At 66.4% G+C, this 57,671-nt stretch carries 51 protein-coding genes (2 of these 51 cut by a window edge); 28 read left to right on the forward strand and 23 right to left on the reverse strand.

The window, feature by feature from the left end; all coding sequences use genetic code 11:
- The 7 genes from FR943_RS10545 to FR943_RS10575 all read left to right on the forward strand — a co-directional run.
- Window positions 1-901 carry the 3' portion of a dihydrodipicolinate synthase family protein gene (locus FR943_RS10545; RefSeq protein WP_217156708.1) on the forward strand. The gene continues 107 nt to the left of window position 1, outside the view, so 901 of the gene's 1,008 nt are visible here — the last part of the coding sequence; the start codon falls outside the window, past its left edge; it ends in the stop codon at window positions 899-901.
- 135 nt (window positions 902-1,036) lie between these two features.
- A complete protein-coding gene (locus tag FR943_RS10550; RefSeq protein WP_217156710.1) occupies window positions 1,037-1,858 on the forward strand; it encodes an enoyl-CoA hydratase in 822 nt (273 codons plus the stop codon).
- Between the two features lie 4 nt (window positions 1,859-1,862).
- Complete coding sequence (locus tag FR943_RS10555; RefSeq protein WP_217156711.1) at window positions 1,863-3,113, forward strand: amidohydrolase family protein; 1,251 nt, start codon at window positions 1,863-1,865, stop codon at window positions 3,111-3,113.
- A gap of 5 nt (window positions 3,114-3,118) precedes the next feature.
- Window positions 3,119-4,744 carry an acyl-CoA synthetase gene (locus tag FR943_RS10560; protein ID WP_217156713.1) on the forward strand — a complete coding sequence of 542 codons (1,626 nt, stop codon included), beginning with the start codon at window positions 3,119-3,121 and terminating at the stop codon, window positions 4,742-4,744.
- Window positions 4,741-5,592, forward strand: coding sequence for an amidohydrolase family protein (locus tag FR943_RS10565; RefSeq protein ID WP_217156715.1), 852 nt, complete (start codon window positions 4,741-4,743; stop codon window positions 5,590-5,592). The genes FR943_RS10560 and FR943_RS10565 overlap by 4 nt, the downstream gene beginning before the upstream one ends.
- Window position 5,593: 1 nt before the next feature.
- Window positions 5,594-6,649, forward strand: coding sequence for an acyl-CoA dehydrogenase family protein (locus FR943_RS10570; RefSeq protein ID WP_217156717.1), 1,056 nt, complete (start codon window positions 5,594-5,596; stop codon window positions 6,647-6,649).
- Window positions 6,650-6,659: 10 nt separating this feature from the next.
- Window positions 6,660-7,841, forward strand: a complete 1,182-nt coding sequence (locus tag FR943_RS10575) for an acyl-CoA dehydrogenase family protein (RefSeq protein ID WP_217156719.1) — start codon at window positions 6,660-6,662, stop codon at window positions 7,839-7,841.
- Window positions 7,842-7,938: 97 nt separating this feature from the next.
- Here FR943_RS10575 and FR943_RS10580 read toward each other — a convergent pair whose 3' ends face one another.
- On the reverse strand, window positions 7,939-10,236 hold the full coding sequence (locus tag FR943_RS10580; RefSeq protein ID WP_217156721.1) for an MMPL family transporter: 2,298 nt from the start codon (window positions 10,234-10,236) through the stop codon (window positions 7,939-7,941).
- 103 nt (window positions 10,237-10,339) lie between these two features.
- Between FR943_RS10580 and FR943_RS10585 the strand changes: the two genes are divergently transcribed.
- Window positions 10,340-10,933, forward strand: coding sequence for a TetR family transcriptional regulator (locus FR943_RS10585; RefSeq protein WP_217156723.1), 594 nt, complete (start codon window positions 10,340-10,342; stop codon window positions 10,931-10,933).
- On the opposite strand, the gene FR943_RS10590 is transcribed toward FR943_RS10585, so the two are convergent.
- The 5 genes from FR943_RS10590 to FR943_RS10610 form a co-directional block, all read right to left on the reverse strand.
- Entirely contained in the window at window positions 10,930-11,319 is a 390-nt protein-coding gene (locus FR943_RS10590) for a hypothetical protein (protein WP_217156725.1), read from the reverse strand. The genes FR943_RS10585 and FR943_RS10590 overlap by 4 nt on opposite strands.
- A 173-nt stretch (window positions 11,320-11,492) precedes the next feature.
- Window positions 11,493-12,515, reverse strand: a complete 1,023-nt coding sequence (locus FR943_RS10595; protein WP_246584964.1) for an amidohydrolase family protein — start codon at window positions 12,513-12,515, stop codon at window positions 11,493-11,495.
- 44 nt (window positions 12,516-12,559) lie between these two features.
- On the reverse strand, window positions 12,560-13,804 hold the full coding sequence (locus FR943_RS10600) for an amidohydrolase family protein (protein WP_217156733.1): 1,245 nt from the start codon (window positions 13,802-13,804) through the stop codon (window positions 12,560-12,562).
- Between the two features lie 90 nt (window positions 13,805-13,894).
- Window positions 13,895-15,040, reverse strand: coding sequence for a thiolase family protein (locus FR943_RS10605; RefSeq protein WP_217156735.1), 1,146 nt, complete (start codon window positions 15,038-15,040; stop codon window positions 13,895-13,897).
- 8 nt (window positions 15,041-15,048) lie between these two features.
- Window positions 15,049-15,489 (reverse strand): Zn-ribbon domain-containing OB-fold protein, encoded by a 441-nt coding sequence (locus FR943_RS10610; protein ID WP_217156737.1) that lies wholly within the window; start codon window positions 15,487-15,489, stop codon window positions 15,049-15,051.
- A 66-nt stretch (window positions 15,490-15,555) separates the two neighbouring features.
- Between FR943_RS10610 and FR943_RS10615 the strand changes: the two genes are divergently transcribed.
- The gene (locus FR943_RS10615; RefSeq protein WP_217156739.1) at window positions 15,556-17,739 is read left to right on the forward strand and encodes a molybdopterin-containing oxidoreductase family protein; all 2,184 of its coding nucleotides are present in this window, start codon (window positions 15,556-15,558) and stop codon (window positions 17,737-17,739) included.
- Between the two features lie 115 nt (window positions 17,740-17,854).
- Window positions 17,855-19,390: an aldehyde dehydrogenase family protein gene (locus FR943_RS10620; protein WP_217156741.1), complete on the forward strand. Its 1,536-nt coding sequence runs from the start codon at window positions 17,855-17,857 to the stop codon at window positions 19,388-19,390.
- 26 nt (window positions 19,391-19,416) lie between these two features.
- On the opposite strand, the gene FR943_RS10625 is transcribed toward FR943_RS10620, so the two are convergent.
- The 3 genes from FR943_RS10625 to FR943_RS10635 form a co-directional block, all read right to left on the reverse strand.
- A complete protein-coding gene (locus tag FR943_RS10625; protein WP_217156743.1) occupies window positions 19,417-20,112 on the reverse strand; it encodes a TetR/AcrR family transcriptional regulator in 696 nt (231 codons plus the stop codon).
- Between the two features lie 10 nt (window positions 20,113-20,122).
- Window positions 20,123-21,301 (reverse strand): cytochrome P450, encoded by a 1,179-nt coding sequence (locus FR943_RS10630; RefSeq protein ID WP_217158128.1) that lies wholly within the window; start codon window positions 21,299-21,301, stop codon window positions 20,123-20,125.
- Window positions 21,302-21,449: 148 nt separating this feature from the next.
- On the reverse strand, window positions 21,450-22,235 hold the full coding sequence (locus FR943_RS10635; RefSeq protein ID WP_217156744.1) for an SDR family oxidoreductase: 786 nt from the start codon (window positions 22,233-22,235) through the stop codon (window positions 21,450-21,452).
- Window positions 22,236-22,395: 160 nt separating this feature from the next.
- Here FR943_RS10635 and FR943_RS10640 point away from each other — a divergent pair, with 160 nt between their 5' ends.
- Entirely contained in the window at window positions 22,396-23,883 is a 1,488-nt protein-coding gene (locus tag FR943_RS10640; RefSeq protein ID WP_217156746.1) for an aldehyde dehydrogenase family protein, read from the forward strand.
- Here FR943_RS10640 and FR943_RS10645 read toward each other — a convergent pair.
- Genes FR943_RS10645 through FR943_RS10655 form a run of 3 tightly spaced genes read right to left on the reverse strand, consistent with a single transcriptional unit; the run spans window position 23,867 to window position 27,205 of the window.
- Window positions 23,867-25,513: a medium-chain acyl-CoA ligase Mig gene (locus FR943_RS10645; RefSeq protein WP_217156748.1), complete on the reverse strand. Its 1,647-nt coding sequence runs from the start codon at window positions 25,511-25,513 to the stop codon at window positions 23,867-23,869. The genes FR943_RS10640 and FR943_RS10645 overlap by 17 nt on opposite strands.
- Window positions 25,514-25,550: 37 nt before the next feature.
- Window positions 25,551-26,168, reverse strand: a complete 618-nt coding sequence (locus tag FR943_RS10650; protein ID WP_217156750.1) for a cysteine hydrolase family protein — start codon at window positions 26,166-26,168, stop codon at window positions 25,551-25,553.
- Window positions 26,165-27,205 (reverse strand): Rieske 2Fe-2S domain-containing protein, encoded by a 1,041-nt coding sequence (locus FR943_RS10655; protein ID WP_217156752.1) that lies wholly within the window; start codon window positions 27,203-27,205, stop codon window positions 26,165-26,167. The genes FR943_RS10650 and FR943_RS10655 overlap by 4 nt, the downstream gene beginning before the upstream one ends.
- A gap of 157 nt (window positions 27,206-27,362) precedes the next feature.
- Here FR943_RS10655 and FR943_RS10660 point away from each other — a divergent pair, with 157 nt between their 5' ends.
- A complete protein-coding gene (locus FR943_RS10660) occupies window positions 27,363-27,797 on the forward strand; it encodes a nuclear transport factor 2 family protein (RefSeq protein ID WP_217156754.1) in 435 nt (144 codons plus the stop codon).
- 20 nt (window positions 27,798-27,817) lie between these two features.
- Here the strand turns inward: FR943_RS10660 and FR943_RS10665 are convergent, their stop codons facing one another.
- Window positions 27,818-28,744, reverse strand: coding sequence for a TIGR03619 family F420-dependent LLM class oxidoreductase (locus FR943_RS10665; protein ID WP_217156756.1), 927 nt, complete (start codon window positions 28,742-28,744; stop codon window positions 27,818-27,820).
- 78 nt (window positions 28,745-28,822) lie between these two features.
- Between FR943_RS10665 and FR943_RS10670 the strand changes: the two genes are divergently transcribed.
- Genes FR943_RS10670 through FR943_RS10680 form a run of 3 tightly spaced genes read left to right on the forward strand, consistent with a single transcriptional unit; the run spans window position 28,823 to window position 32,545 of the window.
- Window positions 28,823-29,842, forward strand: a complete 1,020-nt coding sequence (locus FR943_RS10670; RefSeq protein WP_217156758.1) for an NAD-dependent epimerase/dehydratase family protein — start codon at window positions 28,823-28,825, stop codon at window positions 29,840-29,842.
- Entirely contained in the window at window positions 29,839-31,467 is a 1,629-nt protein-coding gene (locus FR943_RS10675) for a flavin-containing monooxygenase (protein WP_217156760.1), read from the forward strand. The genes FR943_RS10670 and FR943_RS10675 overlap by 4 nt, the downstream gene beginning before the upstream one ends.
- A complete protein-coding gene (locus FR943_RS10680; protein ID WP_246584965.1) occupies window positions 31,460-32,545 on the forward strand; it encodes an alpha/beta hydrolase family protein in 1,086 nt (361 codons plus the stop codon). Before FR943_RS10675 ends, FR943_RS10680 begins: the two co-directional genes overlap by 8 nt.
- Here FR943_RS10680 and FR943_RS10685 read toward each other — a convergent pair.
- A complete protein-coding gene (locus tag FR943_RS10685) occupies window positions 32,528-33,136 on the reverse strand; it encodes a TetR/AcrR family transcriptional regulator (protein WP_217156764.1) in 609 nt (202 codons plus the stop codon). The two genes, FR943_RS10680 and FR943_RS10685, sit on opposite strands and share 18 nt — an antisense overlap.
- 68 nt (window positions 33,137-33,204) lie before the next feature.
- Here FR943_RS10685 and FR943_RS10690 point away from each other — a divergent pair, with 68 nt between their 5' ends.
- The 3 genes from FR943_RS10690 to FR943_RS10700 all read left to right on the forward strand — a co-directional run bounded on the left by FR943_RS10690 (window position 33,205) and on the right by FR943_RS10700 (window position 35,792).
- Window positions 33,205-34,251 carry a phosphotransferase gene (locus tag FR943_RS10690; RefSeq protein WP_217156766.1) on the forward strand — a complete coding sequence of 349 codons (1,047 nt, stop codon included), beginning with the start codon at window positions 33,205-33,207 and terminating at the stop codon, window positions 34,249-34,251.
- Entirely contained in the window at window positions 34,242-34,619 is a 378-nt protein-coding gene (locus FR943_RS10695) for a nuclear transport factor 2 family protein (RefSeq protein ID WP_308170549.1), read from the forward strand. The genes FR943_RS10690 and FR943_RS10695 overlap by 10 nt, the downstream gene beginning before the upstream one ends.
- Window positions 34,620-34,733: 114 nt before the next feature.
- Window positions 34,734-35,792, forward strand: coding sequence for a TIGR03857 family LLM class F420-dependent oxidoreductase (locus FR943_RS10700; RefSeq protein ID WP_217156770.1), 1,059 nt, complete (start codon window positions 34,734-34,736; stop codon window positions 35,790-35,792).
- 97 nt (window positions 35,793-35,889) lie between these two features.
- On the opposite strand, the gene FR943_RS10705 is transcribed toward FR943_RS10700, so the two are convergent.
- The gene (locus tag FR943_RS10705) at window positions 35,890-37,386 is read right to left on the reverse strand and encodes an acyl-CoA carboxylase subunit beta (RefSeq protein ID WP_217156772.1); all 1,497 of its coding nucleotides are present in this window, start codon (window positions 37,384-37,386) and stop codon (window positions 35,890-35,892) included.
- A 135-nt stretch (window positions 37,387-37,521) separates the two neighbouring features.
- Here FR943_RS10705 and FR943_RS10710 point away from each other — a divergent pair, with 135 nt between their 5' ends.
- Both FR943_RS10710 and FR943_RS10715 read left to right on the forward strand, forming a co-directional pair.
- On the forward strand, window positions 37,522-38,577 hold the full coding sequence (locus tag FR943_RS10710; RefSeq protein WP_217156774.1) for an LLM class F420-dependent oxidoreductase: 1,056 nt from the start codon (window positions 37,522-37,524) through the stop codon (window positions 38,575-38,577).
- A complete protein-coding gene (locus tag FR943_RS10715) occupies window positions 38,574-39,809 on the forward strand; it encodes a cytochrome P450 (RefSeq protein ID WP_217156776.1) in 1,236 nt (411 codons plus the stop codon). Before FR943_RS10710 ends, FR943_RS10715 begins: the two co-directional genes overlap by 4 nt.
- A 75-nt stretch (window positions 39,810-39,884) precedes the next feature.
- Here the strand turns inward: FR943_RS10715 and FR943_RS10720 are convergent, their stop codons facing one another.
- The 5 genes from FR943_RS10720 to FR943_RS10740 form a co-directional block, all read right to left on the reverse strand.
- Window positions 39,885-41,171 (reverse strand): amidohydrolase family protein, encoded by a 1,287-nt coding sequence (locus tag FR943_RS10720; RefSeq protein WP_217156778.1) that lies wholly within the window; start codon window positions 41,169-41,171, stop codon window positions 39,885-39,887.
- Between the two features lie 36 nt (window positions 41,172-41,207).
- Window positions 41,208-42,092, reverse strand: a complete 885-nt coding sequence (locus FR943_RS10725) for an SDR family oxidoreductase (RefSeq protein WP_217156779.1) — start codon at window positions 42,090-42,092, stop codon at window positions 41,208-41,210.
- A gap of 40 nt (window positions 42,093-42,132) precedes the next feature.
- Window positions 42,133-42,270 (reverse strand): YbdD/YjiX family protein, encoded by a 138-nt coding sequence (locus FR943_RS10730; protein WP_218045544.1) that lies wholly within the window; start codon window positions 42,268-42,270, stop codon window positions 42,133-42,135.
- The gene (locus tag FR943_RS10735; protein ID WP_217156783.1) at window positions 42,270-44,576 is read right to left on the reverse strand and encodes a carbon starvation CstA family protein; all 2,307 of its coding nucleotides are present in this window, start codon (window positions 44,574-44,576) and stop codon (window positions 42,270-42,272) included. The genes FR943_RS10730 and FR943_RS10735 overlap by 1 nt, the downstream gene beginning before the upstream one ends.
- 112 nt (window positions 44,577-44,688) lie before the next feature.
- A complete protein-coding gene (locus tag FR943_RS10740; protein ID WP_217156784.1) occupies window positions 44,689-46,212 on the reverse strand; it encodes an ATP-dependent DNA ligase in 1,524 nt (507 codons plus the stop codon).
- Window positions 46,213-46,437: 225 nt separating this feature from the next.
- Here FR943_RS10740 and FR943_RS10745 point away from each other — a divergent pair, with 225 nt between their 5' ends.
- Window positions 46,438-47,205 (forward strand): SDR family NAD(P)-dependent oxidoreductase, encoded by a 768-nt coding sequence (locus tag FR943_RS10745; protein WP_217156786.1) that lies wholly within the window; start codon window positions 46,438-46,440, stop codon window positions 47,203-47,205.
- An 84-nt stretch (window positions 47,206-47,289) separates the two neighbouring features.
- Window positions 47,290-49,026, forward strand: coding sequence for a ubiquinone-dependent pyruvate dehydrogenase (poxB, locus tag FR943_RS10750; RefSeq protein ID WP_217156788.1), 1,737 nt, complete (start codon window positions 47,290-47,292; stop codon window positions 49,024-49,026).
- A gap of 8 nt (window positions 49,027-49,034) precedes the next feature.
- On the opposite strand, the gene FR943_RS10755 is transcribed toward poxB, so the two are convergent.
- The gene (locus FR943_RS10755; protein ID WP_217156795.1) at window positions 49,035-49,709 is read right to left on the reverse strand and encodes a winged helix-turn-helix transcriptional regulator; all 675 of its coding nucleotides are present in this window, start codon (window positions 49,707-49,709) and stop codon (window positions 49,035-49,037) included.
- Between the two features lie 136 nt (window positions 49,710-49,845).
- On the opposite strand from FR943_RS10755, the gene FR943_RS10760 reads away from it, so the two are divergent.
- Both FR943_RS10760 and FR943_RS10765 read left to right on the forward strand, forming a co-directional pair.
- On the forward strand, window positions 49,846-50,661 hold the full coding sequence (locus FR943_RS10760; RefSeq protein WP_217156797.1) for a class I SAM-dependent methyltransferase: 816 nt from the start codon (window positions 49,846-49,848) through the stop codon (window positions 50,659-50,661).
- A 29-nt stretch (window positions 50,662-50,690) separates the two neighbouring features.
- Window positions 50,691-51,755, forward strand: coding sequence for a phosphotransferase family protein (locus FR943_RS10765; protein WP_217156799.1), 1,065 nt, complete (start codon window positions 50,691-50,693; stop codon window positions 51,753-51,755).
- A gap of 71 nt (window positions 51,756-51,826) precedes the next feature.
- On the opposite strand, the gene FR943_RS10770 is transcribed toward FR943_RS10765, so the two are convergent.
- On the reverse strand, window positions 51,827-52,588 hold the full coding sequence (locus FR943_RS10770) for a sulfite exporter TauE/SafE family protein (protein ID WP_217156801.1): 762 nt from the start codon (window positions 52,586-52,588) through the stop codon (window positions 51,827-51,829).
- Between the two features lie 190 nt (window positions 52,589-52,778).
- Here FR943_RS10770 and FR943_RS10775 point away from each other — a divergent pair, with 190 nt between their 5' ends.
- Together FR943_RS10775 and FR943_RS10780 are read left to right on the forward strand one after the other, a co-directional pair.
- A complete protein-coding gene (locus tag FR943_RS10775) occupies window positions 52,779-53,276 on the forward strand; it encodes a 2-isopropylmalate synthase (protein WP_217156802.1) in 498 nt (165 codons plus the stop codon).
- Between the two features lie 84 nt (window positions 53,277-53,360).
- Window positions 53,361-55,007, forward strand: a complete 1,647-nt coding sequence (locus FR943_RS10780; protein WP_217156803.1) for a PE-PPE domain-containing protein — start codon at window positions 53,361-53,363, stop codon at window positions 55,005-55,007.
- A 7-nt stretch (window positions 55,008-55,014) separates the two neighbouring features.
- Here the strand turns inward: FR943_RS10780 and FR943_RS10785 are convergent, their stop codons facing one another.
- A complete protein-coding gene (locus FR943_RS10785) occupies window positions 55,015-56,496 on the reverse strand; it encodes a cytochrome P450 (protein ID WP_217156805.1) in 1,482 nt (493 codons plus the stop codon).
- Window positions 56,497-56,625: 129 nt separating this feature from the next.
- Between FR943_RS10785 and FR943_RS10790 the strand changes: the two genes are divergently transcribed.
- Window positions 56,626-57,279 carry a TetR/AcrR family transcriptional regulator gene (locus tag FR943_RS10790; RefSeq protein WP_217156806.1) on the forward strand — a complete coding sequence of 218 codons (654 nt, stop codon included), beginning with the start codon at window positions 56,626-56,628 and terminating at the stop codon, window positions 57,277-57,279.
- Between the two features lie 22 nt (window positions 57,280-57,301).
- Window positions 57,302-57,671, forward strand: the beginning of a protein-coding gene (locus FR943_RS10795; RefSeq protein ID WP_217156807.1) for an SDR family oxidoreductase. The gene runs 512 nt beyond the window's last position; only the first 370 of its 882 coding nucleotides appear in the window; its start codon is at window positions 57,302-57,304; the stop codon falls past the right edge of the window.

Raw genomic sequence — 57,671 nt, forward strand, 5'->3', positions numbered from 1 at the left:
GGACGCCTACCGGCACCTGGTGCGGTACTGCGTGGCCGATCTGGGTCACCAGATGCTGTGGTGTACCAGCGGTTTGGCCGAGTTCTGGGCGCTGACGCTGGCCGAGCGCAAACAGTTGCTCGAGGTGGCCATCGACGAGGGGCGCCGGGCGAACCCGGCGCTCGTCGTGCAGGCCTGCACCGCGGCGACGTCGGCCAAGGACTGTCTGGAACTGACCCGGCACGCCCAGCAGGCCGGCGCGGACATCGTCTACATCCAGACGCCGATGATGGAGGCCCACGGGGGCGAGGGCGTGCTGCGCTTCTTCCGGTACATCGCCGACCGCACCGACATCGCCCTGGGAATGTTCAACTCACCGTCCTCGGGTTACGTGCTGACGCCCGACGAGAGCGCGCGGATCGCCGAGGCGATCCCGGCGGTGTGCGCGACCAAGGAGGGCGCCTTCCGGCCCGCGGCCAGCCGTCGGCTGCATGAGCTGGCGCCCTATCTGTCGGTCTGGGAGTGCGACACCACGGTGTACCGGGCCGGCTGGCTGCGCGAGGGCATCGTCTGTCCGGCTCAGCTGGGCACGGCCGGATACCTCTACGAGACCCCGCAACGGCGCATCTTCACCGAGTACTGGGAGCTGGTCTACGCCGACCGGCTCATCGAGGCGATGGACTACGCCAGAGAGTCGGGCCTGGACCAGTTCGGCCTGGACATGGGGTCCTGGTTCACCTGTTATCCCGGCCGGGCCGACTATTTCACCCACTGGGCCGGGGCGTTCAAGTACGCGGCCTCGGTGCTGGGGCTGCCCATCGGCGACCATCCGCATTCTCGTCCCCCGCAGGTGGTTCTCCCGGAGGTGGCGAAGACCCAGATCGAGACCGCATATCGAAAGCTCGGTTTGATCGACGGCTGAGCCGTTCCCGCGCGGGTCATTGTCCGGCCTTTGTGCAGGTCGCAGCTTCAACACGGCGCTTGCGGAATGCACTACCGATAGGTATACAGTATGTATGTCTGAACGGCTGGTGCGGCTTCGGGAGGTGTGCGGCGGATGACCCTTGCCGACGACGTGGGAACTGAGGCGGTGCGGTATGAGGTCACCGACGCCGGGGTTGCGGTCATCACCCTCAATCGGCCGGACCGGCTGAACTCCTGGGGTCCGGACATCTCGGCCGGCGTGTACGCGAGTTTCGATCGCGCCGAAGCCGATCCGTCGGTCCGGGCGATCGTGCTGACCGGGAGCGGACGCGGATTCTGTGCCGGCGCCTACATGGGTGCCGTGCGGGAACTCAGCGCCGGCATTGATGAAGACACCGATGTCAGCAAGATCGTCGGTGAGCGTCACCCGCATTTCCTCACCGAACTGCGCAAGCCGGTCATCGCCGCCATCAACGGGGCCTGCGTCGGCATCGGCCTGACCCACGCCCTGATGTGCGACGTCCGATTCGCCGCTGCCGGCGCCAAATTCGCCACCGCCTTCCCGCGCCGGGGGCTGATCGGCGAATACGGCATCACCTGGATCCTGCCGAGATTGGCCGGCTGGGGCATCTCGGCGGATCTGCTGCTCAGCGGCCGGACCTTCTTCGCCGAGGAGGCCCGTGAGCTCGGTTTGGTGAAAGAAGTTGTGGCGCCCGAAGATCTGCTGTCCCGGGCGCTGGAGTACGCCGAGGACCTGGCCCGCAACTGCTCTCCGGCGTCGATGGCGGTGATCAAGCGCCAGCTCTACGGCGATGCCAACGACAACGTCGTCGACGTCAGCGACCGGGCCGAGAAACTCATGCACGAGTCCATGGTCCGCCCTGACCTCGTCGAGGGCATCACCGCATTCTTCGAAAAACGGCCCCCGAATTTCCCGTCCCTGAAAGAAGGTTGATGACATGACCGAAGCTCCCGAACGGCTTCCGTACCTCGCCGTCGACGTCGACAACCACTACTACGAGCCGACCGATGCCTTCACCCGGCACCTGCCCAAGGAGTTCAGGAGCCGCGGTGTGCAGATGGTGCAGGACGGCAAACGTACGTTGGCGGTGATGGGCGGAACGGTCAACCACTTCATCCCCAACCCGACCTTCGACCCCATCATCGAGCCGGGCTGCCTGGATCTGCTGTTCCGCGGCGAGATCCCCGAAGGGGTGGACCCGGCTTCCCTGATGAAGGTCGACCGGCTCTCCGAGCATCCCGAGTATCAGAATCGCGATGCCCGGCTGAAGGTGCTCGACCGTCAGCGCCTCGAAACCGTGTTCATGCTGCCGACTTTCGCGTGTGGCGTGGAGGAGGGGCTCAAACACGACATCGAGGCCACCATGGCCTCGGTGCACGCCTTCAACCTGTGGCTGGACGAGGACTGGGGTTACGACCGGCCCGACGGACGGTTCGTGTCGGCGCCGATCATCTCGCTGGCCGACCCCGACAAGGCAGTCGAGGAAGTCGAGTTCGTGCTGAGCCGCGGCGCGAAACTCGTCTGCGTGCGGCCGGCCCCGGTGCCGGGTGCGGTCAGGCCGCGATCCCTCGGTGACCCGCTGCACGATCCGGTGTGGGCCCGGCTGGCCGAAGCCGGTGTCGCCGTGGTCTTCCACCTGTCCGACTCCGGGTACATGGCGGTCCCGGCGCTGTGGGGCGGCAGCGGGGTTTTCAAGGGATTCGGCAAGCGCGATCCGCTGGACATGGTGATCATGGATGATCGTGCCATCCACGACACGATGGCCTCGATGATCGTGCACCAGGTGTTCACCCGGCATCCCAAGCTGAAGGTGGCCAGCATCGAGAACGGGTCCTATTTCGTCTATCGGCTGATCAAGCGGCTCAAGAAGGCAGCCAACAATGCGCCGTACCACTTCAAGGAAGATCCGGTCGAGCAGTTGCGCAACAACGTCTGGATCGCCCCGTACTACGAGGACGACGTGAAGCTGTTGGCCGACACCATCGGGGTCGACAAGATCCTGTTCGGCTCGGATTGGCCGCACGGCGAGGGCCTGGCCGATCCGACCACCTTCACCGCAGACATCCCACAGTTCCCCGAGTTCAGCCGCGAAGACACCCGAAAGGTCATGCGCGACAACGCACTTGAGCTCCTCGGTGACATGAACCGGGTTGCTCCCGGCGTCGCGCACCTGACCGTACCGGCGTAACCGGGATGGCCGAATGGACGATCGGTGCCGTCGTCGACGCGATCGCCGATGCGGTGCCCGACCGGGAGATGACGGTGTGCGGCGACCGCCGCACCACCTTTGCCGAGGGGGCGCAGCGCACCCGGAGGTTGGCGAACTTCCTGGCAGCGGCCGGGCTGGGTGTGCGCCGGGAACGTCGGGACCTCAACCGCTGGGAGTGCGGTCAGGACGTGGTCGCCCTCCTCATGCACAACGACCTGTACCCCGAAATGGTGATCGGTTGCCTCAAGGCGCGCACTGTCCCGGTGAACGTCAACTACTACTACGCGCCCGGCGAAGTGGCCGATCTGCTGGCCTACCTGAAGCCCCGCGCGGTGATCTACCACCGCTCGCTGGGGGCGAAGTTCGCTTCCGTATTGGGGGATGAGGCGCTGTCGGCCGAGGTGCTGATCTCCATCGACGACGGCGACGGCGACCGGCTCGACAGCTCGATCGACCTGGAAGAGGCTCTGGCACAGGGAGATACCGACCACGGCGGGCTGCCGTCGCCCGATGACCTGCTGATGGTCTGCACCGGTGGTACCACCGGCCGGCCCAAAGGCGTGATGTGGCGCCAGGGCGACATCTACGTGTCGTCGATGAACGGCGCCGACCACGATCAGGTGGGCGAGATCCACGACAAGGTGGCCAACGCGGGCCCGCCGTGGTTCGCGGTGTCGCCGTTGATGCATGCCGCCGGCCTCTGGACGGCGTTCTCGGGATTGCTGTCCGGACAGACCGTGGTGCTGCACGACACCAAGCCGCGGTTCGACCCGCGCACCGTGCTGGAGACCGCGCAGCGGGAGAAGATCGGCCTGATGACGATGGTGGGCGATGCGTACGCCGGGCCGATCGTGGAGGAGCTGGGCCGTCGCTCCTACGACCTGTCGTCGATGTTCGCGATCGGCACCGGTGGGGCGGCGACCAACCCGAAACATCAACGGGCCCTTCTGGAACACATCCCGCAGATCACCATCATCAACGGCTTCGGCTCGTCGGAGACCGGCAACATGGGCTTTGGCCACACCCAGCGCCAGACACCGACCGCCGAGACGTTCCAGCTGCGGGCCGGCGGGCTGGTGCTGGCCGACGATTACTCGCGTTTCCTCGACCCCGGTGACCCCGAGGTGGGCTGGGTCGCGCGCAACGGTCGTATCCCATTGGGTTACTTCAACGATGCCGAGGCCACGGCCAGGACATTCCCCGAGGTGGCCGGCGAACGGGTGGTGGTCTCGGGTGACCGCGCCGCCCTGGAAGCCGACGGCACCCTGCGCCTGTTGGGGCGGGACTCGTTGGTGGTCAACACCGGCGGGGAGAAGGTCTTCGTCGAGGAGATCGAGGAAGTTCTGCGGGCCCATCCGCACGTGGTGGACGCACTGGCGGTGGGACGGCCCAGCGAACGGTGGGGCGAGGAGATTGTCGCCGTCGTGTCGATCCGCGGCGGCGACGTCGACGCCCCTGCGCTCCGGGAGTTCTGCGCGACCCGATTGGCCCGGTTCAAACTTCCCAAGGACGTGCTGTTCGTCGATGAAGTACGCAGGCTCGGCAACGGCAAAGCCGACTACCGCTGGGCCAAGGGCCTGGCGTCTCAACAAGCGGAGGCGAGGGCATGACACCCAGCGAGAACCGAGTGATCGACTGTCTGGCCAACGTGCACTTCGGTGAGACGGAGAACCAGCCGACGTTCATGAAGAAGGTCCGCGACGATTACTTCAAGGGCCCCAAGTCGATGTACGAGCCGATCGACCTGGCCGAGATGCTCGACGAGATGGACAGTCACGGGGTGCGCAAAGCCATCCTGATGGACAACCTCACGAAACCGTCGGTGACCGCCCGCAAGTTCGTGGAAGCCCACCCGGACCGGTTCGCCCTGGCAATGGGTGGGGTGAACCTGCTGCGTCCCATCCCGTCGCTGCGTGAGCTCGCCGCCGTCAGCGCTGACCTCCCGGTCGCGTATGCCGTTGTCGGGCCCAGCTTCTGGGGCGACGGGCAGTACCCGCCGAGCGATGCCGTGTACTACCCGCTCTACACGAAATGCGCCGAGCTGGACCTGCCGCTGTGTGTCAACACCGGGTTGCCCGGGCCGCCGATTCCGGGTGAGGTGCAGAACCCGATTCACCTCGACCGGGTGTGTGTGCGCTTCCCCGAACTGAAGCTGTGCATGATCCATGGCGCAGATCCATGGTGGGACATCGCCATTCGGATGCTCATCAAGTACCAGAACCTGCGACTCATGACTTCGGCCTGGTCGCCCAAGCGACTCCCGGAGTCCCTGTTGCATTTCATGCGTACCCGCGGCAAGAACAAGATCATCTTCGCCTCCGACTTCCCGGTGCTGCGCATGCAACGTGTGGTCCCCGAGGCGCTGGCACTCGATCTGCCCGCCGAGGTGCTCGACAACTACCTCTACAACAACGCCGCCGAGTTCTTCTTCGGCGAGAGCCAGGAACAGGAGAACTGACATGGACCGCTACGAGCTACGCCGGCTGGATTACAGCCTGTCGGAAGACCATCTGGATCTGCAGAACGCCTACAAGCAGTTCTTCAAGACCTACTGCGACATCGAGGCGGTCCGTGCCGCCGAGCCGTCGGGTTTCGACAAGAGCCTGTGGGAACGGTTGTGCACCATGGGCGCCACCACGATGGCGCTGCCGGAGTCCGTCGGTGGCGACGGTGCCACCCTGGTGGACCTCACCCTGGTCGCCGAGGAGATCGGTCGGTCGCTGGCCCCGGTGCCCTGGATCGACCACGTGGTGGCGGCGCGCTTGCTGGCCCGGTTGGGCGCGCTGGACTCCGCAGAGATCGTCCAGGGCGCGCAACTGGTCGGGTTCGACCCGCAGCAGGTCGCTCCGACCGGCGCCCTGCTCGTGCCGACCGGGTCGATCGCAGATCACATCATCGTCCGAGACGGGTCCGACGTGGTGCAACTGGGCTTCTCCAGCCGGCCCACCCGCGTCGACAACATCGGCAAACTGCCGATGGCCTGGGTGGATCCGGCTACGGCCGACACCCGCGTGGTGCTGGCCGGCGGCGCCGATGCCTTGGCCGAATACCAACGGGCACTGGATGAATGGCGTCTGTTGACCGCATCGGCACTGGTCGGTCTGGTCGAGGAGACGATGACCATCGCCGCCGAGTTCGCCAAGACGCGCTACACCCTGGGCGTGCCGATCTCTACGCTGCAAGGCATCTCGCACCCGCTGGCCAACATTGCCATCACGGTGCAGAGCGGGCGGGGCCTGGCCCGTCGGGCCGCATGGTTCCTCGACAACGAACCCGACGAGCGTCCGGAACTGGCGCCCTCGGCCTTCGTGTTCATGGCAGAGGAGGCCGCCAAGGCCGCCACCATGGCCGTGCACGTCCAGGGTGGGCTGGGGGTGTCCGCGGAGGCTGCGGCCACCGCGTACCTGGTGCGGGCCCGCGGCTGGGCGCTGGCCGGTGGCGATCCGGGTGCCACCGCAGTGCGTATCGGTCAGATCGTCGCGGCTCGTGAGAGCCGGGAAGTCACAAAGGTTTAGGGGAACAAGCGTGGATTTCTCAGTAGTTGAGCTGTCGGCCGAGGACGAGGCGTTCCGCACCGAGGTCCGGGAATTCCTGTCCAGCGTGGTGACCGAGGACGTCATCCGCCGTGATCGCGAAACCGGTGACAACTTCGACGAGGGCGTGCACCTGGCCTTGGCGGCCCGCGGGTATCTGGAGAAAGAATGGAAGACCGAGGCCGACGGTGGCTTCTCCCGGGTACGCCGGCGGATCTGGGAGCTGGAGAAGCGGCGCGCCGAGGTGCCCTGGGTGACGTGGGGGACCACCTCGATGGTGGCCCGATCGGTGGCGAAGTTCGCCGCGCCGGAGATCCGTGACGACGTACTGCGTGGGGTGTTCGACGGCACTGTGCGGCTGTGCCTGGGCTACACCGAACCCGAGGGCGGCTCCGACGTGGCCACCTGTAAGACGCGTGCTGTTCGGGAAGCGGATGGGGCGAGCTGGATCATTAATGGCTCCAAGATGTTCACCACCGGTGCGCACAACTGCAAGTACGTCTTCCTGATCACCAACACCGATCCGGACGCACCGAAGCACAAGAGTCTCACCATGTTCCTGGTGCCGCTGGACCTCCCGGGCATCGAGATCCAGGGCATCCGCACCGTCGACGGTGACCGCACCAACATCGTCTACTACTCCGACGTGCGGGTGGACGACAAGTACCGCCTCGGCGACGTCAACGGTGGGTGGACCGTGGTGCGCGAACCACTGGATGCCGAGCACGGGGCCGTCGCGGCCGCCGACGACGGACTCGCCGATGTCGCGATCATGATGCATCAGGCCGGATTCATGGCCGAGGCCACCGACAACGTCGCGGCGTTGGTGGGCCGGGCGGGCGCCATCGACGACGGGTCCGTGGCATATCGGTTGGGACGCAGCGTGGCCCGGCTTGAGGCGTCACTGTCGTCACCGAGCATCTTCGGTCGGGTGGCCCTGGCGCAGACCATGCGTGACGTCGCACCGGATCTGATGGACATCGCGGGATCGATTGCTGCACTGCCGGTCGGGGCCGACGGGGGAGCCGACGACCGCAGTGAGTACGTGTACCGGTTTGCCCCGCTGGTCGGCATCTACGGCGGCACGCTCGAGGTGTTCCGCAACATGATCGCCCAGCACGTGCTCGGGCTGGGCAAGCCGAATTATTCGGCGCCCAAGGCGAAGGCGTCCTGAGTCGGGAACCACCCCTTGACCAACCGCCGAAACGGCATTCCGGCAGCAAAAGTGCGAGTAGCGGGCTGCTGGAATGCCGTTTCGGCGGAATGGGTGGTCAGACTTCGGTCAGTTGCTTGTTGAGCTGATCACCCTCGATGTCGAGGTTGGGCAGGACACGCTCCAGTCGCCTGGGCAGCCACCAGGCCTTCTCGCCCAGCATCGACATCACGGCCGGCACGATGGCCATCCGCACCACGAAGGCATCGATCAGCACACCGAAGGCCAGGGCGAAGCCGATCTGCTTGATCATCGGATCGCCGTTGAAGACGAACCCGGCGAACACCGACATCATGATCACCGCGGCGGCCACCACCACCCGACTGGCCTGGGTGAAGCCATGGGTCACGGCGTCATCGCCGCGATGACCGTGCACATGTGCCTCCTTCATCGAGGACACCAGGAACACCTGATAGTCCATCGCGAGGCCGTACAGCACACCGATCACGATGATCGGCAGCAGGCTCAGGATCGGTCCCGTCGCGCTCAAGCCGAACAGTTGCTGGAACCAACCCCATTGGAACAGTGCGGTGGTGGCACCGAAGGTAGCCAGCACGCTGAGCAGGAACCCGACGGTGGCCTTGACCGGCACCGCGATCGACCGGAACACCACCAACAGCACCAGCAGGGACAGTCCGACGACCACGCCGATGTAGAGCGGCACCGCCTGTGCGAGCCGGTCGGTGGTGTCGACACCCATCGCGGTGATACCGGTGACCCCGAGGTCGACGTTGTGCAGTTCGGTCAGCGGGCCGGCATGGGCCCGGATGTCGCGGACCAGCTGAGCCGTCGCGTCATCGGTGGGACCGGTGCTGGGCACCACCGAGAACAGGGCGAATTCCTCGTTGTCGCTGACCTTTTGCAGGCTCACCGATTCCACACCGGACAGCCGTCGCAGATCGTTGTTGGTGTCCACCAGGTCAGCCGTGGTGAGCTTGCCGTGACCGGCCGCGGGTTCGGCGACCACCACCAGCGGCCCGTTGTAGCCGTCGCCGTAATGGGTGGCGACCAGGTCGTAGCTCTCCCGCTGCGGTGTGCCCTGGTTGTAGCTGGCGCCGGCGGGCAGCCCCATCGACATGTTCAGCGCCGGCAACGCCAGCAGCGCGGCGATCAGCACACCGCCGATCGCGACCGGGACCCGGTGGCGCAACACCGCGCCCACCCATGCGGTCGCAAAACGGTGGTTTGTTCCGTTTTCGGTGGCTTGTGCACTGCGGGCCTTGTCCGAGCAGATGCGCTCACCGACCAGGCCGAGCAGTGCGGGTAGCAGCGTGAGCGCGGCGGCCACGGCCATCACCACGGTGGCAGCGGCAGCCAGTGCCATCGGTGTGAGCAGCGAGATGCCGACCACTGTCAGCGCCACCAGTGCGATCACCACGGTGGTGCCGGCGAAAATCACTGCGCTACCGGCTGTTCCGAGGGCGCGTCCGGTGGCCTCGGCGGCGCTGAGGCCATTGTCGATGATCAGCCGGCGTTGGCGGTTGACGATGAACATCGCGTAGTCGATGCCGACCGCCAGGCCCAGCATCAACGCCAGCACGGCAGTCATCGACTGCATGTTGACCAGGTGCGAGAACAGGAAGGTGCCGCCCACTCCCACCGCCACCGAGCTCAGTGCGGTGGCCAGCGGCAAACCGGCGGCCACCAGCGAGCCGAGCGTGACCACCAGCACCATGGCGGCGACGGCAAGACCGACAACCTCACCGACACCGACGATCTCGGGCATCTCGACCATGCTGGCCGAGGGCAGCACGCTGACGCCGGTGGTGGACACCGCCTCGCGCGCCGCGTCGACGGCGGCTTCGACGGTGCCCGTCGGCAGTTCGGCAGTCTGCTTGTCGAACTGGAATTGGTAGAGCGCGGCCGCGCCGTCACCGGAAATCAACACTCCGGGAACGGGTTGGCCGTTGACGATCAGAGGTTTCGGGGTGTCGGGCCGGCTGGTCGCGGCCTCGGCCCGGGCGACCGCGGCCGCGGCGGTCAGCGTCGGGCTGGCCGGGCCTTTGGCCAGCTCGGCCTGGGCGAGGGCGCGCGGGTCCAGCACGTGATCGGAACGTGAGATCGAATCCACGGCGCGCAGCAGTCCGTCGCGGTTGGCGCCGTCGTCCATGCGTTGACCGGCGGGCGCGGCGAAGGCGATCAGTCCCTGGCCGCCCGAGGATTCCGGCAGCCGCTGCGCGAGGTCGTCGATGACTTCTTGCGCCGGCGTGCCGTTGATGCGCATCTCGTTCGAGATCTTCGGCGGGTTGGTCACGAGCAGACCCGCCACGATGGCGATCAGCGCGAGCCAACCGCCGATCACGAGCCAGGGCCGGCCGAACGCAAACCGCCCCAGCCGATACAGATAGGTGGACATGTAAATGAGAGTAGGCTCTCAATATGGGAGTAGGCTATCGTTTGTAGCGAACCCCATCCGCGGTGCACCGACATGACCTGCGCCACGTCCCCCCGGAATGGATATGCCTGCGAAACCCAGCCGCCGCCGCACCGACGCCTATGCCAACGAGAGCCGTATCGTCGCGGCGGCCCGCGAAGTCTTCGCCGCGCTGGGCGCGGCCGCCACATTGGCCCAGGTGGCTGCCCGTGCCGGGGTAGGCAACGCGACGTTGTACCGGCATTTTCCCAACCGTCAGGCCCTGGCGGCCGCGGTCTACGAGGACGCGTTCGCTACCGAGGTGGAGCCGGTGATCCTGGCGCTGATCGACAGCGATGCCCCCCGAGAGGCGTTCATCGACGTGATCGAACGGTTGGCCGAGCTGATGTACCGACAGCGCCCGCTGGTGCCGTCACTGGACCACCTCACCGAGTTGACGGCCCGGCTGTTCAGCCGCAAGCACGACCTGCTCGAAACACTGGTGACACAGGGACAAGCAGCCGGGGATCTGCGGTCCGATCTCACCGTCGACGACGTGCCCACGTTCGTCGCCATGGTCACCGCGGCATCGGTGGCCCTCGACCAACCGCCGCAGCTGCGGCGGCGGTACCTCAGTCTGATGCTCGACGCGCTCAATCCCGCTGACGCCCAGCCGCTTCCGCCGCTGCCGGAGGTCTAGCCGGACGGCGCCAGGGTGGGCTGCACCGGAACCAATACCGGCGGTGGCGGATTCGACGGCGCCACCTGCAGATCGCCGCGGGGCACCAGGCCTTCGGGGACGCGACCGGCCCCGGCGGCCTCACCCGGTGGCGCCTCACACTTCTGCTGGCCTTCGTTCCACACCCCGCCGCTGTGCCGGCAGCAACCCTTGGTGTCGTCGATCTTTTCCTGCATCGACTCATCGAGCCCGTCGTTGAGCATTTCGGTGCAGGTATCGAAGTCCTCGATATCCCAGACGCCGGGCTCGGCCTGCGCGCCCGGCGGTGTCACGATGACGAACATCGCCGCGGCGGCCATCGTCGCCGCCAACCGCACTGTCCGCCGTACCAGAGTGGTGATTGCCATCTTGCCCCCAATGGGCCAGACGCCCATGGCCGAACCCCGTGTCGGGCACAGGCGCAGTTACCGGTATTGAATGCAAATAGTCTGCGCTCGATACGTCACGGGTACAACCTCGGGCACCGCACGTGTTTGCCGTGGCAAGGTTTCGGCGGATGGGGTTTGACGGCGGCCGAAATCTACAGACGGAGCAGAGCTTCCACGTTGCCGTGTGCGATGGCGTGCATCTGTTTCTCGGAAAGTGTTGAACCGGTGAGGAACTCGGTGACGTTGTCGCGCTTGACGTAAGGGTAGTCCTCGGAGTGGATGATTCGGTCGGCACCGAGCTCGGCCACCACATGTGCGAGCTGATGCTGACTGAACATTCCGGATGGCGTCACCCAGATCTGTTCCCGGTAGTAGTCGCTGACGGCGCGGTCCCGGCCGGGGTTGACGAGCGCAAATGTCTCGTCGAGCCGGTCGAGCCAGAACGCCATCACCTCGCCCCAATGTCCGCTGAGCAACTTCAACCCCGGGTGGCGGTCCAACGCGCCGGCCAGGATCAGCCGGACGACGTGGATGCCCGCTTCGGCGTGCCAGCCGAACGCCGGGCCGGAGAACATCACCGAGACAGCCGCCGGCCAGTCGCCGAAGTAATAGGGCTGTGATACCTGGGGATGAGGCAGGCCGGGGTGCACGTAGATCGGCAGATCGACGGCTTCGGCCGCGGCCAGGATCGGCTCGAAACGGGCGTCGTCGAGGAAGAGGCCGTCGAAGGTACCGGCGATCAACGCCCCGACGAAGCCCAGCTCGCCGACACAGCGACGCAGTTCCTCGGCCGCGGCCCCCGGATCGTAGAGCGGCAGCGTGGCGAAACCCCGAAACCGGTCGGGATGTTCGGAGATCTGTTGTGCCAGATCATCGTTCACCTGACGGCACAGCTCCACGGACTCGGGTGCGGCCAAGGTGCTGGGGCTGCCGTTGCCATGCGAAACCACCTGGACATCGATGCCGACGGCGTCCATGTGGGCCAGCCGGTGACCGCCCAGTCGGGTGGCCGCGTCGCGGTCGTCGTTGAATATCGAACCGAACTCGGCCAGGGCGTCGAGCGGCAAGCCGCTCGGCGCGCCGCCCAACTGGAGAACCCGCCGGCTCACCTCGGGGTGCTCATAGTGCTCTTCGACGGTGATGATGCGCATCCGGCCGGCTTTTTCCGCGGGCATGGTCGAACGGTACCGCCGATGTCGAAGCGCCGGCGACGAACAGATCAGACCTCGGCGAGCGCAGGCGGGTTGACCGCGTCCGGATCAGGATTGGCGAGCGGCAGGCCCATGAACCGTCGGGCGTTGTCGCCCATGAAGTCATAGGTGCGCCGGACGCTCATGCCCTCGGCGTACTTCCAGAACCCCTTGGGTTCGGCCAGCCCTTCGGGATGCGGATAGTCCGAGCCGAACAGCACCTTGTCCCAGCCGACCGTCTCGACCACGTCGGACACACAGCCTTCCCAGAACGGGCTGACCCAGACGTTGCGTCGGAACACGTCGTGCGGGTGCTCGGGGAAGTTCTGCGGCATCTTCTTGTACAGGTCTGCGAAATCGTGGAACAGCGGGAAGATCCAGCTGCTGCCGTTCTCCACGCTGGCGATACGCAGCTTCGGGAACCGGGTCAGGGTGCCGTGACAGATCAGCGCGGTCAGCATGTCGGCGATCTCGCGGTGCCCGAGCACCATCCAGCGGAATGCGCTCTGCGCCATGAAGTTCTGGGTGTAGGGCGGTTCCCACTTGTTGACGTACTCATCGAGCGGGGGATAGCTGGCGTGCAGGACGATCGGCAGGCCGGCGGCCTCGACATCACGCCAGAACGGGTCGAACTCCGGCAGGGCAGGGGAGCGCCAGCCGTGCAGCCCGTTGACCGGGCCCGGCTTGATCAGGGCGACCTTCGCGCCGTGATCGAGGATCCATTCCAGTTCCCGTTGGGCCGCATCGACTTCGGAGAGGTTGATGATCGGTGTGGAGAACACCCGGTTCTGGTAGTCGAACGTCCAGTGCTCCAGGATCCACTCGTTGAGCGCATGCACGATCGCCAGGGTCAGCTGCGGGTCGTCGGCACTGGAGTGCTCGACCAGGCTGCCCAGGGTGGGATAGTTCAACGCCTCGACCACACCCTGGCGGTCCAGTTCCTTGACCCGGGCCTCCGGGTTGCGGGTGGCCTCGGGCGCGTCGATGGCCCTGCCCTGCATCTCGCGCAGGGTCAGGCCCTCGGTGTTCTCCCCGGCGAAGAACTTCTCGTGCGCGCCGGGTGCGGCCACCCGTTCGAACGTCGGGTTGGGGATGAAGTCGGTGACCCGGTTGTTGATCACCACCCGGGTCTGACGGCCGATCTGGGCGTACTGCACCGCGCGTGCGTACTTCTCCGGCAGGAATTTGGTCAGCGCGTCGCCAGTTTCGTACATGTGCTGGTCGGCATCGAAAATCGGTGCGTCACGGAACTGTTCGGTGGCTTGGTCAGACATGGTGGTGGTTCCTTTTCTCCCGCGAGCAGACAGTTAGGCACCCCAAATGGGGCTCGGGAGGGTACCTAAGTGTCTGCTCGGCCATGAAAGTCAGAGGGTCAGAACGGTGGCTCCGGCAGTGCCGGGAGCGCCGTAGAGCTGGGCGAAGCCGACGCGCGGGTTGCCGGGCACCTGCCGGTCGCCGGCCTCGCCGCGCAATTGCCGTACCAGTTCGTGGATCTGGCGCAGACCGGAGGCGCCGATCGGTTCGCCGTTGGCGATCAGGCCGCCGTCGGTGTTGACCGGCAGCGAGCCGCCGATCTCGGTGGCGCCGTCGGCCAGCAGCTTCTCCTGGTCGCCGTCGGCGCAGAATCCGCATTCGGCCATGTGGATGATCTCGGCCCCCGCGTCGGTGTCCTGCAACTGCACGACATCGACGTCTTCCGGTGCCACCCCGGCCTTTTCGAACGCGGCGCGCGCGGCATACACCGTCGGAGCGACGTCTTCCTCCACCGGGGCGCAGGTGGTATTGACCTCGTACGCGCCGTAACGGCGAGTCCTGACTTCGACCGCCTTCAGGTACACCGGCTTGTCGGTGTAGCGGTGGGCGATGTCGGCCCGGCACATCACCACCGCGGCCGCACCCTCGTCGGGAGCGCAGAACATGTACTGCGTCAGCGGGTAGTTCAGCATGGTCGAGTTGAGGATGTCGTCCTCGGAGATCGGCTTGCGCCGGAACGCATTCGGGTTCAGCGCGCCGTTGCGGAAGTTCTTGTTGGCCACCTTGGCCAGCGTGCGCGCCGAGATGTTGTGCTCGTGCAGGTAGCGGTTCGCCTTCATCCCGAAGAACTGCGTGGTGAGGTACTGGCCGTTCTCCGCGTACCAGCTGGGCATCCCCACCAGGGCCGGATCCTCGGTGAATGCGCCACGGGGGTGCTTGTCCAGGCCGACGGCGATGCCGATGTCGTAGTCGCCCAGCCGGATCCCGTCGGCGCAGGCCTTGGTGGCACTTGCCGCGGTGGCACACGCGTTGAACACGTTGGTGAACGGGATACCGGTCAGCCCGACCATGCCGACGATGGCGTCCGGGTTGGCCACCGTCCAGCTGCCACCGGCCGCCGCGCCGATGTCCTTCCATTCCACGCCGGCGTCGGCCACCGCGGAAAAGATGGCGTCGACACCCATCTGCATCGCGGTCTTGCCCTCGAAGCGGCCGAACGGGTGGATGCCGACACCGATGATGGCTACGTCGTTCATATGGCTCCTCAGGCGGGTTGGAAGGCGAAGGTGACGAGTTCGACGGTGTCGCCGTTGTCATCTTCTGCCGTGGCGAACGGGACCATGGTGAGTTCGACATTCATGCCGAATCGCAGTTTGGCGGGGTCGTTTTCGGTGAGCCGGCCTTCGACGCGGAGCACGCCGTTGCCGTCGTCGTCGACGAGCTCGACCAGGCCCACGCCGAAGGGGACGAAATCCTTGCCGGTCGGCCCTTTGTAGGGGGCTCCCGGCGGGAAGCCCTGGGTGGTCCAGGCGATCACCGTGCCGCGCCTCGGCAGGCGCACTTCTTCGGTGTCGGCCCCGGAACATCTCGGGCAACGGGGTTGGGCCGGGAACGTGGTGGCCGCGCAGTCGCCGCAGCGGCTGCCGATCAGCTGCGGATCTGCATCGGGCCAGGTCGAAATCTCAGGCGCCAGCGCCTTCTGCATACGTCTGATCCTCCGTCTCGGTCAAAAAACCCTACCAACTGTAACTCTTACAGTAACGTAGACCAAGTGACCGGGTGCAAGGCTGAGAACAAGGTGACGTTCTGCCGGATCTGCGAACCGCTGTGCGGCATGATCGCCACGGTCGAGGATGGCAGGTTGACCGCGCTGCGGCCCGACAAAGAGCACCCACTGTCGGCGGGATTCGCCTGTCAGAAAGGTATCGCGTTCGCCGAGGTGGTCAACGACCCGGACCGGGTGACCACGCCCCTGCGCCGCACCGGAGCCGGTTTCGAACCGGTCACCTGGGACGAAGCGCTCGACGATATCGCCGCCCGGCTCACCGCCATCTACCGGCGCCACGGCGCCGGCGCGCTGGGCTGGTACATGGGTAACCCCGCCGCGTTCAGCTACTCGCATCTGTTCGCCGCGATGACCTTCGCCAAGGGCATCGGCGGCGCGAGCCACTTCTTCTCCTCGTCCACCCAGGACACCAGCAGCCGACTGCTGGCCAACCAATTCCTTTACGGCGCACCGTTTCCGGTGCCCATCCCGGATCTGCTCCGTACCGATCTGCTGGTCATGCTCGGGGCAAACCCCGTGGTTTCGCACGGCAGCTTTCTGACCGCGCCGCGGATCAAGGACCGGATGCACGACATCGTCAAACGGGGCGGGCGGGTCGTTGTCGTCGATCCCCGGCGCAGCGAGACCGCCGCGCAGTTCGAATGGCTCGGCATCAGCCCCGACACGGACGCCTACTTCCTGCTTGCGCTGTTGCAGGTGATGTTCGACGAGGATCTGGTCAGCGCCCGCGCCAGGACCCAGGCCGACGGGTTGGCCTGGCTCCAGGCGCAATGCGCACCGTTCACGCCGGAGCACACGCAACGACACACCGGGGTCGAGCCGGACACGGTGCGCGAGTTGGCCCGCGCTCTGGTCGCCACCCCGCGCGCCGCGGTCTACGGCCGCCTGGGCACGTGCGTCGGGCGCAACGGCACGTTGACCACCTACTTGCTCGATGCGGTCAACCTCGTCGCCGGAAATCTGGACACCTCGGGCGGCAGTGTGTTCAGCACCCTCGGCATCCCCGGACAGAAGTGGGGTTCGATGGCGATGGGCGCCTCGCTGCGTCGTAGCTATCGCACCAAACGGACCCGCGTCGGCGGATTCCCGTTGGTGATCGGGGCCGAGCCCGCCGCCTTCATGGCGAAGGAGATGACCACGCCAGGCCGGGGTCAGGTCAAGGCGATGTTCATCGGCGCGGGCAACCCGGTGTTGTCGGTGCCGAACGGCCTGGAGTTGGAGGACGCCCTGGAAGCCACCGACCTGTCGGTCGGCCTCGACCTCTACGTCAACGAAACCACCGCGCACTGCGACTACGTGCTGCCGGTCACCACGATGTACGAGCGAGATGACTTCGCCGTCACGTTCCAGATGTTCCAGGCCACACCGTTCCGGCAGGCCACCGATGCGGTGGTGGCACCCCGGGGTCAGGCCCGCGCCGAGTGGGACATCGTCGTCGACCTGATCGGCCGGATGGCAGTGCGCACACCGGTGTTCGCCGCGATCCGGATGGCGGCCCGGCGTGCGGCGCGGCGCGGGAAGAAACTCAGTCCTCGTCCGATGATCGACATGATGATCCGGATGGCAGACGGCGGTGACCGGTTCGGGCTGCGCCGTGACGGGTTGACGTTCGACCGGCTGGCGCAACATCATCCGCACGGTGTGGTGGTGGCACCGAACATCCGCACCGGAGTGCTCGGCGAGGTGGTGGTGTACCGCAACGGCCGGGTCCGGTTGGCGCACGACGAGATCGCGGCTGAGATTTCCGCCATGTCGCAGCGCGCCCAGCCTGAAGGGTTCCCGCTACGGATGATCGGTATGCGTGAGCCGCGCTCGGAGAACTCCTGGCTGCACAATTCGCCATTGTTGATGCGGGGCAAGCGCATCAACAAGGCGCTCATGCACACTGAGGATGCTGCGATGCGTCGCCTCGCCGACGGTGACGAAGTGCGGGTCCGCTCGCCATATGGCGCGATCGACATCGCGGTGACGCTGACCGACGACATCGTCCCGGGCACCATCGCGATCCCGCACGGCTGGGGTCACAAGGGGACGGGCGGCTGGAAGCTCGCGAACCAGGCCGGCGGATCCAACGTCAACCAACTGATGTCGAGCGATCCCGCCGACATCGAGGCACTGGCCGGGATGTCCTGGCTGACCGGGGTGCCGGTGCAGGTGGAACCCTGCTGACCTTCCCCGCCTTCCGCGCCGAAACGGCATTCCGGCAGGCTGGTACTCGCACTTTCTCTGCTGGAATGCGATTTCGGCGGTGGTGGGGATTACTGTAAGTGTTACAGTTGCGCGCATGAGCGAAGTCGTGGACCAGGCCGTCACGAGTGTGGAGATCGGCCGACGCGCGGCCGGCCGGGCCGAGAAGCGCATGCTGATCGACGGCGAGCTGGTGGCGGCGGTGTCCGGCGCCGAGTTCGACAACCTCAGCCCGGCCACCGGCCTGCTACTGGGGACGACCGCGGCGGCGGGATCCGAAGACATGGACCGCGCGATCGGCGCGGCCCGGCGTGCCTTCGACGAATCCGACTGGTCGACCAACCGTGAATTGCGCAAGCGCGTGCTGGCCCAACTGCAGGACGCCATCGAGGCGGAAAAAGACGACCTGCGTGAGGAATTGATCGCCGAGGTCGGCTGCCCGGCGATGACGACGGAGAACGCCCAACTGGACTGGCCGCTGGCCGACGGGCTGCGCTACCCGGCCCGCCTCATCGACGAGTTCGAATGGGAACGCACCCTCGACGGTGGTGGGCTGTTCGGTGAGCGCAACGCCCGCACCGTGGTCAAGGAGGCCGTCGGAGTGGTCGCGGCGATCACCCCGTCGAACTTCCCGATCGAGGTGATCGTCAACAAGCTGGGGCCGGCGCTGGCGGCGGGCAATACCGTTGTCCTCAAACCCGATCCGAATACACCCTGGAACGCCACCCGGTTGGGACGGCTGGTCGCCGAGCGCACCGACATGCCACCGGGGGTGCTCAACGTGGTCCCGACCCCGTCCAACGAGGTGGCCGGACGGCTGGGCACCGATCCGCGGGTGGACATGGTGTCGTTCACCGGGTCGACGGCCGTCGGCAGACATCTGATGCGCGTCGGGGCCGACACCATGAAGCGAACCTTCCTGGAACTCGGCGGCAAGTCGGCGATGATCGTGCTCGACGATGCCAAGCCCGGCCACATCATCCCCGGGGCGATCGGCGCGTGCGTGCACGCCGGTCAGGCCTGTGCGGCCAACACCCGAATGTTGGTGCACCGCAGCCTGTTCGACGAAGCCGTTGCCAATGTGACGATGGCATTCGGTGCGGTCCCGGTGGGTGATCCGGCGTTGCCGACCACCCTGGTCGGTCCCTTGATCAGCGCGGCGGCCAAGCAGCGCGTTCTCGATGCCATCGACGGTGCCCGCCGCGACGGCGCCGATGTCGCGGTGGGCGGGGACGTGCCCGAGGGCTTGCCCGCTCATCTGGCCGACGGACATTTCGTCGCGCCCACCGTCATCGTCGGAGCCGATCCGGGATCGGCGATCGCCCAGGACGAGGTGTTCGGACCGGTTGTGGTGATGCTGCCGTTCGACGATGACGACGAGGCGGTGCGCATCGCCAACCACAGCGCCTTCGGTTTGGCCGGTGCGGTGATGTCGGCCTCCCCGGAACGGGCGATGGGGATCGCGCGGCGGATCAGGACCGGCGCAATCGGTGTCAATGGCGGGATGTACTACGGAGCGGACGCTCCGTTCGGTGGCTACAAGAACAGTGGTGTCGGAAGGCAGTGCGGCATCGAAGGGTTCGCGCAGTACACCGAGACCAAGACGATCGGGTGGCGGCTACCGCGCCAGTGACTTTTCCTCGCCGACAGTTTCCTTGGTCAGGAATTGTGGCAGAACGCCTCCGCGCGATCGAGGATGCTGTCCAGGATGTGGTCGAAGTTGCCGTCGTCGGCCATGCCGATCCGGTAGCCACGCCCGGGGATCGAGGCGATCAGTGGCATCGCCTCGGCGTCGATCACCTGTTCCCAGTATTCGCGCGGGAAATGCACCTCGGCTGAGCGGCTCTGCAGCCGCTGCAGCACTGCGGAACTCCGCACCAGCACCGCGACGGACGTATAGGTGTCGAAGGCCTGCTTGGCGGTGAGGCCGGCCGCCACCAGCGCGGCCACCGGCTGTTCGATCTTCTCCAGCGCGGTGCGCGCGGCCGGGATGTTCTTGGTGCCGCGGATCAGGATGAGATCGCACACGATCGGATTGCTCTTGAACATCTCGCGCATGCGGTGGGCATGGGCGCGGAGGGATTCGCGCCAGGTGCCGGCGTCGATGGCCAGGACGCTCATGTCGTACTCGAGCAGGACGCGTTCGGTCATCGCGTCGAGCAGCTCGTCCTTGCGCCGGAAATACCAGTAGATGCTGGTGACTCCGACGTCGAGATGACGGGCCAGCTGCGGCATGCTCAGGTTCTCGATCGACACCTCGTCGGCGACTTCGAAAGCACCACGCAGGATTTCGTCGACGCTGATCGACCCGCGTTCACGGCGCTGACGACCACGGGCGCTCGCGGGCCTGACCATGACTGTATCCCTATCGGATCGGCTCGAAGGTGACCGGGATGGCAGTGGGGGAGCGGAACGGCTGACCGAAGATGTGTGGATCGTCGTCGGTGACCAGCTTCAGATTGCGCACCCGCGACAGCAGGCTCTCCATGGCGACCCGGGTTTCCATCCGGGCCAGGTGCAGGCCCATGCAGGTGTGTTCGCCGGCGGCAAAGGTGATGTGCGGTACCCGTTTCCGGAAGATGTCGAACTCCTCGGGGCGCTCCCAACGGTTCTCGTCGCGATTGGCCGAACCTATGCAGACGTCGATCACCGCACCGGCGGGCAGCGCCACACCGTCGAGTTCGGTGTCGCGCGTGGTGGAGCGCTGCACGGTGGTCAGGGGCGTTTCGTAGCGCAGCCCCTCCTCGATGGCCGGCCCGATCAGCTCATGATCGGCGTGCACTGCGGCGAACTGCTCGGGGTGGGTGAGCAGCAGGTAGATCAGGTTGCCCGAAGACCGGTAGGTGGTCTCCAGGCCGGCCGGCAACAGCAGCCGCAGGAACGAGTAGATGGCCCCGTCGGTCAGCTTTTCACCGTCGATCTCAGCGGTGACCAGATCGCCGATGATGTCCTCGGTGGGCTTGGACCGGCGCAGGTCGATCTGGGCCAGGAAGTAGTCTTTCAGCGCTGCGGAGGCCTCAAAAGCACGCTTGTACTTGACGGTGTAGCTGATCAGCTCGACCGCGCGTTGACGGAACCACGGCAGATCTTCCTCGGGAAGCCCGAGCAGCGTGGAGATGACACGGGTGGGGAACTCGAAGGTGAAGTCGCGCACGAGATCGGCGCTGCCGGCGTCGATGAACTCGTCGACGAGTGACTCGCAGATCGGTCGGACGATCTCGGGTTCCCAGCGCTGCAGCGAACGCGACTTGAACGCGGCCGACACCAGGTTGCGGTGGTCGCGGTGGGTTTTGCCCTCCATCGCCAAGATGGTGGGACCGATGAACAGACCGATGGTGTGGTCGTAGATCTTCGAGTTGAACGACTTGCCGTCCCGGAACACGGTATTGACCGCGTCGTACGAAACGGCGGCGAATTGGTGTTCCGGCAGAAGGGATTCCGGTGTCTTGGACCAATCCATCACCGAGCCGCGGAACACGCCGTGCCTGGCCCGGTGCTGGGCGAAGAACGGGTACGGGTCACGGAGCAGGGTGGCGGTGTCCACGACGGGCTCGCCGACCGTTCCCTGCGATGCGAATTCCTGTACCTGGTTATCCACGGCTCACCCCATCACCATTTGCAACGGCACACTCACACTGATGAATATTACTGTAAATATTACAGTAACGAAATCTGCGCAGCTCTCACCCGTATCAGAGCGGGATCGGCGCACCATTGCTCATCGCCGCGATGAAGCCCCCGTCCACCTGGATGTCCTGTCCGTTGACCCAGCGCGCCTCGGGGGAGGCCAGGAAGGCGATCAGTGGCACCACGTCGTCGACGGTGGCGTGCCGCCCCACCGTGGAGCGCACCATGTCGAGCACGTCCTTGCCCATGGTCTCCTCGAAATCGGACAGGATCGGCGTCTCGACCGGACCGGGGCTGACGGTGTTCACCCGCACGCCGTACTTGCTCCAGGCCGGCCCCGCGATGCGTTTGACGAACAGGATCGCGGCCTGCTTGGAGGTGGTGTACACCGGGAACTGCGGATCCTGCCCGTCCTGCCACCGTGCCACCGCGTCGCCGTCGGTGAGTTCCAGTAAGCCGTCGAGGATGTCGAGGCGTTGTTGCCAGCCCAGCGCCGCTGTCGACGCCACCGTGACAATCGAGCCGCCGTGCCGCAGCAGCGGCAACATGCCCTCGGCCATCAGGCGCATGCCCAGGTAGTTCACCTTGAGCACGTCGGCCGCCGGCGCGGTGCCCGGCACCCCGGCGACGTGGGCGAGCATGTCCCAACCGTCACCGATCTCGCTCAGCAACCGGGCGATGTCGGCGGCGTCGCGCAGGTCGCACGTGGCGTGTTCGGAGGCCGGGGTGTCGCCGGCGAGCAGATCGACGGCGAGTACGTGATCGCCGCGCTCGTGAAAGTGCGCCGCGGTGGCCGCTCCGATGCCGGACCCGGCTCCGACGACGACGATTCTGCGTGAGCTTTCCGACATGTCCCGACCTCTCACTGAATTAACGACAGTAAGGACGACTGTAAACAATTCAGGCGGGCCGGACAATCGGCTTCGGCGTGCCTGGAGGGTGCTACCGTTAGCCTTACCGGAGGGACCTTCGGGATGTAGGTGAGGCGCGCCTGAGGACGGGACGGAATCGATGAGTGCGATCGAGGAGCGCGCGGCGGCGCCGCTGCAGCGCGACGAGTTGGATGAGCTGCTGAGTGCCCAGCGCCGGTCGTTCATCGCCGACGGCCCGCCCGATGTCGCGTTGCGCCGCAACCGGATCGACCGGCTGCTGGCCATGGTGCTGGACAACTCCGAGGACTTCGTCGCGGCCACCGCCGCGGACTACGGGTCACGTTCGCACTCGGCGGCGTTCTTCGCCGAGATCCTGGGCATGCTGTCGGTCATCGAGCACACCAGGGCCCATGTGCCGCAATGGATGCGTGCCACGAAGCTGATGCGCGCGGCCCAATTCGCGGGGTTACGCGCCGAGGTGCTGCCCAGCCCGCTCGGTGTCATCGGGGTGATCGGGCCCTGGAACTTCCCGATCCAGTTGACGGTGTTGCCGGCCGCGGCCGCGTTCGCCGCGGGCAACCGGGTGATGATCAAGATGTCCGAAGTCACCCCGCGCACCGCGGAGCTGATGGCCGCGACCGCGCCGAAGTATTTCGACCCCACCGAACTGCAGGTGGTGACCGGCGGCCCAGAGGTGGCCGCGGCGTTCGCCGGCCTGCCTTTCGACCACCTGTTCTTCACCGGCTCGCCGTCGATCGGCGCGCTGGTGGCGCGGGCGGCCGCGGACAACCTGGTTCCGGTGACGCTGGAACTCGGCGGCAAGAATCCGGTCGTGGTGGCCCCCGGTGCCGACATCGAACGGGCGGCGAGTCGAATCGCCCAGGGGCGCATGGTGAACGGTGGTCAGGTGTGCGTGTGCCCGGACTATGTGTTCGTGCCGGACGCGCAGGTGGACCGTTTCGTGACGGTGGCCCGTAAAACCCTGACCACCATGTTTCCCACCATCATCGGCAATCCGGACTACTGCTCCTCGGTGAACCAGGCCAACTTCGACCGGGTGGTCGGCCTGATCGCCGACGCCCGTGCGCACGGCGCCCGCATCGATTCCGTCGTACCGACCGGCGAGGTGCTCCCCGACCCGGCGTCGCGCAAGATCGCCCCGACCATCGTGCGTGACGTCGATGACCGGATGCAGATCGCCACCGAAGAGGTCTTCGGCCCGGTGCTCGCGGTGCGCGGCTACTCGGCCCTTGCCGAGGCCGTCGACCACATCAATGCCAACCCGTCACCGTTGGTGGCGTACTGGTTCGGTGCGGACGACACCGACTTCCGGTACTTCGTCAGTCACACCCGCAGCGGCGGCGTGGCGCGCAATGACTTTGCCGCACACATGATCCCGTCCAGTGCCCCGTTCGGCGGGGTGGGTCGCAGCGGTACCGGCGCCTACCACGGCAAAGCCGGCTTCGACGCATTCAGCCACTACCGCACGGTGGTCGGTACGGACCTGCCGTTCAGCATCACCGGCCGGGCGGCCTGGCCGTTCACCGGGTCGATGCGCCTCAGCGCGGACCTCAGCCTGCGGCGCGCCCGCAAGCGGACCGCCGCACGGCTCAAGAAATTTCGCTGACCGCCTGCTCGCGGGCCCAGCGGTAGTCGGCCTTACCGGCCGGGCTGCGCTCGATCCGCGGCCGGAACACCACAGCCTTGGGCAACTTGTAACGGGCGATGGAGGATTCGGCGTGCCGGATGAGTTCGTCGGCCTCCACTGCGGCGCCATCGGCCAACGCCACCACAGCCACGACTTCCTGCCCCCAACGCTCACTGGGACGGCCTGCCACCACAACGTCACTGACAGCGGGATGTGAGGCGATGGCCGATTCCACTTCCTCGGCAAAGATTTTCTCGCCACCGGAGTTGATGGTGACCGAGTCCCGGCCGAGCAGCTCGATGGCGCCGCTGTCCAGATGGCGGGCCCGGTCGCCCGGTGTCGCGTACCGCACGCCGTCGATCACCGGGAAGGTTGCCGCGGTCTTGGCGGCGTCGCCCTTGTAGCCCAGTGGCACGTAACCGCGTTGGGCCAGCCAGCCCAGCCCGTCGTGCCCGGGCGCGAGCACGGCCGTGAAATCCTCGGTGACAACACAGGTGTCGGGCCCGGCGTTGAACGTCCCGGTGGAGACGGCGCCCGGGGCCGACATGTGGCTCATCTGCGCGCCCGTCTCCGACGAACCGACCCCGTCGACCACCATCAGATTGGGCTTCGAATCGATCAACTGCTGCTTGACGTAGGGCGTCAGCTGGGCGCCGCCGTTGGCGACGACCGCGAGTGACGAGACATCGGCGGCGCCGCTCGTGATGGCGGCAACCAGGGGCCGGGCCATCGCGTCGCCGACCACCGTGGCCACGAGGACCTGTTCGCGCGCGATCGTGCGCACGATGTCGCCGGTGTCGAATCGGTCCACCACACTGGGGAATACGAGCGTCTGACCCGTGGTGATGGCAGTCATCGCCGCCCACTGGGCCGCGCCGTGCATCAGGGGCGGCAGGATCATCAGCTTGGTGCCGGGGTTCTCGGTTGCCCGGGTGGCGATCTCCTCGACCGAGGTGGCCTTGTCGCCGGTGACCATGTTGCGGCCGCCGAACGCGGTCATGAAGATGTCGTGCTGACGCCACAACACACCCTTGGGCATCCCGGTGGTACCGCCGGTGTAGAGCACGTAGAGGTCATCCGGACAGGGCTCGACCGGGGCCACGGCCGGAGCCGAGGTGTCGGTCACGATCGTCTCGTAATCCACTGCACCGTCCAGTAACTCGTTACCAGAGTCGTCGGCGATCTGGATCAGTACCCGAAGCTGCGGAAGGTCGGGCCGGATCTCGGCCACCCGTGGGGCGAACGTGGCGTGGTAGACGAGCGCCGTTGCGCCGGAATCGGCCAGCAGATACTGCAATTCGTTCTTGACGTAGCGGTAGTTCACGTTGAACGGGGCGACCCTGGCCCGGAACCCGCCGAGCATCGATTCGACATACTCCGGGCCGTTGAGGGCGTAGATGCCCAGCAGGTCCTGTCCGACTTCGTGGCCGGCCAGCGCATCGCGTTCGGTCTGCACACCCAGCCCGCGCGAATGCAGGTACGCCGCCAGTCGATTCGACCGGTCCACCACTTGGCGATAGGTGAGGCGACGGTCTCCCTGGACGATCAGCGGACGGTCACCGATCGTAGCGGCGACGGCTTCGGCGACAGCCGGGACGGTGAACTGCACGGGGCTCTCCTAAGGGGCGGGTGAGAAGGCGGTCGGGTCAGCGCTGCCAGGCGTGCAGCAGGTGGTCGGTGGTGGTGACGGTGGCCAGCAGGGACAGGGTGTTGTCGATGACCGCATCGGCATAGGCCGTCGGGATACCGGCCACTGCGTCGCGCGGCAGCACCACACGGTATCCGGCATTGACCGCGTCCATCACCAGATTGGTGATCGCGATGTTGACCGAGACGCCAACGGCCACAATGGTACTCACGCCGAGGTTGCGCAGGATGGCGTCCAGGTCGGTGCCGCCCATCGGGCCCAGCCCGTGCCAGCGGGCCAGCACCAGATCGTCGGGTTCCGGGCCCAATTCGGGAAGCAGGGTGGCGCCGGGGGTACCGGGCACGATGCCGACGTCGTTGCGGCCGATCGCGAAGATCTTCGCGTTGTGGTTGGAGCCCAGCCCGTCCGGGCGCCGCTGCACCAGACAGTGCACCACGTGCACCGACGCCGCGCGCGCCGCCGGAAGCAACCGGACGATGTTGGGCAGCGCCTCGCGGCGGGCTTCATCGGCCAGTGCTGCCAGGCCGGCGTCGGGGCCGACGACGGCTCCCTGGCATTCCTGAGTGACGATCGCGGTGTGTCCGGGTGCGACGAGCTCGCTCAGATCGGGTTTCATACGCCGGCGACAGCGCTCTCGTGCGGGGGGACTCCGCCGGGTGGGGTGGCGGGAACCTCGTAGAACTGCGTGGCCCATTTCCGCATGGCCATATAGGGTTTCGCGTCGATCTTGGCCAGCGGCGGACGTTCGACATACTTCTGGTAGCGCCAGATGTCGCAGTCCTCCCACACGGTCTTGAGGAACTGTTTCTCGACTTGCTTGCGGACCTGTTCGGGCGGGACATCGGAGGTCTCACCAGGGATTTTGGGCCACCAGATCGAATAGAACATGTCGGACACCTCGTCGTCGACCGGCGTGCAGGCGAAGATCAGCCGGTGGTTGGAGGATCCCTCGAACGCGCTCATGGCGAACCCGAGCCCGGAGAAGTGGCTGTGGATGCGCAGGGCCATCTTGTTCGGGTCGTCGCTGCGGGCGTCGGGCCAGCCGGTCAGGAAGCGCCATTCCTCGTCGACGTGTTCCCAGTGCAGGCACACCGGCGTCACGGTGGCCCCGTGCACGTAGCGGAAGTGCGAGCTGTCGGGCCCGTTCTCGGCCACGATCTGCGGGTGCACCGGGATCGCGTCGGCGCGACTGGAGAACTCCGGGTAGGGCCGGTAGTAGGCATTGGGATCGGTCTCGAACTGCGGGAACTTGTGGAAGATGTCGGGCAGCTCCCACTGCGGTTCTTTCCCGTCGGGCTGATACCACATGAAGATGCAGCCGTACTGTTCCTTGACCGGGTAGGACCGCAGCCGCAGACCGCGGTTGGGTTTGTCAGGCTGGTACGGGATGTAGGTGTTGTTGCCCTCGCCGCTCCAGCGCCAGCCGTGGAACGGGCACTCGATGCAGTCCCCGACCACTTTGCCGCCATGACCGATGTGGGCTCCCAGGTGCTTGCAGTGCGCCTCGAGTACATGCAGCTCGCCGGACTCGTCGCGGTAGGCCGCCAGATCCTCGCCGAAGTACTTCAACGCTTTGACGTCACCGACCTCGTACTCGGCTGACCAACCGATCATGAACCAGCCGGTGACTTTCCAGGTGAACGGCACTTTCATGCCCCGCTGCCTCCCTTTTCGGCTTCTCGCCTACGTTACGGAATAGCTTACAGTAGCTGTTTCTGGAGGGGAAGTGGGCAAGGGGTGGACGGTTCTGTCGGCTCGCAACTGAGGTGCTTACCGTATAGTGCACCGCAGCCGACCAGGAGGTGACCCGTTGTCCGACGACATCGAGGCGATCAAGCAGCTCAAAGCGCGTTACTGCCGGTACCTGGACACCAAGGACATCGACGCGTGGCGGGCATTGTTCGTCGACGATGTGGTGGTGAAACTCGACATGGCCGTCTCGACCTGCGGTGCCGACCCGCAGACTGCCCCACCGCTGAACGGCTTCGATGAATTCTTCCCGGTGGTCTGGGGCGGAGTGGAAAACGCGGCCACAGTGCACCACTGCCACACCCCGGAGATCATGTTGACCTCCGACACCACGGCCACCGGGGTCTGGGCCATGGAGGACATGTTGTTCTTTTCCGACGGCGGTGAGCTGCACGGCGCCGGGCACTACCACGAAACCTACGAAAAGCGCGACGGCACATGGCAGATCACCAGCCTGCACCTGACCCGCACGTTGCTGAAGTTCAAGTCGGCCTGAGCTGCGATACAAACGCGGCCCTAGATGCCGTGTGCTGCACCAAGATTCATGGTTTCGCCGAAAGCCTTGAGGTAGTCGAGTGCGGCCCGCGGGCTGGTGCCGTCCGTGTGGACCAAGGCCCAAGTGGCGCCGTATCCGGCCAGCTCGGCCAGTACCTCACGGGCATGCCGTAGCGACGCGTCGTCCGCGAGGTCAACCGGCGGGCACACCACCTGGATGTCCACCGACGACGGGTCGCGGCCGGCATCGGCCAACCGCCGCCGGAGGCGCTGCACTGCGGCGCCGAATTGGTCAGTGTTCTCGATGGTCGCGGTACGCATCGTCGCGGCCATATCGGTGGGCGCGACGATCGGCATCCACCCGTTGCCGTGCTCGACCACCCGGCGGATGGCGGCGGCGCCGTTTCCGCCGATCCAGATCGGCGGGTGTGGTCGTTGCTGGGGGCGTTGCAGCCAGACCGGCCCCACTGCAGCGAAATCCGCCCCGGTGACCGGTGTTTCAGGTTCAGACCAGATCGCGCGCAGCGTCGCCAGTGCCTCGTCGAGCAGTTCGGCGCGCCGGTCCATGCTGACACCGACCGCGGCGAACTCGGAGCGGAGATAGCCGGCCCCCACTCCGGCGATCAATCGGCCACCCGAGACCAGGTCCAGGCTGCCGAGCGCCTTGGCGGACAGATACGGGTTGCGGAAGGCCAGCACGTACAGATTCGTCATCACGCGGATCCGCGAGGTTGCCGCGGCCATGAAACTGAGCGCCGCGATCGGGTCCAATGTGTTGTGTCCACCGTTGTGGCGCCACTTGACCGACGGGGCCGGATGTTCGCTCAGTGCCACCGCCGAGAAGCCTGCCGCCTCGGCCTCGGTGGCGATGGCCCGGATGACCTCGGGTTGGAGGAAATCGTCAGGTGCGGTAGGTAGTTCGCTGGGATATTCCAGGGTGTACTTCATCGATCTCCCGGTTTCGGCACCATACTGAAAGCTTTACCGTAACATCCATAGCCGATCGTCAGACGGGATGGAGTTGCGATGGATCGCCGGCGAAAAGTGCTCGTCATGGGTGCCAGCGGGAATGTGGGCGCGGGTGTGACCCGCCAGCTTGTCGAGCGCGGCGACGACGTGCGGGTACTGCTGCGCCGAAGTAGCTCGACCAAGGGGATCGACGGCCTCGATGTCGAGCGCTGTTACGGCGACATCTTCGACACCGAGGCGGTGGCCGCGGCGATGGCCGGACGCGACGTGGTCTTCTACTGCGTCGTCGACACCCGCGCGCATCTGTCCGACCCGGCGCCGCTGTTCTCCACCAACGTGGAAGGCCTGCGCAACGTGCTCGACGTGGCCGTGGACGCCGACCTGCAGCGGTTTGTGTTCCTGTCCACCATCGGCACGATCGCGATCAGCGACGACGGCACCACCGTGGACGAGGACACCCCGTTCAACTGGGCCGGCAAGGGTGGGCCGTATATCGAATCACGGCGCCGGGCCGAAGACCTGGTGCTGTCCTACGTCCGAGAGCGCGGACTGCCGGCCGTGGTGATGTGTGTGTCCAACCCGTACGGACCGCCGGACTGGCAGCCGCGTCAGGGCGCACTCGTCGCCATGGCGGCATTCGGCCAGTTGCCCGTCTACGTGCGCGGCGTCGGCTCCGAGGTGGTCGGGATCGACGACGCGGCGCAAGCACTGGTCCTGGCCGCCGAGCACGGCCGGATCGGCGAACGCTACATCGTGTCGGAAGGCTATATGTCTCAGCGGGACATGTTCACCACGGCCGCACAGGCCGTGGGTGCCCGGCCACCGCGGTTCGGAATCCCGATGGCCCCGTTGTATGTCGCGGGATGGTTGGCCGGCCTGTCCAATCGGTGGTTCGGCACCGATTTCCCGATGAATCTGACGGCAGCACGTCTGATGTGGCTCACCTCGCCGGCCGATCACGGCAAGGCGACCCGAGACCTCGGCTGGAAGCCGGCACCGACCGCTGAATCGATCGCCCGGGCCGCCCAGTTCTACGTCGACCGGAAAAACCGCAACGAGAAGGTCATCGATTTGTGAGCGCCCAGGATTCAGACTTCGCCTTTGACGTCGTAGTCGTCGGTGCCGGGTTCTCCGGCCTGTACGCGCTGCACCGGCTGCGGGAAGCGGGCCTGCGGGTGCGGGTGCTGGAGAAGGCCGATGCCGTCGGCGGGACGTGGCTGGTCAACCGGTACCCGGGTGCGCGCTGCGACATCGAGAGCATCGAGTACTCCTACAGCTTCAGCGACGAGATCCAGCAAGAGTGGGTGTGGACCGAGACCATGCCGGCCCAACCGGAGATCGAGGCCTACCTCAACTTCGTCGCCGACCGACTCGATCTGCGCCGAGACATCGAGTTCGGCACCGAAGTCGGGGCCATGACGTTCGACGAGTCCACCGCGCAGTGGGCGCTCGAGACCGTCGCGGGCCAGACATGGCACGCCCGGTTCGTGGTGGCGGCCACCGGCATCCTGTCCGTCCCGCTGGAACCCGACATTCCCGGGATGGGCAGCTTCGCGGGTACGTCTCTGTTCACCAGTCGCTGGCCTCGCGAGGGCGTCGACCTGACGGGCAAACGGGTCGGGGTGATCGGCACCGGCTCCACCGGCGTGCAGGTGATTCCGGTCGTTGCCCGAGAAGCGGCCCACCTCACGGTGTTTCAACGTTCCCCGGCATTCACCCTGCCGTGGCAGGTGCGGGCCTTCGAACCGGGCGAGCTCGACGCGCTCAAGGCCGACTACCCGCAGATCCGCGCGGCGCAGCGCGAGCATCCGGTGGGGGCGGCGCGGCTGAGTGCGTTCTCGGTGCTGCTGGAGATGCTGGCGCGGCCGCCGGTGAAAACGGCCACGCCCGAAGACAAACAGCGTGCGATCGAGGAGCACGGTGTGATGGGGGCACTCAACTGGGGTGACCTCTTCTTCGACATCGAAGCCAACCGGATGGCCACCGAGCTCTACGGGCAAGCCGTGGCCCGCATCGTCACCGATCCGCAGACCGCCGCATCGCTGACCCCCAGCCACCCGTTCGCCTGCAAGCGGCCGATCATCGATCAGGGCTACTACGAAACGTACAACCGGGACAACGTCACCCTCGTCGATCTGCGCAAGGGCGGCATCCGCGAAGTGACGGCCGCCGGAATCTCCACCGAGCAAGGCGATGTGGATCTCGACGTGGTCATCTACGCCACCGGGTTCGACGCCATGACCGGCGCGCTGAGCCGGATCGACGTGCGTGGCCGTGACGGGCTGGTGTTGGGGGAGTACTGGGCCAAACAGGGAGCGCTGTCCTACCTGGGGCTGGCGGTGGCCGGCTTTCCCAACTTGTTCACCATCCAGGGCCCGGGAAGTCCTTCGGCGGCAACCAATTTCGTGGCGGCCATGGAGCAGCACGTGGACTGGATCGCCGACTGCATCGGATACCTGAGGGACGGTGGGTACCGCAGCATCGAAGCGACGCCGCAGGCGCAGACCGAATGGATCGAGCACACCACGGAACTGGTGGCACCCACCGTCCTGGTGCACCCCAGCTGCAACTCCTGGTACAACGGCGGCAATGTGCCCGGCAAGAAGCGGATGTATCTGGGGTACACGGCCGGCATCCCCGAATACCGACGCCGCTGTGACGAGATCGCCGCCGACGGCTATGCCGGATTCGCTCTTGCCTAGGGCCGCCCGCATCGTCTGGGAGCTTGGTGGTGTGCTGCCCCGCTCGCTCGGTGCGCTCGTCGGAGCGGGGGACTGGCGTGCGTTGTCGGTGACGGGTCTGCGTCAGCTGGGCGAGGTCGCCCTCGACGAACTGGTGGTCACCGGAATGACCCTGGCGGGTCCACCGCCGCAGTTGCCGCGGCCGCTGAGTGAGTATGTACGGGCCGCCGACGAACTCGGCGCACTGGGTATCGACGGGGCGCATCCGCGTCCGGAGGCCTTGCAGGTCACACACATCCGGCCGCGCCGGTTCGGTGCCCTGACTTTCGAAGAGCTCGTCTTCGACCATGAACCGACGTTGCCGGACTCGATTCTGGCCGACGGCCACGGCGGTCCGGCGACGGCCCGGGTACGGCTGTATCGCAGCGGCGACGAGGTGCGGCCCTGGCTCATCTGGGTGCACGGCGCCGGGCAGGGCGATTCGATGGATCTCCTGGTCGCCCGGGTGCGGCAGTTACGTGAGCTCGGGTTCAACGTGGCACTGCCGGTGCAGCCCGGCCACGGGCCGCGGCGCCGGTCCTGGCCGGAGTACCCCGCTCGCGATCCGCTGGCCAACGTGGCCGGGATGATGCGGGCGGTCTCGGAGGTGCGGGCCCTGATCGGCTGGCTGGAACCGCAGGCATCGTCGATTGCAGTGGCTGGGCTGTCACTGGGCAGCGCTGTGGCGGCGCTGGTTTCGCATTTGGATTCGCGTGTGGGTGCGGTCGCGGTCTACACGCCGATCCTCGGTCTCAACACCATGATCGGTCTGCACCTGGGCCGCTGGGGCGCTGCCGGGCGGACCGCCGGGGCTCAGCTGCAATCGGAAACGGTGACGGCGTTGACCTCCGTGGTGGACCCGCTGGCCACTGTGCCGCGGGCCGAGCGACGGCTGATCGTCGGGGCCTGGCATGACCGGATGGCGATGCGGGACTCGGCGCTGGCATTGCATGAGCGCTGGGGCGGTGAATTGCACTGGCATGACGGCAGTCATGTCGGGCACCTGTTTTCCGGTGGGGTGCAAGAAGTCACCGAGCGGTTCTTAACGACCGTAGCTTGACGTGATACGGGCACGCACACAGTTGATCTCGAGGTCGAGATCGTGGTCTTCGGGTAGGACCACCCATTGGAAGGCGATGCCGAAGATCGATCCGGTGATGTCCCGCAGCGCGATGTCGACGTCGATGTCGGGCCGCAGAGAACCGTCGGCGATACCGGCGCGCAGACCGGCTTCGATCTTGACGGCGGCCCCGGCCAATTGGGCGCGCACGCCCTCGCGCAGTGGTGACGTGGTCTTCACCGCCTCGAATGCCGAGACGAACATTGCGCGCGTCACGGCGGCATCCTCGTTGTGAATCTCCTGCACGCGGTCAAAATGCGCCAGGATCTGCTGCAACGCGGTGGCTCCCGGTTCGGGGTCGGGGTTCAGCCGCGCCACATAGACGGCCTGGAAGGCGTCGAGAATGGCGTCCTTGCTGCCGTATCGGGCGTGCACCATGGCCCGGCTGTATCCCGCCCGTCGTCCAATCTCAGCGGCAGTCGTTGCTTCCCAACCCTTCTCGACGATCAACTCGGCAGCGGCCTGCAGCAGTCTGCGCGACGACTGCTCTACGCGCTCTGGCTGAGTGAGGCCCTGGGCTGGAGAAGGCACCCTTGCATATTAGACGGTCGACAACTAACTTAGTTGTTCAGCGTCAAATTTCTCTGCGGAGGTCAACGATGACATCGGTCGCAGTACCTGTTTCCGAGCCGGTGCCCACGGGCATCGAGGAGGTCACCGCGCCCTGGCTCAGCGAAGCCCTGGGCATGCAGGTGACGGCCGTACGGGCCGAGCGAATCGCCTTGGACACCGGTTTCTCTGCCGCGTTGTATCGGATCCATCTGAGTGGAACAGATGATGTGCCAAAGACTTTGGTCGTCAAGCTGCCCGCCGACTCGCTTGCGCGTGGCGGGATGGAAATGCTCGGAGGCTATCAGCGCGAGTTGCACTTCTACCGGCACGTCGCACCAAACGCGCCCATCGCCACGCCGCACTGCTACGTCTCGCGGATGTCCGGCCCGGATTTCGTACTTGTCCTCGAAGACCTGCAGGATTGGGAGAACGCCGATCACCTGGTCGGATTGTCGCTCCCGCAAGCCCGGCTCTGTATCCAGCAGTTGGCCGGTCTGCACAGGTGGTCGACGGGTATCGACGGTGCGGTATTGCAGGAATTCCCGAGCATCGACAGTTCCCTGACGCGAGAATTGTTCCTGCCTGCCTTCGCGCCCGGGTGGCAGCTCTACCGGGACCACACCGGACAACCGGTGCCCGACGCGGTCGCTGCGTTCGCCGAACGGTTCGCAGACCTGGCGCCCGCCGCGCTCACTGCGCTCTCGGCTCAGAACATGTTGTTGCACGGAGATATCCGCGCCGACAACATGTTCTTCCGCGATGATGCACTCAAACTGGTCGACTTTCAGCTTTCGGTGCGGGGCGCGGGGGCAGCGGATATCGCCTACCTCGTCAGTCAGGGGCTGCCCGCCGATGTGCGCCGCGGCCACGATGAGGAACTGCTGCGCGAATACGTCGGCCAGGTCGACGGGTACTCGTTCGACGAGGCCTGGCGGCATTACCGGCTCGCGACTGCCCTGCTGATGTACATGCCGGTGGTCGCGCTGCTGACCTGGGACGCCGCCCCGGAACGATCCAGGCAACTATGTCTGACACTCATCGACCGGGCAATCGCAGCCATCGAAGACATCGACGCCCTGGAGGTATTTTCGTGAGGACCGCGCGCGAAGTGGTCGAGCAGTACAACTGGGTGGTCTGGAACGAGAAAGACTTCACCCTGGCCGATGAACTGTTGGGCGAGACCGTCACCCGCCATGATGTGGGCGAGGCGCAGGTACTCACCCATGAAGAGGCGGTCAACCGGGTGATCGATCACTGGGCGATGTTCGAGACCATCCGGTTCGACCTGAACCTGGTCGTCGCGGGTGACGACGGCGAGCACGTCGCGATCGTGTACGAATCCCCGATGACGTTCCCCGACGGTAATGCCATGACGGTCAGCAGCATGGAGATCTTCCGCGTCGTCGACGGCCGCATCGTCGAAGTGTGGAACTGCGGTTACAAGCAAGGCGTATGGGAGTGAGCCGGTTTCCAGGTCGGCCCGATCGGCTCCTCGCTGCGGGCCGGTCTTGCTACGTTGTTGCCGTTCAACACCGTGGTGCGACGACTTAAGAGATTGTGAACAAAGGGGTTTCGAATGTCAGAACCAGTTCTCGACGAACTCGGCTACTACCTGCTGGCGGGCGCCGGCGGCGAAGGCCCGGCAACGCTGATGGATGAGGCTCGCCGCGGCGAAGAACTCGGCTTCGGCACCGCGTTCATCTCCGAACGGTGGAACGTCAAGGAAGCGTCCTCGCTGGTCGGCGCTGCCTGCGCGGTGACCGAGCGGATGCAGATCGCCACTGCGGCAACCAATCACAACACCCGTCATCCGCTGATCACCGGATCCTGGGCCACCACGATGCACCGGCTGTCCCGGGGCCGCTTCACCTTGGGCATCGGCCGCGGCGTCGCCGCGATGTACAACGCATTCGGGGTGCCGGCGGTGACCACCGCCCAGATGGAGGATTTCGCGCAGGTCATGCGCAAGCTGTGGCACGGCGAGGTGGTCTTCAACCACGACGGGCCGATCGGCAAGTATCAAGTCCTGTTCCTCGACCCGGACTTCAACGAGGACATCCGGTTGGCGATCGTGGCGTTCGGCCCGCAGACCCTGGCGCTGGGCGGGCGCGAGTTCGACGAAGTCATCCTGCACACCTACTTCACCCCCGAAACGCTGCAGCGCGCGGTGAAGACCGTCAAGGAGGCCGCTGAGCAGGCCGGCCGCGATCCCGACAGCGTGCGGGTCTGGTCCTGCTTCGCCACCGTCGGCGATCATCTGCCCGAGGAGCTGCGCCTGAAGAAGACCGTGGCCCGCCTCGCGACCTATCTACAAGGCTACGGCGACCTGCTGGTCAGCACCAACAACTGGGATCCTGCTGTGCTGCAACGGTTCCGGGAGGATTCGGTTGTCACGTCGATTCCCGGAGGCATCGACCACAAGGCCAGTGCCGAGCAGATCGAGCACATCGCCACCCTGATTCCCGACGAGTGGCTGGAACCGTCGGCCACCGGATCGGCCCGGCAGTGTGTGGACCGCATCCGCAAGGAGTTCGACTACGGGGCCGACGCGGTGATCATGCACGGGGCCACCCCCGACGAGCTCGAGCCGATCGTCACCGAATACCGGGCCACCCGGGCGTCGTCGGAAAGCTGATCTGGTAACGGCGCACACTCGATCGGCGTGAGCGTGCGGAAAATGCTGCCCGCGAGCGGCGTGTCGGGGGCAGACGCGCACGCTCGCGGTGCGGCGGCTAGGGCATGATCAGGGTGCGGGACACCGGTTCGGCGACCTCCTGGCGGCTGAAGATGCCGTGCTGCAGGGTAACCAGCAGCGCGTTGCGGGTTTCCTCCGGCGAGATGAGCTCGTCGAAACCGAGGTGGCCCGCCGACCGGAACGACGCCTCCAGTTCCATCCGCTTGAGCACCTCGGCATAGTCCTCGCCGGCGTGGGTGGCGGCGCTGAGCGCGGCCGCGCCCATCGCGCCCATGGTGGCACCGGGATAGGCGAACGTCGCCAGCTGGTCGTCAAACCCCAACAGCGACATGACCATCGAACCGAAACCGAACGCCTTGCGCAGCGTCACATGCAGTTTGAGCGTGGTCGCCGAGGTCTGGGCGGCGAACATCCGGGCACCGCTGCGCAGCACACCGCTGCGTTCGGACTGACTGCCCGGCAGCATGCCGGGATTGTCGGCCAGGAAGATGATGGGCAGGTGGAACGAATCGGCCACCGTGATGAAGTGGGCGGCCTTGTCGGCGGCGTCGGCGTCGATCGAACCGGCCAGCACCTGCGGTTGATTGGCCACCACCGCCACCGGATAGCCGCCGAGATGGGCGAGCGCGCAGATGATGGCCCGCCCGAACTTCGGCTGCACCTCGAACCAGTCAGGCCGGTCGAAGATCTCGTCGAGGACTGCACGCATATCGTAGATGTGCCGGTTGTCCCGGGAGATGATGTCGAGGATCTCCGGGGTCGGCCGGGGACCGGCGGTGTCGTCGGCCAGCCGGGTCGGCGGATAGGACCAGGCGCTCGACGGGAAATAGGACAGGTAGCGCCGGATGTCGTCGATCACCGTCTCGTCGTCCTCGGCGTAGTTGTGGATCACGCCACTGGGCAGCGCCACGCCCGGGCCACCCAGGTCCTCCTTCGAAATATCTTCTCCGGTGGACTCTTTCACCACCGGCGGCCCCGCAGTGAAGATGGCGCCCTGCCGGCTCATGATCGTGAAGTCACACACCGGGGCCACCAGGGCGCCGTGACCGGCCGACGGACCCAGTATCGCCGACACGGTCGGCACCTTGCCGGAGCACTTCGCCTGCGCGATGAGGTCGGTGGGGGTGCGTCCATAGTGCTCACCGCTGGGGCGAAAACCCGCCCCCTCCAACAACATCACCAGCGGGATCTTGTTGCGCAGCGCCAGCTCGGCGAGCCGGTACCGCTTGGCATTGCCGCCGGGGCCGATGCTGCCGGCCAGCGTGGTGAAATCCTCGGCGCCGACCATCACCGGGGTGCCGTCGATGCGTCCGGAACCGGCGACCAGACCGTCGGCGGCGATGTCGCCGCCCACCAGAGTGCCGAATTCCTGGAACGTGTCCGGGTCGAGCAGACGGGCGATGCGGGCGCGGGCGTCGAGCTTGCCCTTGCCATGGTGCTTGGCCAGGCGCTCGGGACCGCCCATGCCGAACGCATGCTCACGCCGACGGGTGAGGTCCTCGAGCGTTTCCTTCCACTCGGGGGCGTTCGTCATAATCTCTCCACTTCTCGTGCCGACGGTTGGCTTGTAGCCTAACCCCCGTTGACCATACTGAATTGCTTACTGTAGCGTCGATGGGGTGGTGCGGTTGTGCGTGGGCGGACGATTCGGCAAAGGCGTGCAAACGCGATGAGCAACTCTGATTGTCGCGGTCTCAAAATCGACCGTGGAATCCCCAGCCTGCTCACCGAGGTCGCCGACACAGCGCGTGAGCTCGAAGCTCAGGGCTACGACGGGTGCTTCACCGGCGAAATCAACCACGATCCGTTCCTGCCGTTGACCATCGCGGCCGAACACACCACCCGGATCCAACTCGGCACCAGCATCGCGGTCGCTTTTGCGCGCAGCCCGATGACCACCGCCCAACTGGGCTGGGATCTGCAGACCTTTTCCGGCGGACGTTTCATCCTCGGCCTGGGTACCCAGATCCAGCCGCACATCGAGAAGCGCTTCAGCATGCCGTGGAGCCATCCGGCCCGCCGAATGCGGGAGTACATCGAAGCGCTGCACGCGATCTGGGGTTGTTGGCGCGACGGCACCAAGCTTCGGTTCGAGGGCGAGTTCTACACCCACAAGATCATGACGCCGATGTTCACCCCGGAGCCCTCGGACCTGCCGCACCCGAAGGTGTTCCTGGCCGCGGTGGGTGAGTTGATGACCGAAGTGTGCGGTGAGGTCGCCGACGGCCTGCTGGCGCACGCCTTCACCACCCGGCGCTATCTGGACGAGGTGACCCTGGCGGCGTTGCAGCGCGGGCTGGATCGCAGTGGGCGTGACCGCGGCGAAGTCGAACTGTCCTGCCCGGTGTTCATCGTCACCGGTGCCGACGAGCAGGAGATGGCGGCCGCCTCGGTGGCCACCCGCAAACAACTTGCCTTCTACGGCTCGACGCCGGCCTACCGCAAGGTCCTGGACCTGCACGGCTGGGGTGAGCTGCACACCGAGTTGCACCGGCTGTCCCTGGCCGGCGAGTGGGACACCATGGGCACCCTGATCGACGACGAGGTGCTCGCCGCTTTCGCCGTGGTGGCACCGCTGGCCGAACTGGCCGGGGCCCTGCAGCGACGCTGCGCCGGCGTCATCGACCGTGTGCTACCCGGATTTCCGGCCGCCGTGTCCCCGCAGACCGTGAACGCGGTGCTGCGTGAACTTCGTGAATCCCCGCAGTTGAGGAGCAACGTATGACCGTCCGCACCATCGATGACGTCGCCAAGATGTTCGCTGATCCGTCGGCGTACACCGACGAGGCGACATTCCATCAGGCCCTGACCCACCTGCGCGCGAACGCCCCGGTGTCCTGGGTCGACGTGCCGGACTACGCGCCGTTCTGGGCAATCACCAAGCACGCCGACATCATGGAGATCGAGCGCGCCAACGACATCTTCACCAACTCGCCGCGCCCGGTGCTGGTCACCCGCGAGGCCGACGAGCAGCAGGCCGCCATCGGAATCCGGACCTTGATCCACACCGACGATCCGCTGCATCGCGACCTGCGGGCCATCGGTGCCAACTGGTTCCGGCCGAAGGCCATGCGCGCGTTGAAGGATCGCGCCGATCAGCTGGCCAAGCGGTTCGTCGACAAAATGGTCGACGAAGGACCGGAATGCGACTTCGTGCAGCAGGTCGCCGTGAACTATCCGCTCTACATGATCATGACGCTGCTCGGTGTACCCGAGTCCGACTTTGCGTTCATGCTCAAGCTCACCCAGGAGTTGTTCGGCAGCGACGACGACGAGTTCAAACGCGGCACCAGTATGGAAGAGCAGGGCATGGCGCTGCTCGAAATGTTCCAGTACTTCACCGAACTGACCGCCTCGCGTCGGGCGAATCCGACCGACGACCTGGCGTCGACCATCGCCAACGCCACGCTCGACGGCGAGCCGCTCTCCGATATCGACACGGTCTCCTATTACGCGATCGTCGCCGCGGCCGGCCACGACACCAGTAGCGCCAGCATTTCCGGGGGTATGCTCGCGCTGCTGCAGAACCCGGACCAACTGGCCCGGCTGCAGAACGACATGAGCCTGATGCCGCTGGCGGTCGAGGAAATGGTCCGCTGGACGACACCGGTCAAAGAGTTCATGCGTACCGCGCAGGAGGACTACGAGATTCGCGGTGTCCGCATCGCGAAGGGCGAGTCGGTGCTCCTGTCCTATGTCTCGGGTAACCGCGACGAGGACGTCTTCGTCGATCCGTTCCGCTTCGACGTCGGGCGAGATCCCAACAAGCACATCGCATTCGGATACGGAGTGCATTTCTGTCTCGGCGCCGCGCTGGCCCGGATGGAGATCAACAGCTTCTTCTCCGAGCTGCTACCGCGGCTGCGCTCGGTAGAGCTCGCCGGCGTACCGGAGCACATGGCCACCACGTTCGTCGGCGGGCTCAAGCACCTGCCGGTGCGGTACTCCCTGCGTTAGACGCCGAGCAGACGTAAAACTGCCCCTTTTCATGCGAAAAGGGGCAGTTTTACGTCTGCTCGCGGTAGAAGGTGACTATTCGGAACCCGAATTGGCCTTCGCCGCGGCCTGCAACGCATCGCCACGGGTGCCGTGCTCATGATGGCTCAACGCCTGGATCGAAACATCATGGCCCTCAGCGGCTTTGCGCAGCGCGCCGACGGTGGCCTGATCGCGTGAGATATGGGTGAACGGGTCGAACGAGTACCAGCGCATGGCGTTCTCGTACGTCATCTTGTTGATCTCGTCGTCCGGGACGTTGTTCTCGGTCAGCACGTCCCACAGCTCTTCCGGTGCGCCCGGCCACATCGAGTCGCTGTGCGGGTAGTCGGCTTCCCAACAGATGTTGTCGATACCGATCTTGTTGCGCAGCGTCACCCCGACCGGGTCGGAGATGAAGCAGGTCAGGAAGTGCTCCCGGAACACCTCCGACGGCAGCTTGCCGCCGAAGTTCTGATGTGTCCAGGTCGAGTGCATCTCGTAGGTACGGTCGACGCGCTCGAGGAAATAGGGAATCCAGCCGGTGCCACCCTCGGACAGCCCGATCTTCAGATCCGGGTAATCCTTGATCGGCTTGGACCACAACAAGTCTGCCGCAGCCTGCACGATGTTCATCGGTTGCAGGGTGATCATCACGTCCAGCGGAGCATCGGGAGCGGTGATGGCCAGTTTGCCGGAGGATCCGATGTGCACGTTGAGCACGGTGTCGGTGTCGCACAACGCCTTCCACAGTGGGGCCCAGTAGTCGTCGTGGAAGCTCGGGTAACCCATCGCGGCCGGGTTCTCGGTGAACGTCAGCGCGTGCACGCCCTTCTTCGACACCCGGCGTACTTCCTCGGCGCAGGCTTCGGCATCCCAGATCACCGGCAGCGCCATCGGGATGAAGCGGGCCGGGTAGGCGCCGCACCACTCATCGATGTGCCAGTCGTTGTAGGCCTGCACCAGCGCCAGGGAGAACTCGTGGTCCTCGGTGGCGAACAGTCGGCCGGCGAAGCCGGGGAACGACGGGAAGCAGATCGAGCCGAGGATGCCGCCGGCGTTCATGTCCTTGACCCGCTCGTCGACGTTGTAGCAACCCTTGCGGATCTCGTCGAGCCCCTGGGGTTCCAGGCCGTACTCCTCCTTCGGGCGGCCGGCCACCGCGTTGAGCGCGACGTTGGGGATCACGATGTCGCGGAACTGCCAGGTATCGCTGCCGTCGGGGTTGTGGACCAGGCGCGGGGCCTCGTCGACGTACTTCTTCGGCAGGTGGTTCTTGAACATGTCAGGTGGTTCGACGATGTGATCGTCCACGCTGATCAGGATCATGTCGTCTTTATTCACGAACGCGCTCCATTCATGACCGCCTTACGGTATGGCTCACAGTTTATCCTCGACACCGGACGGTTGACCCGTTGTTGGGCCGACATATCCGGGTGGATTGGGGGTATCGACCCACAGGTCGATCCGCAGATCGGCGCCGGGCACGCAGTCGTACACCGACAGGTCGGTGACGCCGGCCTCGAGCAGCACGTCTTCACACAGCAGGCTGTGGCCGGTGTAGGACCCTGCCGGCCGGTTGAGCACCGCGTACGCGGCGTCGGAATACACCTCGGGCCGCCGCGAGCGCTTCATCGACTCCTCGCCGCCGCGCAGGTTGCGGATCGCGGCGGTGGCCACGGAGGTGCGTGGCCACAGTGTGTTGGAGGCAATCCCGAAGGGGCGCAGCTCTTCGGCAAGGGCCAACGCGCACAATGACATTCCATATTTGGCCATCATGTAGGCCGTCGGCGTCAGCCACTTCGGTTCGAGCCGGATCGGCGGGGACAGGGTCAGGATGTGCGGATTCCGCCGGCCCTTCATGTGCGGGATGCAGGCCTGCGACACCGCGTAGGTGCCCCGGACCTGAATGCCGTTCATCAGGTCGAACCGCTTGAGCGGCACCTCCTCGATCGAGCCCGTGTTGATGGCTGAGGCGTTGTTGACGCAGATGTCGATCCCGCCGAACTGTGCCACCGACTTGGCCACCGCCTCGGCCACGGCGGCCCCGTCGCGGATGTCTCCGACGATCGGCAACGCGTGGCCGCCCGCCTCCTCGATTTCTTTGGCCGCGGTGTAGACGGTGCCCGGCAGCTTGGGGTGCGGTTCCGCGGTTTTGGCGATCAGGGCGATGTTGGCCCCGTCGGCGGCAGCGCGTTTGGCGATGGCCAGGCCGACGCCGCGACTGCCGCCGGAGATGAACAGCGTCTTCCCGGAGAGCGACATACTGAAAAGCTTACAGTATGAGCATTGGGGCGCTGCCGGCTCAGCAGCAGTGAGCCCCCGGGTTGGCCTCGGCGGCGCGATGGCGCATCTTCCAGTACTCCCGCTCCGACAGCACCGCTTCACCGGGGTGGGTCTGCTCCCGGTGTGTCACATAGCGCCGATAGTGGTTGTCTCCCATCAGGGATGAGCAGTACCAGCCGACGTGGCGTGCGGCCTGGAGTGTGCTCCGGGCAAGGCGTCCCACTGCTTCTGCACCTCCTTCTCAACTGGTGTGGCGATCAGGCCCGATGGTGCGAAGATGCGCGACGGCACTTCCTCGTCGACCGCCAGCGGCCGCCCGGATCCGCGCAGCGCCCGCAGCGCGACCACGACACCGGCGACGAACACCACCAGCACCACCGCCGCGAACACCACCGACAACGTGCCCTGGATGAAGGTGTTGCGGATGACCGCATCGAGCTGACCGGCATCCTTGGCCGCGCCGAACGCGGTCTGCCCGGCGTCGCGGGCGTTGCGGTACTGGAAATGTTGGGTCCAGTAGCCGACCTTGGGATCGCCCGAGAAGATCTTCTGCCACGACGCCGTCATGGTCACCACCAGATCCCACAGCAGCGGAATCCCGGGAATCCAGGCCCATTTCACCAACCCCCGCTTGATCACCACCACGGTGACCACCGTCAGCGCGATCGCGGCGAGCAACTGGTTGGCGATACCGAACAGCGGGAACAGCGTGTTGATGCCGCCGAGAGGGTCGGTCACGCCCATGAGCAGGATCGAGCCCCACGCGGCGACCACGATCACGCTGCAGGTCCATGCGCCCACCCGCCAGCTCGGGTTGCGCAGCTTCTTCAGCGGCCCGCCGAGGTTGCTCAGCCCGTCCGACAGCATGAACCGGGCGACCCGGGTGCCGGCGTCGACGGTGGTGAGGATGAACAGCGCCTCGAACATGATCGCGAAGTGGTACCAGAAGGCCTTGAGACCGGCCCCGCCGAACACCTGGTGCAGCACCTCGGACATTCCGAAGGCCAGGGTGGGCGCGCCGCCGGTGCGCGACACGACCGACTGCTCACCTACCCCCTCGGCGGCGGCGGTGATCTCCTGCGCAGTGATCGGCTCGCCCGACAGGCCCAGCCCGTTGACGTAATCGGCGGCCGTCTGGGCGGTGGTGCCGGTGGCTGCCGTCGGTGCGTTGATCGCAAAGTAGAGGTGCTGGTTGAGGATCGCCGCGGTGATCAGGGCCATGATGGCGACGAAGGATTCGGTGAGCATGCCGCCGTAACCGATCAGCCGCATCTGGCTTTCCTTCTCCAGCAGCTTGGGCGTGGTGCCCGAGGAAATCAGGGCGTGAAAGCCCGACAGGGCCCCGCAGGCGATGGTGATGAACAGGAACGGGAACAGCGAGCCGGCGAACACCGGGCCGGTGCCACTGGCGGCGAACTGCGACAGCGCCGGCGCCTCCATCACCGGACGGGCGATCACGATGCCGATGGCCAGCAGCGCGATGGTGCCGACCTTCATGAACGTCGACAGGTAGTCGCGCGGGGCCAGCAGCAGCCACACCGGCAGTACCGAGGCGGCCAGGCCGTACACGATCACGCACCATGACAGCGTGACCTTGGACAGCGTGAACCAGTCGGCGCCCCAAGAGGTTTCGGCTACCCAACCGCCGGAGATCACCGCGAGCAGCAGCAGGGCGACGCCGATCAGCGACACCTCCGAGACCCGGCCGGGGCGGAAGAAGCGCAGATACAGGCCCATGAAGATGGCGATCGGGATCGTCATCGCGATCGAGAACACGCCCCACGGGCTCTCGGCCAGCGCGTTGACCACCACCAGGGCCAGCACCGCCAGCAGGATCACCATGATCACCAGCACGCCGACGATCGCCGCCACGCCGCCGACCGCGCCGAGCTCGTCACGCGCCATCTGGCCCAGCGAACGTCCGCGCCGGCGCACCGAGATCGACAGCACCAGGTAGTCCTGCACGCAGCCGGCCAGGACCGCGCCCACGATGATCCAGATCGTTCCGGGCAGGTAGCCCATCTGCATGGCCAGCACCGGGCCGACCAGTGGACCCGCACCGGCGATGGCGGCGAAGTGGTGGCCGAACAGCACCCGCCGATCGGTGGGCATGTAGTCGGTGCCGTTCTCGAAAAGCTCTGCCGGAGTGGCATTGTCGTCGCGAGGACGGACGATCTTCATCTCGATCAGCCGGGCGTAGAACCGGAAACCGATCACATAGGTGCAGATCGCGGCGATGACGAACCACACCGCGTTGACCGTCTCACCGCGAAAGAAGGCGATCACCGCCCAGGCCAGGGCACCCAGCACCGCGACGATCGCGAAGATCGCCTTGTGTTTGGCGGTGATCGGAGAGCGGTCGACGATCGCCACCGGCGGAAGCGCCGCGTCGGTGCGAATGTACGTGACGTCGCCGTCGTGCTCCTCGATGCGACCCGCTGGTGGGGCATCCGGTGTTGCCACGGTCTCTCCTCGCTCGTCCACGGTGCTCTGGTTTCTGCCGCGACGATCTTTTCATCGAGCCAATTCGCACGCCATCGAAACCCGGTTTCCGACCTCCGAACCCGAGGTCAGCTCAGGTGAGGAAGGCGCGCACGGTGTCGATTGTGTCCGCTTGCCCGGGCGGCTTGTCGTCGCGATAGCGCAGCACCCTGGCGAAGCGCAGCGCGACACCACCCGGGTACCGGCTGGACCGTTGGACCCCGTCGAACGCGATTTCGACGACCTGCTCGGGCCGGACCGTGACGACCCAGCCGTCGTCGGCGATCTGCAGTTCCCGGAACCGCTCGGTCTGCCAGGCCAACATGGCATCGGTCATGCCCTTGAACGTCTTGCCCAGCATCACGTACCCGCCGGAATCCGGATCCCGGGCGCCGAGATGGATGTTGGACAGCTTGCCGGTGCGCCGGCCGGATCCGTGCTCGACGGCGAGCACCACCAGATCCAGCGTGTGCACCGGCTTGACCTTGAGCCACCCGGCGCCGCGGCGGCCGGCCTCATACGGGGCGCTCGGCGACTTGGCCATCACCCCCTCATGGCCGGCGGCCAGGGTGCGGTCCAGGAACTGCTGTGCGACGGCGGCGTCGGAGGTGACGACGCGATCGACGCGCCGGTGTCCGGGGACGAGCCGATCCAGGGCCGCCAGGCGTTGCTCGGTGGGCAGGTCGAGCAGGTCCTGGCCGTCCACGTGCAGCAGGTCGAAGTAGAACACCGACAGCGGTTCGAGGGTGTTGGGTGTCTTGCGACCGAATCGGGCCGCCGTGACCTGAAACGGGTGTGGTCGCCCATCAGGGCGCAGGGCAATGGCTTCGGCGTCGGCGATCAGATCGGTGGCCGGCAGGGCCAGGGTTGCCGCGACCACCTCGGGTAGTCGATGCGTGACCACCTCGAGGCTGCGGGTGTACACCGACACCTCCGGTCCCCGGCGGTGGATCTGAACCCGGGCCCCGTCGAGTTTGGCCTCCAGAATCGCTGTGCCGCCGAGCCGTTCGAGTGCGTCGGCAACGTCGGTTGCGGTCTGCGCCAGCATCGGCCCGACCGGGCGGGTGACCTGCAGGCTGAACTCGGCCAGGGCGTCGCGGCCACCGGTCAATGCCGCTGCGGACACCGCGGGCAGGTCGCCGGCCAACATGGCCGCGCGGCGAACCTCGGTGGCCGGGATGTCGGAGGCGCGGGCCACCGCGTCGGTCATCACCCCGGCCAGCGCGCCCTGGCGAAGTTCGCCGCTGAGCAGCCGCCGCAGGAAGGTCTGCTCGTCTTTGGTGGCGGTACGGAACAACTCGTGGACGAGTTCGGCGCGCAACGCCTGCGAGCCTTTCCCGGCGACCGCGCCGATCCGGGTGAACCGCTCGTCCACCCCGTCGACCGTCAACTCCGGCGTCGCGGCCGGGGCCGGCAGCGAGCGCAACGTCGCCCAGCCCACCCCGATCTGGCGCTGGGGGAGTTCGCCGGACAGCCAGGACACCGCCACGATCACCGAGCGGGCGTCGCCCTCGGCGGCGATGAGGCTCAGCAGGTTGGCGATGCGGTCGACCTTGGCCAGCCGCGCCGATGCCTTCGCGATGTCGGCGGATGCGGCAGCGATGTCGGCGAGCAACACGTCGTCAGCCTGCCACGGGGTCCGGACATTCTTCGAGACGAAATTTTTCGCACGCTCGCCGGGCCGTGAGCGACGGCAAAATGTCGGTGAACTGCGGCGCGTCGGGGGGCAGGCACGCACACTCGCGGTGCTGGGGGAGCAAAAGGTGGAACCCGAAAGGCTTACGGGAAGGGTTCATGGGTTAGGTTGCTTTACGATTTCGGTCATTTTTGGAAAGGAAGCTAGATGGAGATCGAGGGCAAGAAGGCTGTCGTCGTCGGCGGTGCGTCGGGCTTCGGCCGGGCCACCGCTGAGGCATTGGCCAAGCGTGGCGCCAGCGTGGCGGTCCTGGACCGCCCCCAGTCGAAGGGCCGCGAAGTGGCCGACGAGATCGGTGGCTCGTTCTACGAGGTCGACGTCACCGACTTCGACGGCACCGAAAAGGTGCTCGACGAGGTCGTGAAGGCGCTGGGTGGGCTGCACATCGCGGTCACCACGGCCGGAGGTGGGATCGGGGAGCGCACGGTCAAGAAGGACGGCCCGCACGACCTGGCCTCGTTCCGGTCCACCATCGACCTCAACCTGATCGGCACGTTCAACATCAGCCGGCTCGCCGCGTGGCACATGAGCAAGAACGAGCCGGTCGACGCCGAGGCCGAGGAGCGCGGCGTCATCATCAACACCGCCTCGATCGCGGCGTTCGAGGGCCAGATCGGCCAGGTCGCCTACACCGCCTCCAAGGCCGCCATCGCCGGGATGTGCCTGACCATGGCGCGTGACCTGGGCAGCCTGGGCATCCGGGCGCTGGCCATCGCCCCGAGCCTGTTCGCCACCGGTCTGACCGAGGGCATCCCCGACGAGTTCGCCAAGGTCCTGACCAAGGATGCGGCGTTCCCCAAGCGTCTGGGCAAGCCCGACGAGTACGCCAAGCTCGCGGTGGCGATCGTGGAGAACCCGATGCTCAACGGCCAGTGCATCCGCCTGGATGCCGGTCAGCGTTTCGCGCCCAAGTAGATTCGCCCCGACGTAAGGTGATCTAGGCGTGATCGGTCGCGTCAACGCGGCCCTCACGCCTAGATCGCATACGGGGAGGCGTGCATGGCGACCATTGCGGACCAGGTCATCTCGGTACTGTCACTCAGTGGCGTACAGCGGGTCTACGGACTCCCGGGCGACAGTCTCAACGGATTCACCGACGCCATCCGCCGCAACGGCGAGATCACCTGGGAACACGTCCGTCACGAGGAGACCGCCGGATTCGCCGCGGCCGCCGACGCCGCGCTGACCGGCCAGCTGGCCGTGTGCGCGGGCAGTTGCGGCCCGGGCAACCTGCACCTGATCAACGGGCTGTTCGACGCGCATCGCAGCCGAGTTCCGGTGCTGGCCATCGCCGCCCACATTCCACGCGCCGAGATCGGGTCGGAGTACTTCCAGGAAACCCATCCGCAGGAACTGTTCCGCGAGTGCAGTGTGTACTGCGAACTCGTGAGCACCCCCGAGATGGCGCCCCGCATCCTGGAGATGGCCATGCGAGCGGCCGTCGAGGAGAACGGCGTCGCCGTCGTCGTCGTGCCCGGCGAGATCTTCCTGCAGCGCGCTGTCGAGACCGGGTGGGCCGCCCGGCCGGTGCGACCGACCCGGTCGATCGTGCGTCCCGACGACGAGTCGGTGCGCCGCGCCGCTGACATCCTCAATGCGGCCCAGCGCGTCACCATTCTGGGTGGGGCCGGCGTCGCCGGTGCGCACGACGCCCTGGTCGAATTGGCCTCGACCCTGCAGGCGCCGGTCGTACATGCGTTGCGCGGCAAGGAATTCATCGAGTACGACAACCCCTACGACGTCGGGATGACGGGGCTGCTCGGCTTCGCCTCCGGGTACAAGGCCATCAAGGAAGCCGACACCCTGCTGATGTTGGGCACCGACTTCCCCTACCAGCAATTCCTTCCCGAAGGCGCCACCATCGTCCAGGTCGATATCCGCGGACGTAACCTCGGCCGGCGAGTCCCGATCGACCTGGGTCTGCGTGGCAGTGTCCGCGACACCCTGGCCGCGCTGCAGCCCTTACTGAAGGCCAAGACCGACCGCGAGCATCTGGATCGGTCACTGCGGCACTACGCCAAGACCCGCTCGACACTGGACTCGTTGGCGGTCAACGATCGGGACAAGACCCCGATCCGACCGGAATACGTTGCCGGACTTGCCAACCGGCTTGCCACCGACGACGCGGTCTTCACCTGCGACGTCGGCTCCCCGGTGGTGTGGGCGGCGCGGTATCTGACCATGAACGGGCGGCGCCGGCTGGTCGGGTCGTTCAACCACGGCACCATGGCCAACGCGCTGCCGCACGCGATCGGTGCGCAGACGGCGTTCGGAGGCCGGCAGGTGGTCGCGCTGGCCGGTGACGGCGGCCTGACCATGCTCTTCGGTGAGCTGGTGACCCTGATCCAGAATCGATTGCCGGTCAAAGTCATCGTGTTCAACAATTCCTCGCTGAACTTCGTTGAGCTGGAGATGAAAGCCGCGGGCATCGTCACGTTCGGCACCGATCTGGTGAACCCCGACTTCGCCGCGGTGGCCCAGTCCATGGGCATGTTCGGCCGCAGGGTCACCGAGCCGGCAGATCTCGAGCGCGCCATCGCCGACGCGTTCGCCCACGACGGACCCGCGGTCGTCGACGTCCTCACTGCGCGCCAGGAGATGTCGATCCCGCCGGCAATCACCGTCGAGCAAGCCAAGGGCTTCTCGCTGTATGCGATCCGCACCATCATGGCCGGGCGCGCCGACGAACTCCTCGACCTGGTCACCACCAACGTCGCCCGCCGCATCCTGGACTGATTTGTCGATCAGGCCGGGCGGGGGATGGCGGCTGCGGTGCTCTGTCCCAGCCATTTCGGGATGGCCCGCCGCACCTCGGCCGAACCCGACAGCGCGACGCTGCCGTCGAGCAGGGCCCGTGCCCAACTGACATCACCGCGCCAGATCTCGGTCAACGTGCGCAGGCTGGTCGAAACGGTGCCGGCCACCTCATGACCCGGATCGAAATCGCAGACATCGGCCTGCCCGTCGGCCACCACCAGCCACCACCGCGACGCCTTGGCCGCCACGCCGTCGAGGATGAACGCCACGGTGGTGCGCGAACCCGGCCAGTTCTGCAGCGGAACAGTGCGGCGCATGTCCCACATCAGCAGGTGCGGATCGAGATCCTGCTCGCCGAGTTCGCCAATCCAGCGCACGCCCCACGTACCCAGCGCATCGACCACGCCGGCCAGCTCCTGGCCGCAGGCGGTGAGGGAATAGCTTGTCCGCCCGTCGATTTCGGAACGCTCGATCACCCCGGCCCGGCTCAGCGACTTCAGCCGCTTGGACAGCAGCGCCGGTGACATCTTGGGGAGCCCGCGCCGCAGATCGTTGAAGTGTGCACTGCCGCGCAGCAGTTCCCGGACCACCAGCAGGGTCCAGCGTTCGTCGAGCAGCTCCATGGCCTTGGCCACGGGACAGAACTGGCCATATGTCGACATCGGCGATCTACCTCTCTAGCAGTGCCCGCAGTCTCCCAAGTACACCGCGCCCGGGGCGTCGAAGCCAGTACAGATCCGGTACTGGAACGGCCGGCCGCCCCGATCGACGATGGAGTCCTAGCAAAGGAGCGATGCCATGAACGTCACGACTGCTGACGGTGAACTTGAGGCCAAACACCGGGCGCTGTGGGCGCTGGGTGACTACGCGGAGATCGCCGCGACCATCGTGCACCCGCTCGGACCGGTGCTGGTCGAGGCAGTCGGGATCGGGCCCGGTGACGGGGTGCTGGATGTGGCGGCCGGGACGGGCAACGTCGCCATCCCGGCCGCGGCGGCCGGGGCGCGGGTGTGCGCCGGCGACCTGTGCCCGGAACTGGTCGACCAGGGCCGCCGGCGGAGCGCGGAAGCCGGTCTGAGCATCGACTGGACCGAGGCCAACGCCGAAACGCTGCCCTACCCCGACGACTCGTTCGACGCGGTGCTGTCCTGCATCGGGGTGATGTTCGCCCCCCACCACCGGCGCGCCGCCGACGAACTCCTGCGGGTCACCCGCCCCGGTGGCTGGATCGGACTGATCTCTTGGACCCCAACGGGTTTCATCGGGCAACTGTTCGCCACGATGAAGCCGTATGTGCCCGCACCGCCGCCGGGGACCTCCCCGCCGCCGCTGTGGGGCGACGAGGATTACCTGCGGGCACTGTTGGGCGACCGGGTCGGTGACTGCACCTGTGAGCGGCGCGAACTCGACGTCTACGCGTATGCCGATGGCGCGGAGTTCCGCGACCACTTCAAGGCCACCTACGGCCCCACGATCTCGGCGTACCGGGCGATTGCGGCCGACGGTGAGCGGGTCGCGGCGCTGGACGCCGAGATCGCCGCGCTCGGCGACCGGTACCGCACCCGATCCTCGATGCCGTGGGAATACCTGCTGACCGTGGCGAAGAAGCGTTGAGCTGACCGGGCAACTGGCACGATGGCTGCATGTCCGACGACGCAGCCCAGTTGCCCACACTCAGCGCCGGCGACCAGGAGGCCATCGGTAGCTGGCTACGGGCCCAGGGGATCGGGACCACCCTGACCGATGTGGCGCCGCTGACCGGTGGGACCCAGAACATCGTGGTGGGCATGAGCGTCGACGGACGCCGAATGGTGTTGCGGCGTCCACCTTTACACCCGCGACCGACCAGCGACAAGACCATGCTGCGTGAGATCGCGGTGCTGCGCACCCTGGCCGGCTCCGGCGTGCCGCACCCGGCTTTCATCGCGGCCTGCACCGACCTCGAGGTGATCGGCGTGGTGTTCTACCTGATGGAGGAGGTCGACGGATTCAACCCGGGCACCGAGGTGAGCCCGGCGTATGTGGCCGATGCCGGACTGCGCCACCGAGTCGGGCTGTCGTACGCGGGCAGCCTGGCCCAGTTGGGCAACGTGGCGTGGGAGGACAGCGAACTGGCCGCCATCCGCCGGCCTGGATCTTTTCTGGACCGCCAAGTTCCGCAATTCCTCGGGCTGCTCGACAGCTACCGCCACGAGCACTATTCGCCCGAGTCGCTGACCGGGGTGGGGGAGTTGGCGCAGTGGTTGGCCGACAACCGTCCGCCGGATGCGCAGCCGGGCATCATGCACGGCGACGCCCACCTGAACAATGTGCTGTTGTGTTGGGACACACCGGAACTGGCGGCATTCATCGACTGGGAGATGTGCACCGTCGGCGATCCGTTGCTCGACCTCGGGTGGATGCTGGTCTGCTGGCCCGACGACCCCAACCCGATCAACGCGGGCTCGGCCCTGGCCGCGCTCGGTGGACTGGCCCGCCGCGGCGAACTCATCGAGGCCTATCGCGCGGCGGGCGGCCGGCGGACCGACCGGCTGGATTGGTATGTGGCGCTGGCCTGTTTCAAACTCGGCATCGTCATCGAGGGCACCTGGTCGCGGTACCTGGCCGGCCGGGCCAGCCGCGAAGCAGGTGAGCAGTTGCACGCGTCGGCGGAGAATCTCGTCGCATTGGGGATCCGGGTCACCAAGGGCGACAACCCGTTCGACTAGCCTGCGAGCAGACGCTCCGGCCCCCCGATTGGGGTGTTTTCGGGTGCCGGAGCGACTGCTCGCCGGGGAAATCAGTACGTGTCGAGGGCGAGCTTGACGGCCAGGGCGACGCCGGCCGCGCCGATCAGCCATCGCAGCGGAGTGGCCGGCGCATGCCGCACGATCACCGGGCCCAGACGTGAACCGATCAGGCACCCGAGGCCCAAGGGCAGCACCGCCGGCCAGTACACCGGGGCGACGACCATGAACGCCACCGCTGCCACCGCATTGGCCACGCCGAGGATCACATTCTTGGCGGCGTTGGCATGCGCCAGCGTCGCACCACCGCTCCGCAGCAGCAGAGCCAGGAGTAGCACCCCGGCGGCGGCACCGAAATAGCCCCCGTAGATGGTGATCAGGAAGATGGCGCCGGCCTCCACGGCGGCCTTGATCCGATGCGCACGATGATCGGCCACCCGGGCGGACTGCTGAGCCCGGCGCGGGAGCAGGATCGCCAACGCCGCGAACGCCAGCAGCACCGGCACCACCCGCTCGAAGCCCTCCGCCGGCGTACACAGCAGCAGGGCCGCGCCCGCCGCCCCACCGGCCACCGCGATGGGGATGACGCGTTTGATCCAGGCCCGCTGTCCGGCGAGCTCGGGGCGTGACCCGAGGATCGAACCGACACCGTTGAACACCAGCGCCACGGTGTTGGTCACGTTCGCGGTGACCGGGGGCAGGCCGATCAGCAGCAACGCCGGATAGGTGGCCACCGAGGCCAGGCCGGCGATGCTGCCGGTGAGCCCCCCGCCGATCCCGGCCACCACAAGCAGGATGACCTCGCCGACGGTCATGACGCTTCCACCTCGCAGAGACTACGGAGTCAGAGCGTTTGCGCGACCTGCCGGGCTGCGTCTAGCATCGCCAACGTGCCAAGGCGACTCGTAGTAGCAACCCGCAGCGGGGTCTGATCAGACCGACCCCTCGCTGTGGGTCGTTCGCTACTTCGTCGGTCACTTCCTCTGAGCAAGAGACGGCCGGCACATGAACCACACTTCACCAGCACCGCACCCGGGTAATCCGACGTCGTTCGCGGCTCACTTCGCCACGCCGCTGCCCCGCGCCCTGCGCGCTGTCGGCGAGTCGGCATCCTGGGAACAGTTCCTCGGCGAGTACACCGCTGCCCCGGGGCCCGTCCGATTGGGCCAGTGGACCTGCACCGACGCCAATCGTCCGGCGGCCAGGTTGGGCCCCCAGGTCCGGCACTACCAGGCCACGTTGGCCGTGGGCGACACGATCAACACATCGAGCGCCGCCGCCAGCGGACCCATCGCCGCCCTGACCGAGATGCTCCACGCATGCGGGATCACGGTCGAAACGGTGTCCTTCCACCAATTGCCGACAGACGGCCAGACCGCCACCTTCATCGAAGGCTGCGACGGCTTGCGCAGTGAATGGGCGATGGGGCTGGCCGGCGACCCCGAACAGTCGGCGCTGCGGGCGGTGATCGCCTGCGCCAACCGGCTGATGGCGGCGGCCTGAGCGAACCACCCGCCTCGGTGCGGGCCGGGAAGTAGCGTCTCCGTAGGCTGTCCGCCGGGGCGGGGCAGATGGGGAGGGACTCTGGTGAGATCGGGATGGGCGCTCGTGGCGGCTGCCGCGGCGAGCTGCACGGTGGCGGCGGTCACGGCGACACAACTCTGGGTGGTGCCGAGCAACCGGTCCGCCGAGTTGCTGGCCAAGACGATCCTGGCGATGGGCGGCAATGGCAACGGCACCGGGCTGCTGATGCAGAACGAGCTCGACGGATACATCAATCCGGGGGATGCGAACTACGGGCTGTGCGCGACGGGGGCGGATTGCACGGGCGACCAGTTCCAGATCGCCACGTGGAACGCGACCGCCTGGACGCCGGCCTCGGACTTCGATCGCCAGCAGGCCGACGGTGTCGACAGCCTGGACCGCCAGCTACGTCAGGCGCTGGCCGCCGAGAAGGCGAAGGAGGACGGCGACGAACCAGACGGGGAGGCACGTGTCGTCGTGGTCGGCTACTCATCGAGCGCCGATGTCGTCCTGAAGGAAATACAGGCGCTGCAGGCGCAGCTTGATGCCGGCGACTCGAATGCGCTCAAACCCGACGAGGTCAGCTTCCTGGTGATGGGTAACCCCAATCGGCCCAACGGCGGGATCCTGGCCCGGTTTCCGGCGTTCACGCTGCCCATCGCCGGGGTGACGTTCGGCGGCAGCAGCCCCCACACCGACTATCAGATCACCGACATCAGCTGGGAATACGACCTGGCCTCCGATGCGCCGGCCTATCTGAATCCGCTGTCGTTCGCCAACGGCGTGCTCGGCTTCTTTTACCAGCACAGCTTCTACTTCGGGTTGGACCCCAACACCACCGACACCGACTCGGTGGTGTTCGACGGCTACGACGACAACGGAAATCGCTACATCACGATCTCCGCGCGACACCTGGCGCTGCTGCAACCGCTCTACGACATCGGTGTGCCCATCCGGATTCTCGACGCTGTCGAGCCCACGCTGAAAGTGCTCATCGACCTCGGCTACGACCGCGACACGAAGCCCTGGGAAACCAAGCGACTCGCGCTCGCGCCGCCACCCGCACAGGTCGCCGCTGCGATGCCCGAATTGCAGAAGGCGCTGACCGAAGGTGCCCAGATTGCGCTGGGACTCAAGGAACCGCCGTCGGCTGACGACCCGGATACCGAGAACGCCACCCTGGCGGTCATCGAGAACGTGCTCGGTGGCTTCCTGAAGGAAGGGTCGTGGGACACCGTCAAGACCACGATCGAGAACACCTTCGGGATCTCGTTGCCCGATCTGCCCGGTGCCCCGGAGGGCCAGGCCGGTGCGCCTGCGGAGGCGACGCGCGGGGCGGTCGCGCCGACCCCGCAGGCCGACGATGCCGGCGCGCCGGCCGAGCTGCCGACCGCGCGTCGCGTGGCCGTACAGGATGAGGCGAGGCCGACCCGCGCCCAGGTCGTGCGCGGCACCGACCATCGTCACAGCAATCCGGTGGGGCGCAAGGGCGAACGGACGGTTGTTGCCGGGGTCGACGCGATGACCGAGGCATCAGACCGCCGGCCGGGCCGAAGCTCGGCACACTCAGCTCACAAGGTTGCCACGCGGTCACGGGTCGGGACCAAGTTCGGTCCGGCGAAGGACCAGACCGCGAAGGACCAGACCGCGAAGAACAAGGCGACCAGTCACAAGGCCGCGAGGAGCAAGGCCGCCGCATCGACCGACTGACGGCAGCTCAACCCAAGGGGCGCAGCACGATCGGCATGCCGTCGATCGGCACCGGCATGCCGCCGTAGTCATAATGCGGCCAGTAATCCGGGCTGGCCAGCTCCAGCTTGTAGCGACGCAGCAGCCGGTGCATCACGGTCTTGATCTCCAACTGGCCGAACACCATGCCGATGCACTTGTGCGCACCCCCGCCGAACGGGGCGAACGCGTAACGGTGGCGCTTGTGCTCACTGCGCGGTTCGGCGAAACGGTCCGGGTCGAACTTCTCCGGGTCCGTCCACAGCTCGGGCAGCAGGTGGTTGATCGACGGCCACGTCACCACGCTCATCCCGGCCGGGATGAAGTAGCCGAGCAGATCGGTATCGCGCACGGCCTGGCGGAAGTTGAACGGCAGCGGCGTCATCATTCGCAGTGCCTCGTTGATCACCAGGTCGTAGGTTTCCAGCTTGTCCAGCGCCTCGAAGTCCAGCGGCCCGTCGCCGATCCGGGCGGAATCGTCGCGCAGCCGTTCCTGCCATTCCGGGTTGGCCGCCAGGTGATAGGCCATCGTCGTCATCGTCGAGGTGGACGTGTCGTGGGCGGCCATCATCAGGAAGATCATGTGGCTGATGATCTGGTCATCGGTGAAGCTCTGCCCGTCCTCGTCGGCGGAGTGACACAGCACGCTGAACATGTCGGTGCTCTCGGAGCGCCGCTTCTCGCTGATCCGGCTGGCGAAGTATTCCTCGAGGGTCTTGCGGGCCTGGATGCCGCGCCACCACTTCAGCGGCGGTACCGGCGTGCGCACGATCGCGTTGCCGGCCCGGGTGGTGGTGGTGAACGCGTTGTTGACGGTGGTGACAAGAGCGCGGTCAGTACCGGCCGGCACACCCATGAACACCTCCGACGCGATGTCGAGGGTGAGCTCCTTCATCGCCGGGTGCAGCAGGAAGCGCGGGTCGTTGGCGACCCAGTCGTTGGCCAGCACCGCCGACGCCACCGAATCGATGTGCGAGATGTAACCGCTCAGCCGCGTGCGGGTGAACGCCTCCTGCATGATCCTGCGGTGGAACATGTGCTCATCGAAGTCGAGCAGCATCAGGCCACCCTCGAAGAACGGCCCGATCACCGGGTCCCACGCGCGTTGCGAGAAGTCCTTGTTGCGGTTGGAGAACACCGCCTGGGTGGCATCGGGGCCGAGCGCCATCACCGACGACAGTGCCGGCGACTCGATGAAGTACATCGGCCCGTGCTTGCGGTACATCTCCAGGACGAACTCGGGCCCGCCGCGGAAGATCTCGATCATGTGACCGATGATCGGCAAACCGGAGTCGCCGAAGATCGGCTTGAGTCCGCTGCCGGCCGGTGGTTCGGCCAACACGAACTCGTCCCACTGCTTGGCCTTGAGGCGCTTTTCCAGCGCACCCATGCCGGGCAGCGTGTTGGGCGTCGGCGTGAACCGACGCCTTGCCTGGTCCAGCAGGTAGTTCGGGGTGCTGATGGTTGCCATGGGCCGCTCCTGACCGTTCAGAGGCTGACGAGATGTGGTCGATGTCACCACTTGAGGCCATCCTGACTGCCAGACTTGACGCATGTCAAGTTTTGATCTGGCGCGTCGCGAGTGCAAAGGTCTAATGCCATGACCGCCGATTCGATACCGGGGAGCAACAGCAGCTCCACCGGGCGTCCGCAGGCTCGTCTCAGCCGGGGGGACCGGCAACGCGAGGCCATCGTGACGGCTGTGCGGGAACTGCTCGAAGAGGAATCGTTCGCCGATCTGTCGGTGAGCACCATCAGCGAGCGCGCCGGGGTGGCCCGGTCGGGTTTCTACTTCTACTTCGACTCCAAGTACGCCGTACTGGCCGTGATCCTGGCCGACGCGATGGAAGAACTGGCCGCGCTCACACACAACTACGCACCCCGTGAGGTCGACGAGACACCCCCCGCCTTCGCCAAGAGGATGGTCGGCAGCGCGGCCACCGTGTTCGCCACCAACGACCCGATCATGGCGGCCTGCACCATCGCGCAGAACACCGACGCCCAGATCCGCGATCTGATGAACGACTTCGAGGACGCCGTGATCGACAAGATCGTCGGGCTCATCGAGCAGGATCACGGCGCCCACCCGATCTCCGACGATCTGCCCGCGTTGGTCCGCACGTTGGTGGCGACGACGGCGATGACGCTGTCGCACGACTCCGCCTTCGTCGGGCGGGTCACCGATCCGGCGCGGGCGCTCGACGTGGTGGAGCGACTGTGGCTCAACGCACTGTGGGGTGGCCAGGACGGCTAGCTTCACAGGTAAGGTCAGCGCCATGGGGAGTGATACCGCGGGTAACGGTCGGGCGGGCTTTGCGGGTAAGAAGTGTCTGATCACCGGCGCGGCCAGCGGCATCGGCCGGGCCACCGCCCTCACGCTGGCGGCCCAGGGCGCTGAGCTGTATCTGACCGACCGGGACGAAGTCGGACTGGCCCAGACGGTGGCCGACGCCAAGGCACTCGGCGCCGAGGTGCCCGCACACCGGGCGCTGGACATCGCTGATTACGACCAGGTGGCAGCTTTCGCCGCCGACATCCATGCCACGCATTCCTCGATGGATGTGGTGATGAACATCGCCGGGGTGTCGGCCTGGGGAACCGTCGACAAACTCACCCACCAACATTGGCGGTCGATGATCGACGTCA

Origin of the sequence: [Mycobacterium] fortunisiensis (assembly GCF_019050325.1) — a bacterium.
GTDB classification, from domain to species: Bacteria; Actinomycetota; Actinomycetes; order Mycobacteriales; family Mycobacteriaceae; genus Mycobacterium; species Mycobacterium fortunisiensis.

Excerpts from the sequence above, each read along its gene's own strand:
- FR943_RS10665 (WP_217156756.1), bottom strand. The coding sequence starts at position 28,744 with ATGAAGTACACCCTGGAATATCCCAGCGAACTACCTACCGCACCTGAC.
- poxB (WP_217156788.1), top strand. The coding sequence starts at position 47,290 with ATGGCGACCATTGCGGACCAGGTCATCTCGGTACTGTCACTCAGTGGC.
- FR943_RS10625 (WP_217156743.1), bottom strand. The coding sequence starts at position 20,112 with ATGGTCAGGCCCGCGAGCGCCCGTGGTCGTCAGCGCCGTGAACGCGGG.
- FR943_RS10640 (WP_217156746.1), top strand. The coding sequence starts at position 22,396 with ATGAGTGCGATCGAGGAGCGCGCGGCGGCGCCGCTGCAGCGCGACGAG.
- FR943_RS10670 (WP_217156758.1), top strand. The coding sequence starts at position 28,823 with ATGGATCGCCGGCGAAAAGTGCTCGTCATGGGTGCCAGCGGGAATGTG.
- FR943_RS10570 (WP_217156717.1), top strand. The coding sequence starts at position 5,594 with ATGGACCGCTACGAGCTACGCCGGCTGGATTACAGCCTGTCGGAAGAC.
- FR943_RS10605 (WP_217156735.1), bottom strand. The coding sequence starts at position 15,040 with ATGAACGACGTAGCCATCATCGGTGTCGGCATCCACCCGTTCGGCCGC.
- FR943_RS10730 (WP_218045544.1), bottom strand. The coding sequence starts at position 42,270 with ATGGGAGACAACCACTATCGGCGCTATGTGACACACCGGGAGCAGACC.
- FR943_RS10595 (WP_246584964.1), bottom strand. The coding sequence starts at position 12,515 with ATGCCCGCGGAAAAAGCCGGCCGGATGCGCATCATCACCGTCGAAGAG.
- FR943_RS10655 (WP_217156752.1), bottom strand. The coding sequence starts at position 27,205 with ATGAAAGTGCCGTTCACCTGGAAAGTCACCGGCTGGTTCATGATCGGT.
- FR943_RS10785 (WP_217156805.1), bottom strand. The coding sequence starts at position 56,496 with ATGGCAACCATCAGCACCCCGAACTACCTGCTGGACCAGGCAAGGCGT.
- FR943_RS10580 (WP_217156721.1), bottom strand. The coding sequence starts at position 10,236 with ATGTCCACCTATCTGTATCGGCTGGGGCGGTTTGCGTTCGGCCGGCCC.
- FR943_RS10560 (WP_217156713.1), top strand. The coding sequence starts at position 3,119 with ATGGCCGAATGGACGATCGGTGCCGTCGTCGACGCGATCGCCGATGCG.
- FR943_RS10765 (WP_217156799.1), top strand. The coding sequence starts at position 50,691 with ATGTCCGACGACGCAGCCCAGTTGCCCACACTCAGCGCCGGCGACCAG.
- FR943_RS10705 (WP_217156772.1), bottom strand. The coding sequence starts at position 37,386 with ATGACGAACGCCCCCGAGTGGAAGGAAACGCTCGAGGACCTCACCCGT.
- FR943_RS10690 (WP_217156766.1), top strand. The coding sequence starts at position 33,205 with ATGACATCGGTCGCAGTACCTGTTTCCGAGCCGGTGCCCACGGGCATC.
- FR943_RS10790 (WP_217156806.1), top strand. The coding sequence starts at position 56,626 with ATGACCGCCGATTCGATACCGGGGAGCAACAGCAGCTCCACCGGGCGT.
- FR943_RS10635 (WP_217156744.1), bottom strand. The coding sequence starts at position 22,235 with ATGTCGGAAAGCTCACGCAGAATCGTCGTCGTCGGAGCCGGGTCCGGC.
- FR943_RS10590 (WP_217156725.1), bottom strand. The coding sequence starts at position 11,319 with ATGGCAATCACCACTCTGGTACGGCGGACAGTGCGGTTGGCGGCGACG.
- FR943_RS10775 (WP_217156802.1), top strand. The coding sequence starts at position 52,779 with ATGAACCACACTTCACCAGCACCGCACCCGGGTAATCCGACGTCGTTC.
- FR943_RS10610 (WP_217156737.1), bottom strand. The coding sequence starts at position 15,489 with ATGCAGAAGGCGCTGGCGCCTGAGATTTCGACCTGGCCCGATGCAGAT.
- FR943_RS10710 (WP_217156774.1), top strand. The coding sequence starts at position 37,522 with ATGAGCAACTCTGATTGTCGCGGTCTCAAAATCGACCGTGGAATCCCC.
- FR943_RS10770 (WP_217156801.1), bottom strand. The coding sequence starts at position 52,588 with ATGACCGTCGGCGAGGTCATCCTGCTTGTGGTGGCCGGGATCGGCGGG.
- FR943_RS10585 (WP_217156723.1), top strand. The coding sequence starts at position 10,340 with ATGCCTGCGAAACCCAGCCGCCGCCGCACCGACGCCTATGCCAACGAG.
- FR943_RS10715 (WP_217156776.1), top strand. The coding sequence starts at position 38,574 with ATGACCGTCCGCACCATCGATGACGTCGCCAAGATGTTCGCTGATCCG.
- FR943_RS10555 (WP_217156711.1), top strand. The coding sequence starts at position 1,863 with ATGACCGAAGCTCCCGAACGGCTTCCGTACCTCGCCGTCGACGTCGAC.
- FR943_RS10650 (WP_217156750.1), bottom strand. The coding sequence starts at position 26,168 with ATGAAACCCGATCTGAGCGAGCTCGTCGCACCCGGACACACCGCGATC.
- FR943_RS10550 (WP_217156710.1), top strand. The coding sequence starts at position 1,037 with ATGACCCTTGCCGACGACGTGGGAACTGAGGCGGTGCGGTATGAGGTC.
- FR943_RS10565 (WP_217156715.1), top strand. The coding sequence starts at position 4,741 with ATGACACCCAGCGAGAACCGAGTGATCGACTGTCTGGCCAACGTGCAC.
- FR943_RS10700 (WP_217156770.1), top strand. The coding sequence starts at position 34,734 with ATGTCAGAACCAGTTCTCGACGAACTCGGCTACTACCTGCTGGCGGGC.
- FR943_RS10760 (WP_217156797.1), top strand. The coding sequence starts at position 49,846 with ATGAACGTCACGACTGCTGACGGTGAACTTGAGGCCAAACACCGGGCG.
- FR943_RS10745 (WP_217156786.1), top strand. The coding sequence starts at position 46,438 with ATGGAGATCGAGGGCAAGAAGGCTGTCGTCGTCGGCGGTGCGTCGGGC.
- FR943_RS10620 (WP_217156741.1), top strand. The coding sequence starts at position 17,855 with ATGAGCGAAGTCGTGGACCAGGCCGTCACGAGTGTGGAGATCGGCCGA.
- FR943_RS10600 (WP_217156733.1), bottom strand. The coding sequence starts at position 13,804 with ATGTCTGACCAAGCCACCGAACAGTTCCGTGACGCACCGATTTTCGAT.
- FR943_RS10755 (WP_217156795.1), bottom strand. The coding sequence starts at position 49,709 with ATGTCGACATATGGCCAGTTCTGTCCCGTGGCCAAGGCCATGGAGCTG.
- FR943_RS10725 (WP_217156779.1), bottom strand. The coding sequence starts at position 42,092 with ATGTCGCTCTCCGGGAAGACGCTGTTCATCTCCGGCGGCAGTCGCGGC.